This is a genomic window from Fibrobacter sp. UWR2 (assembly GCF_002210285.1).
Lineage (GTDB): Bacteria > Fibrobacterota > Fibrobacteria > Fibrobacterales > Fibrobacteraceae > Fibrobacter.
The window spans coordinates 115,343-173,013 of record NZ_MWQE01000006.1; the positions used below are offsets into that span (position 1 = coordinate 115,343).

The window sequence follows — 57,671 nt, forward strand, 5'->3', positions numbered from 1 at the left end:
CGAGTTTACCGGCCCGACAATGACCCTGCGCTTCCGTTCGGTGCATGTGGCCTTCGATGTGTTCCAGGGCGGCGAGAGGATCTATACCTATGGCCACGACCGCGCCTCCCGCGGCAAGTTCATCGGCAGCGGATTCCACTATGTGCCTCTCTTCCATTCCGCATCGGGCAAGCCTATCGAGTTGCGGGCATTCTACGCTATCGATGACAACCGCAAGGCGTTCTACGATTTTGACTTGCTCCCTTCTGAATATGCGAATAGCGACTACTATGCGCGCCATGTGTTCGCCCTCGTGGTGGGCGCGTTCCTGACCCTGTTCGGAATACTCGCCCTGCTTGTCGGTGTCGCGACCGCCTTCTATGGCATCTCGGCCTCGCGCCCCATGATGATAGGCCTCCTCTCTACGTCGCTTGGCCTGTGGACGCTCTGCTACATGAAGCTTTTCCAGATTATCTCCTTCAACCTGACTCTCAATTCGGCAATAGAGTACATGAGCCTTTACTTTGCTCCGCTTCCGTTCTGCCTTCTGCTTATGAATATGCGCAAGGGAAAGATAACCGCCTGGAGGTGGTGGGGTATCCTTGTCGTCGTCATTATCGGAGCGATACTGCTGATTGTCAATTCTATCCTCCACTTTACGGGTGTTGCTCCATTCCCCAAGACGCTCCCGCTCTTCCACTTTTATGTGGGTGTCGGCATGGTGTACCTGGTCGCCTCGGGTGCGCTGTACAGTTCGAAGATGGAACTCTCGGGCAAGGTGCTCACGCTGGGAGTCGTTTTCTTTGCCGTGGTCACGGCGTTCGACCTGGTCCGCTACAACCTGTGCCTGCGCTACTCGGTGGGGCATTCGCTGCTCGAGATGACATGGCTGCCTTTCGCGGCACTCGTGTTTGTGATGATGCTTATGGCGAGCTACCTGATTTACCTGTTCCATATCCTCGAGGACAAGGCTGAGAAGGATGTGCTTTCGACCATGGCGTACGTGGATTCGCTGACGGGACTTTTCAACCGCGCGAAGTGCCAGCAGATTTTCGGGTTCCTGGACAAGTCCACCGCCGATTTCGCGATTGTGAGCATCGACCTGAACGGGCTGAAGATGGTGAACGACCATTACGGCCATGCCGTGGGCGACAACCTGATAAAGGCCTTCGCCTCCGTGCTCAAGCAGGCCTTCGCAGGCCTGGGAACCGCTATACGCATGGGCGGAGACGAATTCCTGGCCATTGTACGTAACGAGCACGTCGCGGACCTGCCTGCCGCAATCGACAAGATGCTCGACCTGCAGAAGAACTGCAGGCAGGAACTGCCTATCCCGCTGGAAGCGGCCTACGGGATTGCCTACCGCAGCGAGTCGGGCGGGAATGCCGATACCGTCTACCGCGCTGCCGATAAGCGCATGTACGATATGAAATCGACGATGAAGTCCAAGCTTGTTCGCAAATAAATTTTATATATATTCATGATAAACGATTCGGGTGGTTGACAATGAAAAAGACAACGGTTTTGGCAATTGCGGGAGTATCGCTTGCCTTCTGGGCCTGCGCAAAGACGGCTCTTCTCCAGGACGAGGCTGTATTCAAGGGCAAGACAGGCGTTATTGGCGTCTTCCGCCAGCCTGCGTTCTACTGTAGCGAGGCGACCCCGCACTACATGAAACTCGGCGATTCCACGTTCGTGGTGAAGCCCACGTGGAGCACGGAACAGGACAACGTGTTCTTTGCACCGCTCAAGCCGGGTCCGGCGACGCTCTACAGCTACAGTTACGACTGCGGCGAGAACGAGAACAAGTTCGTGCTCGATACGACCGCTGCGAACAAGGGCGCCTCGGGCCTGATTATTCCCGAACAGGGCCTTTGCAAGATTGTCATCTCCTTCGTGCAGGGCGACAAGCTCTTTATGCACGATGATGTGCTGATTGATGAGGAATTCAAGAAGGCGGATGTTGCGGTCAAGGCGTCGGACATCCCATATTGCGAGGTGCTGAAGGGCGACGGTACAAAGCTGAGCTTTGCCAACCGCGATTCCCTGCTGCGCGAGCAGTTCAAGGCGGCGGTCGAAGCGGCGAAGGACGGTGGCTGCGAACAGGTCCGCCCGCTGGTCGTAATAGACTCGACTTCGGACAAGGTAACTTGGAACGGGGAGAAGGACAAGGTGCTGATGGTCGCCGCCCATGCGACTCCCGACCTGTATGAGAATGGCATGCCCGTAACGATCGACGGCGAGATGCGCGTGTATTCTGACCGCGAGATTCTCGACTGGTACAAGATGAACGGCAAGAGCGTGCGCAACTGGCCCCTGAGACTGCGCCAGCTGCTTGGGCTCCCGCGCGACGCGAAGATTACGCACTTCACCACGTTCTGGGTCGACCCCAAGAACATGATCCGTCCGGCGTACACTCCGGATATCACGAGTTCCGAGATGGCCTGCCGCTTTGAAGAAGACGACGATTCCCAGTTGGATTCGCTTGGCATGTGGCTCAGGAACTGGTTCGACAAGGCCTGGAGTACGAACTACAAGAGCGAAGGTGGCTACCCGTGGACCCGCCTTGGGTATACCTATGACTGGGGTGCCGATGGCATCGACAAGTACGGGCTCTCGGAGTTCCTGCTGATGAACGAGTCTAAGGTCGTGGTACAGACGACGAAGGACCTGAAGTCGTTCGTAAGGTGGCTTGGCGACCGCCGGTAGGATAGTTTATTTGTGATGGATGGAAACCCGCCACAGTTGCTGGCGGGCTTCTTTGTATTTGCGCTCGAACGCGGTAATGGGCCGCTCCGGCTCGAACGCTTCGCAGCTGATTGTGCCCGTATTGTCATCCCCGCATAGGCAGGGATCTTTTCCGACCTGCGCCGCTTCCGCGAATTCCCTAGCATATATTTCCCAGTTGGTGCGCATCTCGATGGTATCGCCCAGTTGCAGGAGCGTCGGAAAAATCGGGTGCAGGTGGAACCTGCGCGTGGCCTCGCTCTGCTTGGGCCACGGGTTCGGGTAGTAGAGCGCGTGGTAGGGGATATGCCAGCGGCCAGCCTGTACAGCCTCGAGGGCGAGCCGCCAGAAGTCGAGGAGTTCTGCACGTACGAGGAATGCGTTTTGCGGGAAGGCGCTTGCGCCGCTAACGCCTGCGCCGCCGGCTTTTGTGAGGCGGGCTGCCGACTTGTCTATCCCGATGACGGGAATGTCCGGGTGCTGGCGGGCGATATTCAGCGTGCTTTCGCCCGTCCCGCAACCTGAATCTAGAATTACTTTATATGAAGAGTGGCCGGCGGGGATCTTATTATAAAAGTCTTCGACAAACTTTTCCGCTTCTGCAAACGCCTTGCGCGTATGCTCCGCGATAGGCCGTAAGTAATCGGTCGTCGCATACTTGCGTACGACCTCTTCCAGTTTATCGTATATGTCGGCTTGGTTCGTGGTGACGGCGCGTGCGCCCGCGATATGCGATTCCTGCATTACCGCTTCCAGATGCTCAGGCGCTTGCCACCGATAAGTTCGATGTCGTCCAGCCAGAAGTCGACTGTCCTTTCGTTAGCGCTGACCTCGAAGTCCCACACGAGCTGGTTCACGCAGGTGTAAGAGAATCCGTCTTTCAGTATATCGGCGAGCGGTACGAGTACGCGTTCCCAGTTTTCGGACAAGTTAAACTTGCGTTGGGCGATGTTCTGGTTGCCGGATTTCTGAGTCTCGTCGATAACGCCGAACTTGAATGCTCCCATTCCCCTGACGCGGAATGCTACCGTGTCTACGGACGAGATGTCGTTGCAGAGCGTCTTGTCGCTCTTGCCGAGTTCAATGCCGACTGTTGCCCAGGGCCACAGCTTTTCGCCGGAAGAAGAATCCTTGAGAGTCTCGCCGAAAGTTGCTTCTACATGAGCCACGATGTTGCCGTCTTTCTCGGTGACGAGGGTAAAACGGTGCCACCCGTCGTCGGTGATGAATTTGGGCGTAACGTTCTCTTCGGAGTAGTCGAAGTACCACCAGCCACCTTCGTAGAATTGTGCCGGCATAAAGCGGTTCTGGTAGTTGGAATCCTGGAAGTCGTCGAGCAGGAGCGCGCGGCTTTCTTCGGCGAACGTGCTTACGGTCGAAGTTTCACCGGCGACGACCTTCAGGTAGGTGCTGCTGGTGTCGTTCTTCTTGTTGCTCGGAATGAACACGAGGCTCAAGGGGCCTGCCGGCAGGGAGTCGAGCGTGAACTTGCCGTCGACAACTTCTGCTTCGTGGGCCATGCCGCGCACCATCACCTTGCCGGACTGTTCCTGGACGGAACCGGAAATGGAGACGGTCTTCGTGAGGCTATCCTTGCCAAGGTCGACGTCTTCGCCTTTGACGAGGACTTCCTTCTGCAGGGCCTTGTCGCCCATGACGGCTTCGAAAATGTATTCGCCGTCGGCGATGTTTTCAAATGTGATGACGCCCTTGGAATCCGTGCTCGCGATGTAGGCGGAATCAGGGTTGATACTTTCAGTTTCGGTGAGGCGTACGGTTACCTGCGCCGCGGGCTTACCCGCAGAGACAAGTTGGGCCGTGATGGCATTACCGGCATCGGTACCGCTGGGGCCGCCGCCCGCCATCTTTTCGGAATCGGAACATGCCGAAAGGGCCGCTGCTGTCGAAAGCGCGATCAGTCCCAGGCCGAATGTCGAAATATTCCGCTGCACCTTGGAAAGATACATATTTTTGAAAAGTCCGCGCATCGCCTAGCCCTCCTTTTTCGGGGCCGGATTGCTGGAATCGGTCGTGGCCGGGTCTTCGACCCTGTCGGAAAGCGGGAACATCGCGATATTCATGGCGTACACGCGGTCGGCGCGCTCGCTCTTGCGGGCAAACTGCAGGAGCCCGCGGCGGAATTCCTCGATGCGGTGCTTGATTTCGGGCAGGTCCTCCTCGGCCGCGGTAAACACCACGCTCGAGATGTCGCGTTCTTCGGGCTTGTGCCTGTCGATAGATTCCTGCGCGAGTTCAATAGTATGCCTATGGAAGTTGCGGACGGCCTGGCTCTTGACTTCGCCGCCGGTAGAAAGAATCTGGTCGGTGATGTTCCAGCCGCCGTTGCCGTCGGGAGCGACAAGCCCGAGCTTCTTCAAAATTTCAAGCGCACTGCGCGCCTCGTCTTGCGAAATAGGCGGGTTCAGGTGGCTTGCAAGTTCCGGAATATTGCTCGTGTCTTTCGTGATGCCGATGAGGGCGCGGAGCGCGGAGCAGCTCCAGCTACCGAAGTAGGCAAGTTCAGGCTCGGTAAGCACGCGCGTTTCCATTTCGCGCAGTTCCATGAGCCTGTAGTAAAGTTCGCTGAGGGCCTGCTTGGCCTTCGTCTTGTTAAAGCGGTAAAGCGTCTTGAAGTACTCCGCCCTGCGGTCGTCGAGTTTGCAGAGGCGAATGAATACCGGGAGCGAATCCTCGTTCAGGTGCCCGCCCTTCTGGAATACACGTACGAGCCAGGCCGGATCCACGCCGGTCTTTTGGCTCAGGTAGCGATAGCTGGTGAACGGGTTGTCTTTTTTGCTCTCGGCAAACCAGTCCTTCAAGAAATCGCGGTATTCTAGGTATTCGAGTACGTCAACCATGCTCATAATTTACCTAAATGGCGGCTAGAGCGGTACAGGCCCGCTGCCCCAAGGTAAAGTTTCTGTTGCATTTTGTTCAACGAAGGGGTGTGGCGGGTGTATATTGCTGGCCGTGGCGGGGGTGTCGCTGGCCAAGAATTGCCGATTTTTGCTTAAAAAAGGCGAGTTTAGGACTGCGTCAGTCCGAACTTCTTTGCCTTGTAGTGCATCATGCGGGGGCTTACCGAAAGATCGCGGCCGGCGGCGCTCAAGTTCCCGTTGTTGCGGCGGAGCGCCTCGGTGAGGATTTCCCTCTCGTAGCTTTCGAGGAGCGTCTCGAGCGAGGCGTTCCCTTCGGGGATGATGGATGTCTTGCTGGTGACGTCGGTCTGCAGCGTGGGTGGCAGGTCGTGCGAATGGATGCAGTCGTCGGTGGTGGCGAGCGCCGCGCGTTCGATGCAGTTCTCGAGTTCTTGCACGTTGCCCGGCCAGTGGTAGCTCATGAGCATGTCGATGGCGGGCGTGGAAAGGCGCGTCACGTGCTTGCCGTACTTGAGGTTCACCTGCGCGATGAAGTGTTCTGCCAACAGCAAGATGTCGCTCTTGCGCTGCGCTAGGTCGGGGAGCGTAATCTGCACGATGTTCAGACGGTAGAATAGGTCTTCGCGAAAGAGTTTCTGTTGCATCATCTCTTCGAGGTTCTTGCTTGACGATGCGATGATGCGTACATCGGAATGGAGCTGCATGTTGCCGCCGAGGCGGTTGAAGGTTTGTCCCTGCATAAAGCGCAGCAGTTTCTCTTGGTCGGGGAGGCCGAGCGCCGAGACGTCGTCGAGGAATAGCGTGCCGCCGTTGGCGACTTCCGCCTTGCCGATATGGCGTGTGTTCGCGCCGAGGAATGCGCCGCGTTCGTAACCGAAGAGTTCGCTTTCGAAGGCGCTCGCCGGGTTCCCGAAGCTTTCGCGGAGGTTCGCACACCCGAGTACGGTGAACGGGCCCCCTTTGCGCGGGGAGAGTTCCGCGATGGTGCGGGCGGTGAGCTCCTTGCCGGTGCCGTCGTTGCCGTAAATAAGCGCGGGCGCGTCGTTGCCGGCGCAGGCTTTAATTTGCTTGTAAACGCTGCGCATCTCGCCGCTGTTCCCGACCATCTTGCCGGGCTTCTCGTCGATGATATCGCGCAAGGCCTTGATTTCGGCTTTCAGCCGTTCTATTTCTTCGGTTTCTTTCAAATTGCCATCCCCGACTTGCTCGTCATGCCGGGCTTGACCCGGCATCTCTTTTCATGCGTCGCGTCCTGTAAATTTTACATTTATGTAATAATATACATCTTTTTTACAAAAATGTAATGAAATTTCGGAAAAACACCCCGAAAAACGCGTGCCAACCCCCGTTTTTATTCCTAATTTCTTTTTCATAAAGTGAAAAACGCCCCTTTAGGGGCAAAAAATGAGGTTCAAGATGAGCGTAAGCTACCGCAAAAAGACAATCAACGAAATCGCGAAGGAGCCGACTGCGCCTGTCAAGCCGGCCGCCCCGGTCAATGTCGATTTCTACGGCGAAGACGTTTTCAATATCGAGGCCATGCGCGAATACCTGCCCAAGGACGTCTGCGAAAAGCTGATTGCGACCATCAACGAGGGTGCCGCCCTTGACCCCTCCATCGCTGCCGACGTGGCCCACGCTATGAAGAAGTGGGCGATGGACCGCGGTGCCACGCACTTTACGCACTGGTTCCAGCCGCTCACCGGCTCTACCGCCGAGAAGCACGATTCCTTCCTGGAACCGGACGGTTGCCGCGCCATCATGGCGTTCAGCGGCAAGAACCTCATCGTCGGCGAACCGGACGCATCCAGTTTCCCGAGCGGCGGTCTGCGCTCCACGTTCGAGGCCCGCGGCTATACCGCCTGGGACCCGACGTCTCCTGCCTTCATCAAGCGTCACGGCAATGGTGCCACGCTCTGCATCCCGACGGCGTTCTGCAGCTACACCGGCGAAGCTCTCGACAAGAAAACTCCGCTCCTGCGCAGCCTGCAGGCCCTTTCCAAGTCTACCCGCCGTCTTATGACCTGCTTCAAGGCGGGCCCCAAGAAGACGACCGTCACGCTCGGTGCCGAACAGGAATACTTCCTCATCGACAAGCGCTTCTACCTGCAACGCCCCGACCTGTACCAGGCCGGCCGCACGCTGTTCGGTGCTGCTCCCGCGAAGCACCAACAGATGGATGACCATTACTTTGGTAGCATTCCGGCGCGCATCCTCAACTTCATGAACGAAGTCGAAACCGAACTCTGGAAGCTCGGCATTCCGGCGAAGACCCGCCACAATGAAGTCGCGCCCGCGCAGTTCGAACTCGCCCCGATGTTCGAAGAAGTGAACCTCGCCTGCGACCACAACATGATGATTATGGAAGTGCTCCGCAACGTGGCCGACAAGAACGGCCTCGTGTGCCTGCTGCACGAAAAGCCCTTCGCCGGCGTGAACGGATCCGGCAAGCACAACAACTGGTCCGTGTCTTACGGCAAGGGCAACTTGCTCAACCCAGGCAAGGACCCGCACCAGAACGCCGTGTTCCTCACCACGCTCTGCGCCATTATTTACGCTGTCGATACTCACGCCGACTTGCTCCGCATGACGACCGCTGGCGCCGGCAACGACCACCGCCTCGGTGCAAACGAAGCTCCTCCGGCAATCGTCTCCATGTTCCTCGGCGATCAGCTGATGGACGTGATTGAACAGATTGAACAAGGCGTGCCGAAGTCCAGCAAGCAAGCAGGCGCGCTCCGCATCGGTGCCGACATGTTGCCCGCCCTCCCGCGCGACGCTACTGACCGTAACAGGACTTCTCCGTTCGCCTTCACCGGCAACAAGTTCGAATTCCGCGCTCCGGGCTCTAGCCAGAGCTGCTCCGAACCGAACGTGGTCTTGAATACCATCGTGGCCGAAGCGTTCGACATGATTTCGGAACAGCTCGAAAAACTCGACGAGAAGAACTTCCACACGGGCCTGCAAAAGATTTTGCAGAAGATCGTGAAGGAACACAAGCGCGTCATCTTCAACGGCAACGGCTATACCGACGAATGGATTGCCGAAGCCGAGCGCCGTGGCCTCCCGAATATTCGCACCTCCGTGGAAGCCCTCAAGGCCCTCACCAAGGAAGAGAATATTCAGTTGTTCGAAAAGTATGGCGTGATGAACCGCCGCGAAATGGAATCCCGCTACGAAATCAACGTCGAGGATTTCCACAAGCGCATTCACATCGAAGGCGAAGTCTGCCGCGACATGGCCAAAAACATCATCTTGCCGAAGGTGGTGGAGGCTTACTCCAGCGCCTTGAAGACAAACGAAATGGCTCTGAACCAGGGCTTCCCCGGCGTCGATGCCTACGTGAAGTCGCTCGGCGAAGGGGTCAAGAACCTGAGTGCCGCCATCGCCACGATGGAAAACTCGCTCGAAGGCGAACACGAAGGAATCATCGATGCGATGGCCGCTTTGCGCAAGGTTGTCGATGGCCTCGAGAAGGTTGTGCCCGACGAGATGTGGCCTTTGCCGAAGTACAGAGAAATGTTGTTTATTTACTAATAAACAGCATCGGCCGCACGTCGCAGGTGTGCGGCCAAATGCCAGTTTATCTATTAATGAATAACGCTTTTGATTAGAAATAGAAGTTGTAGTCGTTGGTCCCGGCGTGCCCGGGGCTTTTTTTTTGTGAAAGCACACCCTATTGCTTTTTGCTCTCATTGTTTGTATATTTTGAACAATGGAACCGACTTGACAGGTTGCCGCCTGGCCTCTGGCTAGTTTTCTATATGGTATAACAGAAGAGGAAAAATGGCTCGCGAAATTCGAGAGACCCCGATTTTGTTCGGCGAGGATGCTCGCCGGTTTCTAGCCCGTATGGAAGAGCGGCACCCGGAACCTCCGGAAGTTCGTGCCCGCATCCAGCGGAATTACGAACTCATGAAAAAGGCCTACGAGCGTGGCATGGCAGAACAGCGTGCCCGCGAAGCGGCCAACGGAGGATTAGACCCTTGGTTCAAACACGTGTAGATAGGGAACATTTAAGTTTCATTAGATTGAAACCTTCCTATTCTGTTGAAAATTTTAGTTGCGGCGATGATGATTTGGATGATTTTATCCTTCATCGTGCTTCAACTTTTCAAAAGCACCTGCTTTCGGTTAGCTATGCCTATGTAGATGGCGATTCAGGTAAGGTTTTGGCTTATTGTAGCCTTGCCAATGACAAGGTCGCCATAACGGATTTCAAGGACAAGGCGGAATTCAACCGTTTCCGCAAGAAGCGGGGCTTTCCGAATGAAAAGCGCCTGAAGAGTTATCCTGCGGTCAAATTGTGTCGCCTTGGTGTTGACGAGTCAGTCAAAGGTCAACAAATTGGAACGATTATTATAGACTATATCAAGTGGATGTACATGAATAACAACAGGGCCGGTTGTCGCTTCCTCACTGTTGACGCCTATTTGGATGCGGTTCCGTTCTACGAAAAGAATGGATTCCGCTTCATGAACGCCGAGGACAACGATCCTCATACGCGTCTCATGTATTACGACCTGATGGATATCGTGGCGTAGTTTTGCTTAATTGTGGATAGTCCCAAAATAAGCTTGTTGATGAGAATGTCGCAGATTCCGCAAAAATTTTTACTCTTTTGTAAAAGAATAGGATATATTTCTTTTCATAGCGAAGGAAAGATATGGATAAAGAACCCGAAATCATTGATGTGGAAGTTATTGAGAAGGAAGTTGTCGAGAAAAATGGCGCGTCTGATTTCCAGAAGGGGCTCGCGGTTTTCTTCGTCATTATGTCGCTTCTGTACACCGCGTCGCCCATCGACCTTGCACCTGATGCAATTCCTGTAATTGGCTGGCTTGATGATGCGGGATTCCTTATTACAGCAACAATGAATGCTGTTCAGCAGTTTACAAAAGACCAGAATTCCTCGATGGTAAAAATCCTGAAATACACCAAGTGGCTCTTGATTATAGCGACCGTTATTGCTGCGCTGTTGCTGGGTGGGTTGATTGCTGCGATTGTGGCTCTGATTGTAAAATGAAGAATTCTAAATTTAATCCTGTCATGTTTTTCAGGAAACATCTGGGGCTTGTCTTTGGATTTGGAGTGGCTGCAGTTTCGCTTGCCATGGTCTACCTTTCTACTCGTCCGCTTATCCCGTTGGTTGTTCAGGAACAGATTGAAGACGATCTTGAAAAATGCGGCGGTGAACTGAAAGAGGCCCGCTGTGCGGTAAGTGGCGAAGACGGCTGGATTTTTCTGCAGGAAAGCCTTGTCAATCTGGTGGTGGACTGGAAAGAAAACTTGAATTCTTTTGTCGCCTTCAATGATTCACTGGAAGCGCGTGGTATCAAACTGGTTGTGGTGCCTGTTCCGGACAAATTGCAAATCGAGGCGGAACATTATTCGGAAGAATTGTCGGGAGGGATTGTCGCCCCACAATATGAGGAATGGGTGGACGCTCTGCAAGACGAAGGCGTTGTCGTTGTCGATGCGGTAGAGGAGTTTCTCGAAAAGAACGAGGAAACTCCCATGTTCGAGGCGTACGAAAGCCACTATACCAGCGCAGGCCGGCAACTGCTTGCCCAGATGATTGCCGATACCATCAACGAGATGGATTTGGATGTCCCGAGGGGAGAATGGTTCCTGCGCGATACGGTTGTTCCCGGTACCGGAAATCTTTATCACTTGAAGTACAATTCTTACCCCGATTACGATGTGCGCGTGTTAAAGACCGTGGATGCGGAAGGTAAACGTTATCACGCTTCCAAGGATGCTCCCATTGTGGTAATCGGTGACAGCAATGCCGATTTCGGCTGGAACAGTTCTTCCAATATTGGGGCCTATATTGCACAGGCGACAGGGATAAAGACGTTTACGCGTAGCCGCATTGGTGGCGGGAACCTGGGCCCGACCTTGTTCGAGGGCCGTTCGGAATTCCTGGAAGGCAAAAAGATGGTGGTCTGGGTGTTTGATGGCCGTGAACTTTACGGCGATTTCAGCATGCCGGAATTCTAGTTTCGAAGTTTTTATTCCAGCATGATTGTGAACGGACCGTCGTTCGTAAGGGTTACCTGCATGTCGGCGCCGAATTTCCCTGTCTGTACGACGGGGATTTCTTTTTTGCATTCGGCGATAATGTATTCGTAAAGCTCGTTTGCAAGCGCGGGGTTGCCGGCGCCGTTGAATGTAGGGCGGTTGCCCTTGTTGCAGTTTGCATACAAGGTAAATTGCGAGACGAGCAGGAGTTCGCCACCCACGTCTTTGATTGACAAGTTCGTCTTCCCGTTTTCGTCGGCGAAGATGCGCAGCGCAAGCATCTTGCGGATGAGCCTGTCGGCGATTTCGCGGGTGTCTTCTTCGCCCACGCCGATGAGAATCATGTAGCCCTTGCCGATCTTGCCGACGGTTTCGCCCGCAATATCCACCTGGGCGTTCAATACTCGCTGGATCAAGAATTTCATATTACTCCGCGCTAGCCAATGCCTTCTTGTAGATGTCCTGCATCACGAGGCCCGCAATCATGAATCCAAAAATAGCGGTGGAGTGCGCCATGGTCCCGTTGTAGGCCACCTTGTGAAATTCCGCGGGGGCGCAGTCATCTTCGGGGATTTCGCCCAGATTTTCGAGCAGTTCGTCGCTGTAGACGCACTGCACTTTCTTGGCGAGTTTCAGTTTCTTTTTCTTGAACTTGTCGCGCAGCGCGCGGGCGAGCGGGCAACCGGCGACTTTCCAGAATTCGGCGACCTTGATTCGCGTGGGGTCCATCTTGAGGGCTGCCCCCATTGAAGAAAATACCGTGGCCTTGGTGCGCGTGGCGTGCCACAACAGCTGCATCTTGTTTTCGAGGCTGTCGATGGCATCGATGATGTAGTCGAAGGTGTCCAGTTGGAATTTGTCTGTATTCGCTTCTTCGTAGATGTCCTGCAGCGCAACGATGTTGGCGTGCGGGTTGATTTCGAGCAGGCGGTTCTTGAGAACTTCGACCTTGACTTGGCCTACGGTCTTTGTGGTGGCCATCAGTTGGCGGTTCACGTTGGTGACGCACACGCGGTCAGAATCGACGAGCACGAGTTCCTTGATGCCGGAACGCACCAGGCTTTCAGCGCACCAGCTGCCGACCCCGCCTACGCCAAAGAGGATGACGCGCTTCTGGGAAATGCTTTCCATGACGCTGTCGCCCACGAGGCGCTTGGTGCGGTTGAAGATGTCCTGCTCGATTTCCATAATAAATTTTGCGGCGAGCCTGCGGTGAACTAAGCAAACAGACGGACGACGCGCTTGATGCCTGCGACAAAGCGGTCGATATCGCGCTTGAGCGTGTAGGCGCCAAAGCTCAGGCGGAGCGTGGCATCTACGCCGAAGCGGTCCATCACGGGCTGTGCGCAGTGGTGCCCGCTGCGGACGGCAACATTCTCTTCGTCGAGAATCATGGCGGCGTCGCTGACGGCGATTCCGTCCAAAGTAATACTCACGAGGGCGCCGCGTTCCTTCGGGTTGCCGAAGATTTTTACCTGCGGGATTTGCGCAAGCTGTTCCAATGCGTATTGCGTGATTTCTTCTTCGTGCTTGCGGATGTTTTCGATGCCCTTCTCGTTAATCCACTCGATAGCCTTGCCGAGCCCGATGACTTCTGCAATCATAGGTGTGCCAGCCTCGAAGCGGGCGGGGACGTCGGCGTAAGTCGTCTTTTCGAAGGTGACGTTCTTGATCATCTCGCCGCCGCCGTGCCAGGGGGGCATGCTATCCAGAACGTCGTACTTGCCGTAGAGCACGCCGACCCCGGTAGGGCCGTACATCTTGTGCCCGCTGAAGGCGAGGAAATCGCAGTCGAGTGCCTGCACGTCAATCTTGATGTGGCTGGAACTCTGGGCGCCGTCAATCAGGATCTTTGCCTGCGGGGCGGCGGCGCGAACGGTCTTGATGATTTCTGCAATCGGGTTCACGGTGCCGACGGCATTGCTCACGTGCGTTACCGCCACCATCTTGGTGCGCGCATTCAAAAGTCCAGGTAGTTTGTCCAAATCCAGGTCGCCGTCGTCCTTGACGGGGATGACCTTAATCTTGGCGCCCTTCATCTCGGCAACGAGCTGCCAGCTCACGATATTCGCGTGGTGCTCGAGCCCGCTAATCAAAATCTCGTCGCCAGCCTCGAAGAACTTGCGGCCGTAACTCCACGCCACCAGGTTGATACTTTCGGTGGTGCCGCGGGTGAACACGATTTCGTCTTCGGTCTTGGCGTTAATGAACTTGGCCACGTTCTTGCGGGTGGCTTCGAAAGCTTCGGTGGTGCGGGCGCTCAGGCGGTATACTCCGCGCTTGACGGAGCTGTAGTGTTCGCGGTAAAAGTCGTCCATCGCGTCGATGACGCATGCGGGCTTCTGCGTGGTGGCGGTGCTGTCCAAGAAGGCGAGGGGCTTGGCGCCCTTATCGCCTGCGACGAGCATCGGGAATTCGCCGCGGACGGCTTCGGCATTGAAAATATTGCTGTTGTCCATGCCCCCAAATTTAGAAAACTTGCTGCCATCCGTGAATTTCGGGTATGGCGCTACCTTTGTCGTTATGTTTTAAAAGCGAGATTGCTATATTGAAAATGTATAACACGAGGATAGTATGAAATATTTCAGCAAATTTCTGACCCTTGCGGCCGCGTCTATTTTTGCTACGGCTGCTTTTGCCCAGGATGATCTCCACGACGCTATCGATGCGGGTGACCTCGCTACAGCGAAGACTCTGGTCAAGAAGGGCAAGTTCGAAGATGTCTACTGCGGCAAGCTCACCCCGAGCGAAGCGGTCGAAGTCTACGAGAAGGTTTTCAAGAAGAACCCTGAAGAATCCTTTGCAAACTGCCCGACCCAGTTTGCTTACGGCTACGGCGTGCAGGCCTGCTCCAACCGCAAGGCTGTCGACGCCTGTAACGAGGTTATCTCGCTTTTGCTCCTCGATGCCGAAACCGGCAATACGAAGGCTATCGATGCCCTCGAAAACGTAATCCGCGCAGCGCTCCGCGTCAAGGAATTCGCGAAGCCTGTGAAGATGATGGCCGACACTTCTTTCTGGGTACCGTGCCCCAAGAAGGGTAAGGCTCGCACCGAGTGCATGGAAGAATGCCTTGACCAGGCGCGCAAAATGAACGATGCCGCCCGCGAGGAAACTTGCGAAAAGAAGCCCGAACGCTTTGTCGAAGATACGTCGTTCCTCGTGCCTCGTCCGTCGCCTTTGTACGAGAACCTCCGCAAGGGACTTGTCGATGGTTACTGGAAGTCTCCGAAGAACGTTGCACACAGGTATGCCACCATGCTGCAGAACAGTGCCCGTGCGCTGTCGCTCCCGGATTCCGTTGTCATCAACGACGCATATCTCGAGAACTGGGCCGACAAGCACAAGGCCGATGGCACTCCGCTCCCGGGTAGCCAGCTTTTCCGCTTCTGTGCCAGTTGGCAGCCGAAGATTGACGAAATGCTCGCTACCAAGGGCTTTGAAACGCGCTGCCCCGTGTTCGAGGAATTTACGGACCCGCGCGATGGCCAGAAGTACAAGGTCCGCGAGATTGGCGGCAAAAAATGGTTCGTGCAGAACCTGAATTTCGTGATGAAGGGTGCTTCGAACTGCTACGACCGCGAAGATGAAAACTGTGAGATCTATGGCCGCCTGTACACGCAGGGTGCCGCCATTGAGGCATGCCCCGAGGGCACGCACCTCTCGACAGATGAAGACTGGAAGGCTCTCGAGACTCTCGCTGGCGGCGCAAGTGTGGCTGCTGAAAAGCTCCGCAGCAACGGTGGCGATGACTATGCCTTTACTGCCCTGTTCGGTGGTTACGCCAACAAGAGCATGAACTCCGTGATTCAGGGCGAGGGCGCCTATTTCTGGACAGAGAAGCGCCTGAGCGATGGCCGTGGCCTTGCCCGCTCTATGTTCAACACGGAGAATGCCGTGACGTCGATGCCGGTCGAGAAGGAATTCTGGCTCTCCGTGCGTTGCGTGGTGAACGACAAGTAAGATGTCCGAAGGTTTGGAGTTTACACCGACATGTGACCGCGAGACATGGATCTTGCGGCAATCCCTGATGAACAAGGTGCGCCAGTTCTTTGAACGGCACGGCGTGCTCGAGGTGGAAACTCCTGTGCTTTCGAATGCTGGCGGTACAGACCCGCAGCTCGATTATTTCGAGGTGGACGGTACTCCGAGGCATTATTTGATGACGAGCCCCGAGTTCCACATGAAGCGCCTGCTTTCGGCGGGGTTCGGCGACATTTTCCAGATAACCAAGTCCTTCCGCAAGGATGAATTCGGTAGCCACCACAACAACGAGTTCAGCATGGTGGAGTGGTACCGCGTGGGCATGCCGCAGGAACAACTCATGGACGAAGTAGAACAGCTCGTGAGTGAAATTACCGGCAAGCCGCTGCATGCGCGCCGCACCCGCTGGATAGATGCGTTCAAGAACTACGCCGGCATTAACCCCTTCTGCAAGGATTTGGACAACTTTGTCGAAACTTGCGAATACCACGACGTGCCTGTGCCCGAGGCTATGGAACGCATGAGCCGCGAGGACTGGTGGGACTACCTGATGGTATTTGTCATCGAGCCCGCGCTTGCATCGAATGGTCCGGAGTTCATTATGGATTACCCGCCTTCGCAGGCAGCGCTCGCGCAGACGTATACCGACAAGGACGGTTACCTCTGGGCACGCCGTTTTGAGCTCTTTGTAGACAAAGTAGAATTGTGCAACGGGTACACCGAACTCACCGATGCCGACGAACAGCGCCGCAGGTTCGAAGCAGACCTGGAAATCCGCCGCCATATGGGGAAACCGCTCCCGCCGGTCGACGAATACTTCCTTGCAGCGCTTGAATCAGGGATGCCTGCTTGTTCTGGCGTGGCGCTTGGTCTTGACCGCCTGTTCATGCTTGCCTTGAACAAGCCCGAAATCAAGGACGTCGTGCTGTTCCCGAGCCCGATAGCCTAATTACCTTACCAGCGCCTTGATAGCCCGCGACATCTTTTTTTCGTCGATGATTCCCGCCTCGACGTAGTCGATTTTTCCGTCTTCGTCGATGAGGTAGCTTACGGGGATTACGCGCGGGTTGCCTAGCATGTTCATCAGGTTGTAGTTCCAGTGCACCATGGTCCAGGTCATGTTGTACTTCTTTTTGAAGCGCGAAGCAATCTTCACGTTGTCGTCTTCGCTCACCATTAGGATCTTGAATCCGTTGCCTGCGAATTCGCGTTGCAACTTTTCGAGCGAGGGCAGTTCTGCAATGCATGCGGGGCACCAGCTTGCGCTCAGCACGATGAGTGTCGCCTTGCCCTTGAGTGCATCGAAGTTCGTCTTCCCGCCTTCGACATCGATTGCCTCGAAGTTCCCGATGGTTTCGGGCAGGGTCTGGAACGGCTGCGCCTTCTCGCGGTACACCAGGTACGCGAGGAACAAAAAGGCAATCAAAACGGCGATGCCAATGCTTTTGGACGATATAAAGCGCATATCCGATAAGAATTTATGTTTTTTTCGGGCGGTTTTAAGTTATATTCTTGAATATGGCATACAATATTCAAGACCTTCTTTCTGAAATGGTGAAACGCGGTGCGTCCGACCTGCACATTACTGCAGGTGCGCCCCCTCTGGTGCGACTTTCCGGTAAATTGACCCCCATCGGCGACGACAAGTTGAAACCGGACGAAACCATGCGCATGACGTACAGCCTTATGAACGAACTGCAGAAGAAATCGTTCGAACAGAATAAGGAGTGCGACTTTTCTTTCGGTATTGCAAACCTCGCGCGCTTCCGTGCGAATGCCTACCTGCAGCGTGGTTGCGTGGCGCTTGCGCTCCGTATTATCCCGCTCGAAATCAAGACGTTTAAGGAACTTGGCCTCCCGAAAATCCTGGCCGAGTTCACGACCCGCCCCTCCGGCCTCGTGCTGGTGACGGGTGCTACGGGTTCGGGTAAGTCCACGACGCTTGCCGCCATGATCGACAAGATCAACAAGGAACGTCACGACCACATTTTGACGGTGGAAGACCCGATTGAATTTTTGCACAAGCACCAGGGCTGCATGATCAACCAGCGCGAAGTCGGCAGCGATACCAACAGTTTCTCGCAGGCGCTCAAGATGGCGCTCCGCCAGGACCCGGACGTGGTGCTTATCGGCGAAATGCGTGACCTCGAGACCATCCGTGCGGCCCTAACGATTGCAGAAACGGGCCACTTGGCTTTTGCGACCTTGCACACCAACTCGTGCGTGCAGACCATCAACCGCGTGGTGGACGCTTTCCCGAAGGGCGAACAGCAGACCGTGCGTACGCAGCTTTCGTTCGTGCTCCAGGGCGTGATATGCCAGACGCTTATCCCGAAAATTGGCGGTGGCCGCGTGATGGCCTACGAAATCATGAACGTGACTCCGGGTATCCGCGCGCTTATCCGCGACGACAAGGTACACCAGATTGAATCCATGATTGAAATTGGCCAGAAGTTCGGCATGAACACGATGAACATGTGCCTCTGCGAACTCGTGAAGAACCGCAAGGTTGACCGATTCGAGGCGCTCGCACGTTCGCCGAGCCCGGACCAGTTGGAACAGTTGTTCGTGAAGGAAGGAGTCTAGTAGATGGCCGAATTTTTGTACAAGGCCCAGAATGCACAGGGCAACAACTTTGAAGGTACGCTCGAGGCCAAGGACAAGGCCGAGGCCGAAGCGCTCCTGATGCGCCGCCGCCTCACGATTGTGAAGCTCAAGAAAAAGCCGATGGAAATCAAGCTCAACATCGGCAACGGCATCAAGCACGAGGACTTGACCCGCTTTACGCGTATGTTCTCTTCTATGTGTTCTGCAGGCCTCCCGATGTTGCAGTGCCTGAACATTCTGGAAGAGCAGTGCGAAAACCCTGCGCTGAAGGATGTTGTGCACAAAGTAACGCAGTCCATTAACGGCGGTTCTTCGCTGGCCGATGCACTTGCGCAGCACCCGAAGGTTTTTGACTCCCTGTATTGCAACATGGTGGCCGCCGGTGAAGCGGGCGGTATCTTGGAAGGCATTCTTGCACGTTTGGCCGAAACCATGGAAAACAGTATGCGCCTCAAGCGCAAGGTGAAAAAGGCCCTGACTTACCCGGTGATGGTTATCATCGTGGGTATTGTTGTGGTGATTGCACTTATGACGTTCGTGGTGCCGACATTTGCCGAACAGTTCGCCGCCTTGGATGCGGAACTCCCCGCGCCGACGCAGGTCGTTATGAACATTTCTGACTTCCTACGCGATAACGGTGGCTTCTTGTTCCTGGCTGTGATTGCGTTGGGTATCGCATGGAAACTCGTAATGAAGGTGCCTGCGGCGCAGTTTGCGTTCGACAAGTTTATGCTGAAGGTGCCCAAGATAGGTGACCTTACGATCAAGTCTTCTACGGCAAGTTTCTCGCGTACATTGGGAACGCTCTTGAATGCGGGCGTTAGCGTGATGGATGCGTTGAAGGTCGTGGCCTCTACGGCAGGTAACAAGGTCGTGGAACAGGCAATCGGCAAGATTTCAATTGGTATTGCCGGTGGTAAGAGTATCGCGGACCCCATGACTGAAGTAGGCATTTTCCCGCCGATGGTTATCCAGATGACAGGCGTGGGCGAGAAAACAGGTAACTTGGGCGGCATGCTTTTGAAACTGGCGGACTTCTATGACGAAGAAGTGGACGCCGCAGTGGATGCCGTGGTGGGCATGATTGAACCGTTGATTATCGTGTTCCTCGGTGGCGCGGTCGGCGGCCTCTTGATTGCAATGTATATGCCGATGTTCTCGATGGGCGACGCTATCAAGGGCTAATAAACTGCGTAATACTTCGTTACTCCCCCTCTCGCCGTAGGTTTAACTACGGCTTCGGGGGTCGTTGCCTCGTCTTACTTGTTTCTTACCCCTTGCTGAATACTGCGCCTTGTCCTGCTAGCCTTTTAGCCTTTACTCAAAAAAAGGTCGTGGCCTCGCTTCACTCGTTTTTCTGCGAAATTTTGGTTTGAGTTAAAGATTTTGTTAAAAAAAATGGTGGGCTTTCATCCATCATTTTTTAGTTAAATCGCGACGACAGTCAACGAAAGTTCAATATTCGCTTTGCGTTTTCAACGCGCTCGGGAGTTGGCGACTTGACGTCTTTTAGGGCGTAGTCGATGCCGAGTTGCTGGTACTTGGCGAGTGCCAATGCATGGTAAGGCAATACGTCGACGCGCTCTACGTTGCTCAGCGTGTCGATGAATGCGCGGGTCCGCTTCAATGCGTTGTCGTCGTCGCTTATGCCGGGCACAAGCACATGCCTTATCCAGATGGGTTTGTGAATTTCATCCAGATAGCGGAAGAATTCGAGAATGTTCTCGTTCCCGTGGCCGGTGAGTTCCTTATGGACAACGTTGTCTATGTGCTTGATATCTACAAGCAGCAGGTCGGTCACCTTCATCAGGCGCTCGATTTTTTCGAACGTTTCTCCGGTACGGCGGAACGTGACCCCGCTGGTATCAATGCAGGTGTGCACGCCTGCGGCCTTCGCAAGTTCGAAGAATTCCACCATGAAGTCTAACTGCGCGAGCGGTTCGCCGCCACTCACGGTGATGCCGCCTTCGGCCCCCCAGTAGCTCTTGTAACGGAGGGCTTTTTTCAAAAGGTCGCCGGCAGAAATTTCGAAGGGGTTCTCGTTCGGGAGCGTTGCCCGCACGTTACTGCCCGAGTCGCGGCCTGCGATGTCGAAACTCCATGTCTCTGGATTGTGGCAGAACTTGCACCGCATGGGGCAGCCCTGCAGAAAAACGACAAAACGGACGCCCGGGCCGTCGACGGACCCGAACGTTTCCAGCTTGTTGATTCTACCGAGCGCCATGCTTTGCCATGCCTTTTATGACAGCGAACAACCCGCGGGCTTAGCCCTTCGCGAGCATGTCCATGAGTTCGTTGTCGAGCCTGTCGGGATTGTTGTATTGCGGGAGGCTCTCGTGCAGCGATTCTCCCTTCGATACGAGTCCGAAGTCCAGGTTCTTGTAGTTCCAGTAGCTAAAGCCTACGTCGGCCTGCCGCAAGATGTCGAGGAAGTCGCGCATCCATGCAATCTGGTACTGGCGCGGCACCTGCACGTACACGCCGAACTCGTTGCAGGCAACGGGCAGGTCGTACTTTGCGCGGAAATCGAGCGCGTTCTGGATGCTTGCCTGCAGGCGGGCCTTGTCCCACTTGCCGTATTCCACGTTCAGGCGGGTCTGCGCATCGCCTTCGGGGGCGGCATAGTCACCGGGCCAGGGGCGTTCAATGTGGAAGAACGGGTCAGTAATCCATGCGGCACCCTGGTGCGTGAACGTCACCGGTGTGTAGGTATGGAAGCTGTAGATGGCGTTGTCGTCGTCGAGCGGGGTAAGGAACTCGAATTCCTTCGCGCTGTTCCACTTGTTGCTGCCCACCACGATGGTGTTCTTGGGCGCATGCTTGCGGATAGCCCAGAAAAGTTCGTCTTTTACTTTATCCCAAACGCGCGAGTCGCTGCCGGCGGGCTCGTTCAAAAGTTCCATCATCACGCGGGGCATGTTGCTGTAGCGCTCGCCCATGAATGCCCATATATTGCAGGCACGCTTGCGTGCTGCCGGGTCGGCAAAAAATGCCTGTTCGGTAGAGCAACCCAGGTGAAAATCGTGGCCTGGGCACTTGTGCAAGTCGAGAATAACGTCGAGGTCGGCTTCCGTAATTTCGCGGAGCGCCTTGTCGAGCAGCCCGAACACCTCCTCGTCGGGCGTGTCGTTCTCGCCTTTGAATAAATTAAAATAGTCCACAGGCAGGCGGACGTGGTTGAACCCCGCCTTACGGATGCGCTCAAAGTCGCTTTTGCCGAGGAAGGTTTCGATATGGCGGACAACCCCGGGGAAACCGACGGGGTCTTTTTCCTGGATGCAGTCGACCTGACTGAACCAGCCACCCAAATTCACTCCGCGCAGTCTTTCCTTTTTCATTGTGTTGTCCTTTTGTGAAAGATAAAGTTGAGTAAAAAAGTTAATTTTTTTACATGAGTCTAAGAGTCGGGCGAATTCCGTTTTTAGTGTGTGCACCGTTTTTCCACGATTTTATCGGGCGTGAAGGTGATTGCCGGGAATTCGATTTTGTCGACGGCCCGCCAAGTGCGCACTGCCGCGGGCTCATGGACGGCTCTATAGACCTTTCGCCTGCATCGTCGATTACCTTTGCACTCAAGCCGGGAGCCTTCGTGCTTTCGCCCGCACTTTGTACGTCATGCTCGTTCGAGGTGCGCTCGGTAAAGCTCTTTTCGCACTACCCAATTGAAAAACTCGGTGGCCGCGCGGTACGAATAACTTCACAAAGCCGCACATCGGTTGCTCTCTTGCGCATTTTGCTCGAGATGCGTTACGGTGTTATGCCCGAATACAAGGATGGCCTTGCCGCCGAAGCCAGCGACGACGCGTGCCTGCTGATAGGCGACATGGCGCTCGAAGAGAACGAACGGAACCGCTTTGAATACGGCTACGACTTGGGCTCGCTCTGGCAGGAATGGCAAGGGTTGCCGTTCGTTTTTGGTGCGTGGGTGATTTCGAAAGCTGCCGCACAGAGGGACCGTGCCGCGCTCGAACGCTACATGGAATTGACGGAGAAAAGCATCGCGGACTTCCGTGCCAACGTTAGCGCTGCGCTCGACCGCTGGCTTGCGCGCTACCCGGTAAGCCTCCCGCGCCATGTTGTCGAAGATTACTACAAGGTGATTGACTACCGATTCACCGACGAACGCAAGCAGTCCCTGTCGCTGTTCTTGAGCCTTGCCGCCCGCATGGGCCTGGCACAACAAAACTTGCCTCTCGAATACCTCTAAACGCTTTGAAGGCAAAAATATCGCTACCCCTTTTTGCCAAAAGAATATATTTTAAAGGCAAAATGGAGACTGGGGTATGGTAGAAGAACGAATTCTTATCGTCGATGATAACGCCGAAGTTTTGCAGCAGACAAACGATTTGCTTTCGCAGGTCGGCTACAGTGTAGTCCAATGTTCGTCGGGCGAAGAAGCGCTCGAGTTCCTCGAGAAGGAGCGCGTCGACCTGGTGCTGCTAGATATCAACATGCCGAGCCTCAACGGCTACGAAGTTTGCCTGCGCATTAGGCAGGGGCATGCGCTCGACGATTTGCCCATCATATTCCTCACGAGCCGTGAAGATTCCGACAGCATTGCGAAGGGGTTCCATGCCGGAGCATCTGATTTCGTGAGCAAGACTGCGGTTTCGGAGATTTTGCTGGCGCGCGTGAACGTGCACATTCGCCTGGCCCGCACGCTGCGCTACCTGCGCGATATTTCGTTGACCGACGACTTGACCGGTGCTTACAACCGCAGGCATGCGATGTATTCCCTGCGTGAATGGTTTGCCCGCAGCAAGCGATACGGCACGCATTTCTCCTTGATTTACTTTGACCTGAATGGTTTAAAACAAATTAACGACAGCTACGGCCACCAGGCGGGCGACCTGCTTTTGCGCGCGGTAGTGAACGCATGCAAAAAGTTGTTGCGCGAATCCGACCTACTGTTCCGAATGGGCGGCGACGAATTCATGGTGCTGTGCCCCGATACCGACAAGCGCGGTGCGTTCATCTGCGCCGATCGTATGCTCGAGGCTGTGAAGGGCGTGACCATCGTGGACCAGACGGTTTCTTTTGCGTATGGCGTTGCGCATTCGAGCGACGACTACAAGGACATGGACGACATGCTCCACAGCGCCGACGGCGCGATGTATGAAAACAAGATGCGAGCCCGCCAGGCCCGCAGATAACTTTCTCGTCATTCTCGCGGCTTTCTTGTCATCCCCGCGGAGGCGGGGATCTTTAAAGCGCGCGGCTTTCTCGTCATCCCCGCGGAGGCGGGGATCTTTAAAGAATTAAACAGCCTTCTTCACGCTGTCGAGGAGCGCCATCAGCCGCTTCTCGATTTCTTTCCAGTCGCCGCCTTGCATGAGCGCCGGCGCAAAAATGCTTGCCCCGAAGCTGAGCAGGTTTGCGCCTGCCTTCAGGTAGTCGCCCGCGTTCTGCGGGTTCACTCCGCCGCATGCCATGAGCGGTATGTCGCGGAACGGCCCTCGCAGCGCCTTGATGTATTCGGGCCCGCCCACGCAGTTTACCGGGAAGACTTTCACTGCGGTAGCGCCCAGGTCAAATGCCTTCTGCACTTCGGTCGGGGTGAGCGCTCCGGGGATAATCGGGATGCCCGCCGTGTTGGAATAGCGGATGATTTCGTTGCGCGTGTTCGGCGTGACAATGAATTCCGCGCCCGCGTCAAGCGCTTTTTTCAAGTCGCTCTCGTGGCGGACGGTGCCGGCACCCACCTTGATGTCGAAGGGCTTTGCCGCCTGCTTGAGTGCAGCGATAATCGATTCGGCACCCTCGGTGTTCATGGTGACTTCAATTGCCTTCAGGCCGCATGCGGCCGCAGTCGTTACGCAGGCTCCTTCGCAGCCGCGAGGAATGTCGCGCAGAATCCCGATGACGGGAACTGCCTTTATAAATTCAAGAAAATCCATGCCATTAGTATAGAATTTTTTTCCCAAAAAGGCAAAGGAAAATACACTTGATACAGTTGGTACATTTGTCCGCCCCTTGCTTGTACGCACCCGCTCAAAAAAGAATAACTTTGAGGAAAAAGAGGTTTCTTATGAACATCAAGTATTTGCTCCCCTTCGCTGCCGCTTTTGCCCTTGTTGCCTGCGGTGATGACAATTCTACCGGCCCCGAACCGACTCCTGCATCTTCTGCGGTTGTCCCTGCGTCTTCCGCGACGGTTCCTGTGTCTTCTGAGGCACTCCCCGTTTCTTCGGAGACGGTTCCTGTATCTTCCGAGGCTTTGCCGGCGTCTTCTGCGACAGTCCCGGCGTCGTCTGCTTCTGTTGGCGGCATCGACCCCATCCCGCCTGCAGTTGATGGCCCGTATGACCCGAACAAGAAGTACACGTTCTACGGTGCGGAACTTACTGGCAAGGAACAGTTCCTGTATGGCCGCTTCGAGGCTCGCATGAAGATGGCCGCCGTCTCGGGTTCCGTGAGCTCGATGTTCCTGAACTACGATCTGTCTTGGAAAAAGGGTACGGAACCGTGGAACGAAATCGATATCGAAATCCTCGGCAAGAACCCGGCCAAGTGGCAGTCCAATATCCTTACCCGCGAGGCGGATCCTTCCATTACGGACCTGACCGCCTCCGAAAAGATGCACGACTTTGCCTTCGATGCAACAAACGAATTTCATTTGTACGCAATCATCTGGACCCCGGAATACATCGCGTGGGAAATCGACAGCGTGGAAGTCCGCCGCGATACTCTCGGCATGAGCCGCGGCAAGCATGCCGATGCAGACCAGGTGAAGTTCATGACAGAAAAGCAGTCCCTCCGCTTTAACTTGTGGGTTTCGAATACCCCCTCGTGGACGGGCAAGTTCGCTCCGGAAAACCTGCCGGTTGAACAGCACATCGACTACGTGCGCGTGTACGCTTACAATGCAGATACCAAGGACTTTACGCTCAGCTGGCAAGACGACTTCGACGGAGATTGGTTCGATACCAAGCGCTGGTCGGCGGGCAACTGGCAGATGGAACAGGTGATGTACCGCGATTTGAACATCCGCGTAGAAAACGGCTACGCCAAGCTCCGCCTGGACTACGAACTTTAGTTTTTTCACTGTTCTCCTCCTAAATCAAAGTCTCCGGCCTCCGGCCGGGGATTTTTGTTGTTGTCATCCTCGCGTAGGCGAGGATCTTTTTCTATCTTTACCCCCGAAAATAAAAGGGACACAATATGCCTACTATGACTTCTGCGCAGGTGCGCGAATCTTTCATCAAGTTCTTTGAATCCAAGGGCCACCTCTTTGTGCGTTCTTCGCCGGTGGTTCCGCATGACGACCCGACGCTCATGTTCACGAACGCGGGCATGAACCAGTTCAAGGCAATCTTCCTGGGCGACAATCCGAAGGGCTGGAAGCGCGCATGCAACAGCCAGAAGTGCCTCCGTGTTTCGGGCAAGCACAACGACCTCGACGTGGTGGGCCGCGACAACTACCACCACACCTTCTTCGAGATGCTCGGCAACTGGAGCTTCGGTGACTACTACAAGAAAGAAGCCATCGCCTGGGCTTGGGAACTTTTGACCGAAGTGTGGAAGCTCCCGAAGGAACGCCTGTTTGCGACCGTGTACCAGGACGATGACGAAGCCTGGCAGATTTGGAAGGACGTGTCCGGCCTCCCGGATGACCGCATCATGCGCTTCGACGCTCACTCTAACTTCTGGGAAATGGGTGACACCGGTCCATGCGGCCCCTGCTCCGAAATCCACTACGACCGCGGCGACCTCGCTACGCAGGCCGAAACGTTCAAGGACCCGATCAAGGGCGTGAACGGCGAAAACGACCGCTACATCGAAATCTGGAACAACGTGTTCATGCAGTACGAACGCGTGAGCGACGGTTCCTTGATTCCGCTGAAGGCAAAGAACGTTGATACCGGTATGGGCTTCGAACGTATCTGCGCTATTCTCCAGGGCAAGACTAGCAACTACGACACCGACGTGTTCACCCCGATTATCGCGAAGATCGCTGAACTCTCTGGCGTTCCGTACAACGATGGCGAAGCCGGCACCCCGCACCGCGTGATTGCCGACCACATCCGCGCAATCTCCTTCGCTATTGCCGATGGCGCACTCCCGAGCAACGAAGGTCGAGGCTACGTGCTTCGCCGCATCTTGCGCCGTGCAAGCCGCTTTGCTCGCCTGCTCGGCCAGAAGAAGCCGTTCATTTGCCAGCTCGTTCAGGTTCTCGCCGACACGATGGGCGATGCCTTCCCGGAAATCCGCGAACGCAAGGAATTCGTGGCCTCCGTGATCAAGAGCGAAGAAGAAAGCTTTATCCGCACGCTCGACGCCGGCCTCGAACGCTTCGCCGCCATCTCCGCCGACTTGAAGAAGGGCGACAAGATTCCGGGCGACAAGGTGTTCCTCCTCTATGATACTTATGGATTCCCGCCGGACCTCACCGGCATTCTCGCCGAAGAAAAGGGCCTCCTCATCGATGAAGAAGGCTATGAGAAGTGCATGGAAGAACAAAAGGCCCGCGCCCGCGCTAACATGAAGCAGGGCATCAACACGATGGGTACCGAAGGCTGGACGCAGTACAGCGAAGAAAGTACCAAGTTCGTGGGCTATGAACTCTCTGCTTGCGAAACGAAGGTTGTCCGCTGGCGTGAAGACAAGGGCGTGCTCAGCATCGTGCTCGAAACCTCTCCGTTCTACGCCGAAATGGGTGGCCAGGTCGGCGACAAGGGAACGCTCGTTTCCGCTGACTTGGAAATTGACGTGTTCGACACCGTGAAGGTGAACGACACCGCCCTCTGCCGCGGTAAGGTGAAGAAGGGTACGGCAAACGAAGAGACGATGGGCGCCGTGTTCATGGCGACCGTCGATAACGACCGCCGTAACGATATCCGCAAGAATCACTCTGCAACGCACTTGCTCCAGGCTGCGCTCCGCCAGGTGCTCGGCACTCACGTTCAGCAGCAGGGTAGCTTTGTTTCGAACGAACTCCTCCGCTTCGACTTCAGCCACTTCAACGCGATGACCGCCGAAGAAATCCAGAAGGTGGAAGACATCGTAAACGCGAAGGTCATGGAATGCCTGCCGGTCAACACCCAAGTGATGGGCGTGGACGAAGCCAAGGCAAGCGGTGCCATGGCCCTGTTCGGCGAAAAGTATGGCGACGAAGTCCGCGTCGTGAAGATGGGCTGCGCCAATGAAGAATTCTCCAAGGAACTCTGCGGTGGTTTGCACGTGCAGAACACCGGTAACATCGGCCTCGTGAAGATTGTTTCTGAATCCAGCGTGAGCGCTGGCGTGCGTCGTATCGAAGCCGTCTCTGGCCGTGGCGCTCTCGCCCTTCTCCGCGCTGGTACGCACATCCTGACCGCTCTCCGCGAACAGCTCCGCTGCAAGGACGTCGAAGTTCTCGACCGTATCCAGCAGACGTTCGCCAAGACGCAGAACCTCGAAAAGAGCCTGCAGTCCGTGAAGCTCGAACTTGCGACCCTCATCGCGGCCGAAGTCCTGAACGGCGGCATCAACGTGATGGGCGTGAACCTCTTCGTGCGTGAACTCAACATGCCCGAAGACAAGTACAAGGACTTGCTCGACGGCATTCAGAACAAACTTGCGACTGACTCTGTCGCCGTGATTGCAAACAAGATCAATGGCGCGGGCAGTATCGCCGTGATGGTCGGCAAGGACGTTCAGGCCAAGGGCATCAAGGCCGGCGACCTCGTGAAGGATCTCGCGGCAGCCTGCGGTGGCAAGGGTGGTGGACGCCCGGACCGCGCTCAGGCCGGTACCAAGGAAGTCGACAAGATTGCCGGTGCCATCGCGAACGCCAACAACTGGATCCGCGCGAAACTCGGCTAATTTGTTTTTTAATAAACTAAAGAAAAAAACTTACAACCTACCTTGACGTTGTAAGTTTATTAAAATATATTTGTATACAAATTAGTTGATACCTTAAAAAAGAAGGAGTTCCCTCGATGAATTCAAAAGTCCTCAAAGTACTGGCGGGCCTTTCGCTTGCCTCTATTCTCGCGGCATGCGGCGATTCCGACAGCAGCTCTGCGAGCGGCGAAAACGAACAGCCGCGTGACTCGGTGGTTGTCCGCGATAGCCTCAACTGGATTGATACCGTCCGCGTCATCGATAGCCTGCGCATCAAGGACAGCCTGCGCATCAGGGATAGCGTGCACATTGTCGACAGCATTAGCTACAAGATTGTCGAACGCGTCGAAGTCGTTGACAGCGTGAATATCATCGATAGCATCAACTACATCGACAGTACCCGCGTAATCGATAGCCTGAATATCATTGATAGCCTGAACATCATCTTCAAGGACAGCACCCGCATCGTGGATAGCATTGTTACGCTTTCGGCGGAAAAAATCCTGGGCAAGTGCAGCGCCGAAAATGCTGGCCAGCTGAAGTTCGTCGAAATCAACAATGAAGACCGCTCTTACTATTGCGATATGGGAACGCACCTCTGGAGGATTGCTACCAATGAAGAGGTTATGAGCGCCCTCAACGACAAGTATGTGCGGCAGTCCCGCGTGATGGATTTTGTCCCGCTGGAAGATGTTCTTGCCAAGGTGGCTCCGGACGAACAGGTAATCATTGTAATTCGCCATGCAGAACGCGATGAAGATCTCTCCATAGCGAGTGCGTTGACGGATCTCGGAGTAGCCCAGTCCCAGGAACTGGGGGAAAAACTGATATTCAGCCCGGAAATGTACTATGCCGGCTCGCAGTATCACCGTACCCACATGACGTACAACAATATTGCCAAGGGCCGCGCTGACTACGATACGCTCGGCGATACCATGGCCGTGTTGAACGAAGGCTGGTTCACAAAGAGCTTCGATACCTACTATATGACCCTCTTTAGGGAAAACGATGATGGAAGGGGTGTCATGACCAGGTGGGCGGCCGAGGGCGGCTACACCGACGTTTTCTACGACGTGTCTCCCCGGTTCGCCGCATTGCTGGAAAATCACCTTATGCCGGCATTGAAGCGCTCCAAGAAGCAAGTTGGCATGTTCGTCTCGCACGACGTAATGATTATCCCGATGGTGTCGTACATATCCGAAAGGAGAATTACGATGAAGTACTACCTTGCCAAGCAGGGCGAATGGGACGGCGACAACTGGCTGAACTACCTGGCCGGTATCGCGATTTTATTCAAGCCGGACGGAACCAGGGTTTTCTACGCGGTCAAGGGCCTCGACTCGGGCACGATGAAACTCCCGATAGAATAACCCACCCTAACGTCATCCTCGCCTTTGCTTTCGTCATCCCCGCGTTGTAATATGGCAAGCAGATTCAGCGTGATTTTGACATGTTTCTGCCAGGTTCGAAAAAGTAATTGGAAATTTGCGTCAGCTCGACTGAGAGAATGTCACCCCGTCGGGACGTTAATCTTGAACTTTTCCATTTCGCGGTCGATGACCCTGTTGGAGTAGTTCGCGTAAATGAGCGTCGTCTCGATGTTGGCGTGGCCGAGCACCTTCGATATCACCTCGATGGGTACCCCGAAGGAGACGCACGAGGTCGCGAAGGTATGGCGGGCGATGTGCGCGTGCAGGCGGCTGTGGAAATCCAGCTTCTTGGCGGCGGCGCGTAGGTTCCTGTTGAACGTGGAATTGTCCACTACGTGCAGTGCCGTCTCGCCTGCGCCTTGCAGCAGGGCCACCGCTTGGGCGGGAATCGGGATGTAGACCTGTGCGCCGGTCTTCTGCGTGAAGATGCGTATCTTGCCGTTGTGGATGTCGTGCGGGGTGAGCGCCTTGAGGTCCGAAAACCGCAGGCCCGTGAAGCAAGAGAATAGGAACGCCCGCAGCGCTTCGCGCTCAGAAAAATTGAGCCTGTCCGAATGTTCCATGAAGCCGGAGTACAGCTTTTCGAGCTCGTCCACTTCCAGGAACTCGCGCCGGTTGCGGACCTTCTTGAGCGTGATATTCTGCATGGGGTTGCGGCGGATCTTGCGCCTGCGGAGCAGTTCCTTGACGAACATCCGGAGTATGGAAAGCGAACGGTAGATGCAGCCGGCGCTGTTCTTGCGCGAGTGCATGAAGTCGATGTAGCCGATGACGAACGCCTCGGTTACGTCGCTGCATTCCACCGCGGGCCTGTATAGCTGCAGCTTGTGCAGGTGGGAGAGGTAGGTCTCGTAGGTGTATCTCGACAGCGTGTTCGCCCTGGATTCCAGGATCGCGCGCGATTCGGCGTAAAAGTCGCTCATGGGCAGCTCCGTTTTTGAAAGGTCTATCTACCTATAAAACGATTTCGCGGCAAAAATGAGCCGAAAAACTTTGTTTACATGATGTTTTTTGGTTTTGCGGCGAGGAATTTATTGCGTAAACAAAAATTTTGGTACTGCTTTGGCTTATTTTGGACCCTTTATCCGTTTATATAGTAGATAGGGACATCTCTATCCGCCTTTGCGGGGGCGTTCCCGCCTTAAGCATAAAATGGAAAACAAACGCGTACCTTTTGAACAGCTCCCCATTACGAACAGGTTCATGTTTGCCATGGTGTTCAGCCACAAGGAAATCGCCAAGCCATTCCTTGAAGCGGTGCTTGGCGTCAAAATTCACGAACTTCGAGAACCTGAACCAGAAAAAACTATTGAGATCAACCCCGTGCACAAGGGAGTCCGCTTTGACGTCTTTGTGAAGGAAACTGGTCCTGGTGGTGAAACCCTCCGCAGTTTCGATATAGAAATGCAGGTGGAAGATACCAAGGAAATCCCGAAACGGTCTCGCTATTACCAGGCCATGCGTGACAGCGAAGCCCTGAGCAAGGGCGAAAAGTACCGCAACCTGAAGGAACTTTACATTATCTTTCTTTGTCCTGAGGACATTTTTGAACGGGGATTGGCCGTATACAGGTTCAAGAATTTAGAAGTAGATAATCCGAAAATTGAATTGGGTGATCTCTGCTTCAAGAACTTTTATATATTTAATAAGTACCGCGAGGTCGCCGAGAAATCGATTAGGACGTATCTGGAGTATTTCGCCACCAAGAAGCCGATGTCTCCGGAAACCGAAAATATCGACAGACTGGTGAAGTGGTACCAGACGGACAACGAAACGAGGATTCGCTATATGACTTGGCAGGAAGAAGTTGACGATGCTAATGATCGCGCCGACGAAGCGGAACGCCGTGCAGATGCGGAAAAGGCTCGTGCAGATGCGGAAAAAGCTCGTGCTGATGCGGAAAAAGTTCGTGCTGACAAGTACGAGAAGATGCTCAAGGACCTCGGAAAACTGTAATCAAGGATGCTTTGGCGTGAGCCTTCGTTTTGAGCTGTTCGGAAAAACTGAGTTTTTTTCTGCCTTTTTCTCGATGCTTTTAATCGAGTCGAGGAAAGCTTTTTCTACCGAAGAAAGGGTCTTTTGTTGATACCTGCGTCAGCTCGACTGTAGATGACTTAAAAAATGGTCAATTTCGTCAAATTTCCCGTAAATTCGGAATTTCCGAATTTTTTCATCACCTGTGACTCAATTAGTTCACCTTCCTCAAAGATGTTCTTGATGTGCTTATCGATACTATACAAATGTATACCATTTTTGGCCGGATGTCAATAGGAAATCCAAATTTTTTTCGTTTCCCCGCCATATATCATGTCAGCCCCTTGTAGCATTTGCATAATTTTCTAACTTTTTTACGAATAACTTACAACAGGTTGTTGCAAGCGCCGCATTTCGTTGTCTTCTATAGGTTCGGGCCCCCTCGCGATGATGCAGAACAGTGATATTTTGTTGAATGGACCGCAGGCCGCAGTTCCCCGTAGACTGGGGAAGGGGCGTTTTGATACTGCGTTTGTTGCGAAAAAATAGGGTTAGAGAGGGCTTCTATCGTGCCTGACCATGTAACACTTTCCATTTCTATTGTCGTCTACAAGAAATACGACGATGTCCTTTTGGCGATAGACTCTATTGAACGATTTACAGACAAATCTTTGTCCAAAAAAATCTATATCGTCGATAACAGCGGCTATGCGGATGAAAATCACTACAAAAAAGCATTTCTAGAAAGCCTCTCAAAATATGACGATGTACAATATGTGGATACCAAGAAGAATCTTGGGTTCGGAAAAGGGCACAATTATGTGATTCCGTGCCTAAATTCGGATTTCCATGCCATCGTAAATCCCGATATAGTTCTTTATTCATAGTGCCTTTCTTTTAGATGAATGGTGGAAAGAACTTCAAAACGCAGGGAGTTTGAGGGATCAATTGGCATGGCCATATGTTCTGTGGAAAAATAAGTTGACAATTGATGATGTTGGGTGTTTAGGAGTAGATGTTTATACTAATGCCAAATTCCAAATTAACAAACATAATTAGAGGGGGGGGGCGTTTATGGTTATAAAGAATTTTATCAAACGGCTAATTCCAGATTCATTATATTTAAAATATTGTTATAAAAAATTGATGGGGAACTCCCTCAACTTACGCAATCCAAAAACATTCGATGAAAAGTTACAGTGGCTGAAGCTCTACAATAGAGATCCTCTGTACACGACACTTGTCGATAAGTATGCCGTCAAAAAATGGGTAACGAATAAAATCGGAGAACAATATGTCATTCCGACACTTGGCGTTTGGAACAACTTTGACGACATTGATTTTGATAAACTACCGAATCAATTTGTATTGAAATGTACTCATGACTCGGGGGGACTCATCATAGTTCGGGATAAATCGGAATTTGATATTTTGTCAGCTCGGCAAATAATCACCAATTGCTTGAAACGTAATTTTTATTGGCAAAGTCGCGAATGGCCGTATAAAAACGTATTTCCACGAATTATAGCAGAGCCTTATATGGAAGATTCAACATATAAGGAATTACGAGATTACAAGTTCTATACATTTAACGCGGAACCAAAGTATTTGTTAATTGCAAAGGGCCGACAAAATAATAATAAAACGTTCGATTATTTTGATATGAATTTTAATCATATTAATTTGCAGGATGAACGAGTTCCCAATTCAACGACAATTCCGGAAAAGCCTATTTGTTTGGAAGAAATGAAAAAAATATCGAAAATCCTTTCGGAAGGCATTCCTCACGTCAGAGTTGATTTCTATGAAATAAACGGAAAAGTTTATTTCGGAGAAATGACTTTTTTTGATGATGGAGGCTTTATGAAAGCAAAGCCGATTTCATGGGAAAAGGAATGGGGAGATTTGATAGAATTGCCGGAGCGTAGATGCAAACACTAATCGTCACTTTTTGGAAAGCTCGTAACTACGGAGCATTTTTACAGTGTTTTGCTTTGCATAATACGGTTCCGAATTCAAAAATCCTTGCATACAAGGCTAGATCTGCTGTTTTATTTACTGAACGAAAAAGAAAGTATCGTTATATTTGGCCTGTTTTATATCCTTACTGGTGGCTCAAAAATTTTATAAATCAAATACGAGAACCGACTTTTTCTGAGTGGAAGCGAATTCCGTGTCAGAAATATAAAGTATTCAAAAACTCAAGGGACCTGTCTCTAAAATATGATTGCATTATTGCTGGCTCTGATCAAATTTGGAATGCTCGTTTTGTATCAGACGAAGAATACATTTATTTTGCAGGTTTTGCATCTGATGAAACTCGTAAAATTTCCTATGCAGCATCATTAGGAATGCCATCCTGGCCAAAGGACTTTGAAGCGAAGGCTCTCCGTCTATTGAAAAATTTTAATTCTGTTAGCGTTCGAGAACGTTCTTCTGTTGAATATTTACAATCGCTAGGAATAAAAAATGTTTCTTGTGTTTGCGATCCAACGATTTTGCATAATGGAGAATTTTATCGAAAGAAATTTAAAATCGAAAATAATCGTAGAAAATATTCCTTTATCTATACAATTCGCGAAAAACTTTCAGCATCCATAGAGAAACTTTTATTAGACGATGTTGTCAAGTGCACGTTAGATGGTTTTAGAATTCCTTCGGTCTCGCAATGGCTTAGTTACATTGACAACGCACAATTCGTGGTGACGGACAGTTTCCATTGCTGCGTGTTTTGCTTGTTGTTCCATAAGCCTTTTTTGATTTTACCCACTAGTGGGGAAAAAGGCGGAATGAATGAACGGTTCTCTACATTACTTGAAAAAACTCATTTAGAAAATAGAATCGTATCATCATCGGAATCTTATGAAGAGGCCTTTAAAAAGTTGAATTCTGTTGTAGACTGGTCTTTTGTTGATGCAACCTTGCAAAAATGGCGTGAAGAATCTCTTCTATGGCTTCAAAAAAATTTAACATCTCCGGTTTCTTAAAATGCAGCCAATAGAATACCATGCAAATAATAAACGAATTGTGAAGAATACAATCATTCTTTATATTCGAATGGCTTTTACGATGGCTGTACAGCTATATACGAGCCGTATTGTACTTGCCGCATTGGGTGTTTCTGATTATGGTGTCTATAATGTTGTCGGCGGAATTGTCACTATGTTCGCCTTCTTGAATAGTGCGATGACCACATCTACGCAGCGCTATATTACTTATGAGTTAGGGAAAAAAAATCCCCAAAGATTAAAACAAGTTTTTGCGACGAGTATGCAAATACATTTTCTTATTGCATTAGTTGTAATTGTGTTGGCTGAATCTGTAGGAATATGGTTTCTTAAAGAAAAGATGATTATTGCCCCGGATAGAGCGAATGCGGCGATGTGGGTTTTCCAATTAAGCGTGATTACTGTTGTTGTCGCCATCATGAGTTTCCCTTATAATGCGGCAATAATTGCGCATGAAAAAATGTCTGCATTTGCTTATATATCAGTATTAGAAGTTTCGCTAAAACTCGCTGCAGTGTATTTTGTTCTTTATGCAGGATGCGATAAACTCATTTTGTATGCAATATTGATAGCCTCAATTCAGTTGCTTTTACGTTGCGTTTATTCGGTGTATTGTAAAAGACATTTCGCTGAAACTCGTATGTACCTAAAAAGAGATAAGATTCTGTTTAAAGAAATGCTCTCTTTTGCAGGGTGGAATTTGTGGGGGAATTTTGCAGCAGTTTTGTTTACTCAAGGGCAAAATATGCTGTTAAATGTCTTTTTTGGCCCTGTTGTAAATGCTGCACGTGGTATAGCTGTTCAGGTGCAGGGGGCTGTTCTGCAATTTGCGGGAAACTTCCAGATGGCTGTTACTCCCCAAATTACGAAAACCTATGCCAATAATGAAATAGATGAAATGCATTCACTTATACTGCGTGGATGTAAATTCACATTTTATCTGTTGTTCATTGTGTCTCTGCCAATTCTTCTAGAAACGGGGACAATTCTTGAAATATGGTTGAAAGACGTTCCTGAATATACGGTTGTTTTTTTGAGAATAATATTGGTAACTGCAATGCTTGATGCAACTGCAGGTCCCTTGATGAATGCCGTTGCTGCAACTGGACGAGTTAAGGCTTATCAGACTATTGTCGGGGGAATCTTATTGGTGATTGTTCCTATATCCTATGTGGTATTACGATTTGGTGGTGCTCCATGGTCTGTATTCATTGTCCATTTTGTTGTTTGCTGCGCAGCATATGTTGTTCGACTTGTAATGGTCAAGAAAATGATTGGGCTGTCTATTCGCCGGTTTGTTATGGAGGTTGCGTTAAAAGTATTTTGTGTTACATTCTTATCTCTTGTTCTTGTAATGCTTGTGAAAAATGTACTATATGATTTTACTTACAAATGGATTGCTATGGTGCTTATTTCGATTTTGATATCCTCCTTGAGTTGCTTTGTATTTGGATTGTCTAAAGGTGAGCGATTTTTTGTATTGAAAAGAATTCCTTTTTTTAGAAATAAAGTATGATTGAATTGTTTGATAAAAAGAAATGTTGCGGATGTGGTGCGTGCATGCAAATTTGTCCAAAAAATTGCATAACAATGCGTGCCGACAATGAAGGTTTTTTGTATCCTATGGTTGACACTTCCGTCTGTGTTCAATGTGGAGCTTGTGAAAAAGTTTGTCCGTTCAATTCCGTGTATGAACAGCAAAAGCCGATAAGCACATATGGTGTGATAAATACGAATGAGCAAATTCGTTTAACGAGTTCCAGCGGTGGTGCGTTTACTGCGTTGGCGCGAACGATTTTAAGGCAAAACGGCGTTGTTTTTGGGGCGTGTTTTGACAAGGATTATCAAGTAGTAATCGCTTATGCTGAAGATGAAGATTCTTTAGAGGCTTTTAAAGGATCCAAATATGTTCAGGCTCGAGTTGGAGAAAGCTTTTCCAAGTGCAAATGTTTTCTGAATCAGAACAAGATTGTTCTTTTTTCGGGAACCCCATGCCAGATTTCAGGTTTGAAGCATTTCTTGAAAAGAGATTATGATAATCTTTATACTATTGATGTCGTTTGTCATGGAGCCCCATCACCAATGGTATGGGAAACTTATTTGAATTGGTGTAAAAGGCAAAACCTTGGATTGTCTTCTATTAGAAACATATTTTTCCGTGACAAATGCAGTGGATGGAAAGGGTTCAGTTTTACCATAAAGGGGCAAAACTGTACCCTTTCGACCCCTTATAAATATAATCCATACATGAAGGCGTTCTTATGGGATGTCATATTAAGGCCTTCTTGCTATGAGTGTAAAGCGAAAGCTGGGGCAAGTCATGCTGATTTGACGTTAGGTGATTTTTGGGGTGTTGATAGAATTATGCCATCTGTTGATGATAATAAAGGTGTCTCGCTTGTTTTAGCAAATTCTATCAAGGGCAAAGAACTTTTAAATAAAACTGTAGAATTAAATGTATTTGACACTGATTATGATAAAGCTGTCTACTACAACCCTGCAATTGTCAATCCTGTAAAGCCCCACCCAAAGAGAAATTATTTCTTTAAAAATTTTAATTCAACCGATTCTTTTGAAAACCTTGTAGAAAAATGTTTGAAACCTTCATTAAATGAAAAATGCGTTGATGCGTTAAAACGGATCTACCATAAGCTTTTAAAAAGGAAATAAAAAAATGAGTAATGTAAAAATTTCGGTGGTAATCCCGATTTATAAAGTAGAACGCTATGTTGCTAAAACAATTGAAAGTGTTCAACACCAAGATTTTGATTCATATGAAATTATCTTGGTTGATGATGGTTCCCCGGACAATTCGGGAAAAATTTGTGATCAATATGCTGCCTCTGATAGCAGAATAAAAGTCATTCACAAAGAAAATGGCGGCGTTATGTCGGCTCGATTTGCTGGAGTTGATGCTGCTGAAGGAAAATATATCGCTTTTCTGGATGGTGATGACAGAATGCCTCCTACGGCATTATCGAATTTTTATAAAGCGATGAAAGAAAAAAGAAGTTGACTATGTGAATGGCGTTTGCGTTGATATTGATGAAAATGGAAATAGAATAAACGATGTTATTTATGGGACTAGTTTCAATGGGATTCTTGAAGGAAACGAGAAGTATCGAAGGTTTATATCAGAACATCCCAAAGGCTTAAATATGAAAATGTGGCGAAAGGATGTCCTTTTATCCGAACCCCGTGTTGTTGTGCATCCATCAATAAAAAATAATGAAGATTTTATTTTTAATCTATTGATGTCAAGCAGGATAAATTCCATTAAATCTATCGATGACGTCGTCGCTGAAATCGTATGCCATCCAGGTTCGGCGTCTAACGGTAATTATAGTTTAGACTATTGGATTAATCTTCTTTCTTGGTTAGATGCCAATTATGAAAAATATGATGTTCGTTTTAACGACTTGATTCAGTATAAGTTGTTTACAATACATGAAAAAATTGAAAAGCCCTTGGTTGATTTTGATTCTAGAGCACAATGTTTTGCAAATATAGCATTAAAACACTATAATGTTAGATATGGTTTACGAGGCTTAAAGACTATCCTTTATGTTAAATTTTCCAATGGCTTTATTCGTAGCATCCTTCGAAGTGCCAAATCCATCATAAAAAAAGCAAGGGGATTATTTTAATGAAAAAAAAACTAAAAAAAATACTGCAGTTTCTATGGAATTTAAGAAGACGTCGTATTGCACAAAGATTTTATAGAATCAAATCTCTTAAGTATCTCGAAAAAAACAATATCTCCAACGAATATATAGATGGAGAAAATGCGTACGTTGCATTTTGGAGCCGGTTCCCTGAAAAAATAGAAACGGAATCGTATCGTTTCTTTTCTCGATATATGGGAAAAGTTCCGCATATTGTTCCTGAATATATTGGAGAATTGTATCTAGAGCGTTATTTGAATCCTGTTCGATATAGAGATTTTTATTCGGATAAAAATCTGTACAGTCAATACATGCCTCATATCAACACTCCTAAAACGGCATTAAGAAGAATTGATGGAGGGCAACTATTGAATGAAAATTATGATTCCTTTTTGAACAAAGGCTTTAGTTGTTCGTGCGAAGATTTTGAAAGTTATCTGAAAAAATATCAAGATTTAATATTCAAGCCGAGTGTAGATACTGATTCGGGTGTTGGTGTCGTTAAATTTTTCAGGAAAGAAAATGGATTTTTCAATTCTAATAATGAAAAATTATCATTGCAATATCTAATGTCATCGAATGACTTTATTTTACAAGAAGCCGTCCAACAGCACCCATTCTTTTCGAAACTTTGCGACACCTCTGTAAATACAATGCGCTTATGCTTATATCGTTCTGTAAAAACAGAACAGATTCATTTGACCGGAGGTATAGTAAGAATTGGTCGAAAAGGAACTTTCGTTGATAATGCGCATGCGGGTGGACGTTTTGTAGGAATAAATGTATCCGATGGAACTTTAATGAAAACGACACTGGATCAATATGGGTGTAAAACGGATGTATGGAATGACATTGATTATTCCCATGAAAAATTGAAAATTCCATGCTGGGAAAAAATAAGAAAATTTGCCCTAGATGTGTCTCTGCAAAATCGTCATTGTCGACTTATTGCCTTAGACATTTCGCTAGATGTAAATGAAAATCCTGTTTTGATTGAAGAAAACATTGGCGGTTTTTCTTATTGGCTTCTAGAGATGACCGGTCAGGATCCGTTTGGAGGCTTTGCTAATGAAGTTGTTGAATATTGCTTAAAAAAAATGTCTGAAAAATAAAGAAAGTTTATGGAAAGACAATCAAATTTTGAATTACTTCGCATAATAGCGATGTTCCTCGTTTTGGCTGTCCATGCCAATTATTTTGCGCTAGATGGGGGACCTTCAGCACAAGAGTGTGCAACTCGTGTTATTCCGTCTATGACAAGAATTGTCTTGGAATCGGCCTGTATTGTATGTGTTGATGTCTTTGTTTTAATTTCAGGATGGTTCGGGATTCATTTTAAATGGAAATCTTTGCTGAGTTTTTTATTTCAGGTTTTCTTTTTTGGTTTACTCATATACGCTTTCTGCGTAATTTTTCTTGATGTTCCTTTAAATATTAAAGGAATTGCGGCTTGCTTCCAAATAACGACATGGAATTGGTTTGTTAAATCATATTTGTTGTTGTACTTAATGTCTCCGATTTTGAATGCTTTTTGTGATCAATCAGACAAAAAAGCATTTCTGTTAGTTTTGATAAGTTTTTTCTCTTTCCAAACAATTTATGGATTAACGGGTTCCGCAAAATTTATCGAGCAGGGATATTCTACAATCTCTTTTATAGGTCTGTATTTACTTGCTCAATATATTCGAAAATTCGCTACATTTTTTAGCGAAAAAAGTATTCTATTTCACTGTATAGGATATTTCCTGTGCGTTGCTATGTTAAGTATTTTAGAGTTCATTTCTAGATTTACAAATCATCCAACAGGACAAATCTTTAGTTACATAAATCCTATAGTTATATTAGCTTCGGTTTTTCTGCTTCTACTATTTTCAAAACTACTATTTACAAATCGATTCGTCAACTGGGTTGCATCATCGTGTTTTGCTGTTTTTCTATTACATACGAATGTAAATTTATGTGAACCAGTCTTTGTAAAAAAAATAGTTGCCTTATACAGTCTACATGAGGGTTTTACATGTTTGTTTCTGATTTGTTGCTTTTTGTGTTCTGTGTATTTGTTGGCCATTCTTATTGATCAGTTTAGAAAAGTAATTTACTTATTGTTGACTAAATATTTTAATTGACGGATTACTGTATGTGCGGAATAGTTGGTTATATCGGTTCTAAAAATGTCCTTCCCATTTTGTTAGATGGTCTGAAGAAACTAGAATATCGAGGCTACGATAGCGCGGGCGTTTCATTTGTCTCTAACAATTCTTTGCAGACAGTCAAGGCTGCTGGGAAAATTGTTGCACTTGAAAAGAAATTAAAAGACTTTGCTGATGAACAAAGTTCTCTTGGTATTGGGCATACGCGATGGGCTACTCATGGAGCACCAACCGAGAACAACGCTCACCCGCATGTCAGCGCAGATGGGAAAATTGCGGTTGTCCATAACGGTATTATTGAGAACTATGCTTCTTTGAAGGCGAAGCTGCAACAGAATGGAGTTGAATTCAAGTCAGATACCGATACGGAAGTTGTCGCACATCTAATTTCGCATTTCTACCAAGGGGACTTAAAATCGGCTGTAATCCAGGCGATTGGCAAACTTGAGGGAGCGTTTGGTTTTGGGATCATCTGTAAAGATGAACCGGATGTGTTGATTGGCGCTCGTCGCGGATCTCCGCTTGTGTTCGGAATAGGGGACAATGGCGAGTATTACCTGGCTAGCGATGTTGCTGCTATCGTGAACCATACGCACAAGATTGTCTATCTAGATGATAACGACATTGTCGTTGCGCACCATGGTGGTTATGAGATATTGAATCTTCAAAGCCAAACTGTTCAGCGCGATGTGCAGAAGATTGACTTTGATGAAGATGCTGTCGCAAAGTGCGGTTTCGACCACTACATGCTTAAGGAAATTTTCGAACAGCCCGAAGCATTGCGAAATACGATGCGAGGTCGTTTGAATATTGCTGATGGTAATGCTAAATTAGCGGGACTTGAAGCTAATATTCGCGAATTGCGTGATATCAATCGTATTATTATCACAGCCTGCGGAACTAGTTACTATGCAGGTATGGTCGGTGAATATGTGATTGAGGACTTGGCAGGTGTTCCAGTTGAAGTGGAATACGCTTCTGAATTCCGCTACCGCAATCCCATCATAAAGCCGGGGACACTTGTCCTTGCAATTTCTCAATCAGGCGAGACTGCAGATACACTTGCTGCAATGAAGGAAGCTCACCAGAAGGGAGCAACAGTTCTTGGTATTTGTAATGGGATTGGATCGTCTATCGCACGTAATTCTGATGGGGGTGTGTATCTGCATGCAGGCCCTGAAATAGGTGTGGCGAGTACGAAGGCGTTCTCTGGACAAGTCCTTGTTTTGACAATGATTGCCTTGTTGCTTGGCCGCCAGCGTCGTGTATCTTTTGAGCATGGTATGGAAATCGCAAATGCAATTACTGAGATTCCAGAACTAGTTGAAGAAACACTGAAACTGAACAGCGCAATTCGCACTATTGCTGAAAAATATAAGGATGCGAAGAATTTCCTTTATCTCGGTCGCCACTATAACTATCCAGTTGCGATGGAAGGTGCTCTGAAACTTAAGGAAATCAGTTATATTCATGCAGAAGGCTATCCGGCGGCTGAAATGAAGCATGGCCCGATTGCGCTTATTGATGAGAATATGCCTGTGGTAGTGATTGCCCCGAAGGATGCTTTGTTTGATAAGATTATCTCGAATATTCGTGAAATCAAGGCGCGTGGCGGTAAGGTGATTGCTGTAACAACACAGGATTGCTCGCCGCTTGATGAATTCGCAGACGATTTAATCCGTGTGCCAACAACATTACCGATGCTTATGCCGATTTTGACATGTGTTCCGTTGCAATTATTGGCTTACCATGTGGCTACATTGCGTGGCAATAATGTAGATCAACCGAGAAACTTGGCTAAGAGTGTGACTGTGGAATAAGGAGAAAATATGATTTTTTTTGTAACGGGTGTTGGGGGCCAATTAGGTCATGATGTGGTGAACGAACTCGTATCTCGTGGGCATGTTGCCGTGGGGAGCGATATCGCTTCAGAATACGCGGGCGTTGCTGATGGTTCTGCTGTTACAAAGGCGGAGTATCGTCAACTGGATATCACAGATGCGAAAGCGGTAGAACGGGTCTTGATGGATGTCAAACCCGATGCGGTTGTTCATTGTGCGGCGTGGACTGCTGTTGATTTGGCGGAAGATGCTGACAAACAGGAAAAAGTTCGTGCAATCAATGCGTATGGCACCGAAAATATTGCACATATTTGCAAGGCTCTTGATTGCAAGATGACCTACATCAGCACGGACTACGTTTTTGACGGCCAGGGGACGGAACCCTGGAAGCCCGATTGCAAGGATTACAAGCCCCTGAACGTTTACGGTCAAACCAAACTTGAAGGCGAACTCGCCGTGAGCGGGACCTTGGAGAAGTTCTTTATTGTGCGTATCGCGTGGGTGTTCGGTCTCAACGGCAAGAATTTCATTAAGACGATGCTTAATGTGGGTAAGACTCATGACACCGTGCGCGTGGTGAACGACCAGATCGGCACGCCGACCTATACTTTGGATTTAGCTCGGTTGCTCGTGGATATGAACGAGACTGAAAAATATGGTTACTACCATGCTACTAACGAAGGTGGATACATCAGCTGGTATGATTTTACTTGCGAAATCTATCGACAGGCTGGCTTGAAGACCAAGGTTATTCCTGTAACGACTGCCGAATACGGCCTCAGCAAGGCTGCGCGCCCGTTCAACAGCCGCTTGGACAAGTGCAAACTCGTAGAAGCCGGTTTCAAACCGCTTCCCACATGGCAGGACGCTCTTGCACGATATTTAAAAGAAATAGGAGAATAACGTTATGGGAAAGTTCAATTTCATCAAGACGTCTATTGAGGGTGTAACCATCATTGAGCCGACCGTTTATGGTGATGCTCGTGGCTACTTCATGGAAACTTACAACAAGGCGGAATTTGATGCCGCGGGCCTGAACATGGTATTCGTGCAGGATAACGAATCTAAGAGCAAGAAGGGGGTGCTTCGCGGGCTTCATTTCCAGAAGAAGAACCCACAGGGAAAACTTGTCCGCGTAATTGATGGTGAAGTCTTTGACGTGGCGGTGGACCTCCGTAAGGGTAGCCCCACATTCGGCAAGTGGGAAGGCGTTGTGCTTTCTTCCGAGAACAAGAAGCAGTTCTACATTCCCGAAGGCTTTGCCCATGGTTTCGTTGTGCTCAGCGAGACGGCGACATTCGTGTACAAGTGTACCCGCCTTTACGATCCGAAGGATGAAGGTGGCCTGATGTGGAATGATCCCGAAATCGGCATTAAGTGGCCGGTCGGAAACGGTTTCGAACCTCTGCTTTCCGAAAAGGACACAAAAAACCCGGCGCTCAAGGATTTGGGCTTCGCTTTCGAACTATAAGGAGTTTTTATGAAGAATATTGTCATTACCGGCGGCGCAGGCTTCATTGGTAGCCACGTGGTGCGCCTGTTCGTGAACAAGTACCCGGAATACAAGATTATCAACCTCGATAAGCTTACCTATGCGGGCAACCTCGCGAACTTGAAGGATATCGAAGGCAAGCCGAACTACAAGTTCGTGAAGATGGATATTTGCGATTTTGACGCGTTCTACAAGCTGATGCAGGATGAGCATGTCGACGGCATCATTCACCTGGCGGCAGAAAGCCACGTGGACCGCTCCATCAAGGACCCGTTCACCTTCGCGAAGACGAACGTGATGGGCACTTTGAGCCTGCTCCAAGCCGCGAAACTCTACTGGGAAAGCCTCCCCGAGAAGTACGAGGGTAAGCGCTTCTACCACATCTCCACCGACGAAGTCTACGGTGCACTCAAGATGAACCACCCCGAAGGCATCACGCCCCCGTTTACGACGACCGCGAGCTCCAGCGAGCACCACCTGGCTTACGGTGACGACTTCTTCTACGAGACGACCAAGTACACGCCGCACTCCCCGTATTCTGCATCCAAGGCGGGCTCCGACCACTTTGTGCGCGCGTTCCACGATACCTACGGCATGCCGACGATTGTCACGAACTGCTCTAACAACTACGGTCCGTACCAGTTCCCCGAGAAGCTGATTCCGCTCTTCATCAATAACATTCGCCACAAGAAGCCGCTTCCGGTCTACGGCAAGGGCGAAAACGTTCGCGACTGGCTTTTTGTGGAAGACCATGCCCGCGCTATCGACGTGATTTTCCATAACGGCAAGATTGCCGAGACGTATAACATCGGCGGATTCAACGAATGGAAGAATATCGACATCATCAAGGTCGTGATTAAGACTGTCGATAGGCTGCTCGGCCGCGCCGAAGGCGAGGACATGAACCTCATCACCTACGTGACGGACCGCCTGGGCCACGATGCCCGCTACGCCATCGATTCTACCAAGCTCCAGAAGGAACTCGGCTGGGAACCAAGCCTCCAGTTTGAAGAAGGCATCGAGAAGACGGTGCGCTGGTACCTCGACAACCAGGAATGGCTCGACAACATCACGAGTGGCGACTACGAAAAGTATTACGAAAAAATGTACGGGAACAGGTAAGTCCCGCATCTGCGTTAGGGATGGAAGCCCGAAGGGCGAGCACATCAAGGTGTTCAACAACGGCGACATGATTCGTGACTTCACCTACATCGACAACATCGCCGAGTTCATGAAGTGCTGCAAGAGCGACAAGAACCCGCTGAGGTAGGGTAAATACCCGCCAAGAAAAGTTTTGCGGAGGCGCTACGCGCCCCCCGCAATAATTTTTTTTGGCGGAGTTTTACAGAAAATGTAAAATAGGGCGCTGATTTCGGTATGCTGACCACATTCGGGGGAGGTTGCTGTCTGGTTAAAGGTTTTGCCGTTTGGGCAATGAAAAGAGTTGACAAAAGAGAGTTGGCAGGGATAATATGGTATAAGAGCTGTGAGACCCCTTTAATTAGGGATCCCTTCAAAAATTTTTTATTATTATTTGGATTGAAGGAATTTGTAATATGCAGATTAAACTTGATAATGTCGGAATTGTAAAAAACTCGTCGATCGATATTAACGGGTTGACTGTGATTACTGGAGCGAACAACAGTGGAAAGTCCACTGTGGGGAGGGCCGCTTATGCGCTAGTTCGCAGTGTGGAAAACTATGAGTTTAAAGCACTTATTGATAGATTTGACTATGCGGTTGCTCATTTAAAGGAAATTCCTAACTTTTTCCCTATAACTGTAAAAGCTGCATTGAAATCGCTTTCAAAGTCAGACAGGACTCTTAAACCAGTCTTTGTGGACTCTATGTTGTTTAGAGAGTTTGAAGTTTCTGAAATCGATAGTTTCCTTCTTACATTCAAACAGTCTTTGAAATCGCTTGATTTTGATAAAATAAAAGAAGGTAATAGTTTATTTTGGAATTTGCTGGATGATAAAAGTTATACGTCAGAAAAATTTGAAAGTGATAAGGAAAAGTCTTTAGCTTTTATTGATGAGATTATTCGGAAAATCAATGATGATCCCGAATTAGAGAACTATATAAAGGAAGCCGTACGAACACAACTAGACATAGAATTCTCTGGTCAAGTAGCCCCAGTCAAAGATCCTACTTCAAAAGTTTCTATTGAAATAACATCGAATGACCAAAGATGTATGCATGTTGTTTTGCAGGAGGGAAGGTATCCGGAAGGCTTTCGAAAGGTCCTTGATCGGAAGCCTTATTCTAATGTATTTTACATTGACGATCCTTTTGTTGTTGAAGATGATTATCAGTTCTCGAAGTTCGCTCTCTCGGCTCAACAGACTCGATCATTTATTAATTCAAATGTGATACTTCGTCATAGAGATGAACTGCGGTATCACTTGAATAATTTGCAGGAAGTAAATGTTTGGGGGAAAGTGCAGGCAATAGCGAAATTTAGGCAAATTTCGGATCGAATGAATGCTGTGTTGCCGGGAACATTTATTTCAGAAAACAAAGCTAAGTTCTATAAAGGCGATGACGGGGCAAAGCTGGATATCTCTAATTTGGCGACTGGTGCAAAAATGTTTTCGATACTGAAAATGCTCATTATGTCAGGGGATATTACTGAACGGACCCTTTTGATTCTTGATGAACCTGAATGTCATTTGCACCCGGACTGGCAGAATAAGTTTGCCGAGATAGTCGTTCTACTTGTAAAGGAAATCGGATGCCATGTGCTGCTGACAACGCATAGTCAGAACTTCTTATTGGCTTTGGATGCAATGTCTCGTATGTACAAAATCAAGGACCGTGCAAATTTTTATCAAGCGATAAAAAACGATAATTCTTTTGTTAGTTATGTTGATGTTTCGCAGAATTTAAAACCGATTTATGCTGATTTTGTAAAGGGATTTTCTGAAATGAAGAATCTTTACGATAAAATTGTGAACTTGTAACAAATTCGGGAGAGAGGGGGTTTTATGCCTGTTGTATTGTCTAGTTCTGCAGAAGATTATTTAAATTCTTTGTGGGGGAAATATAGAAGCACTGTTGCTGTCATCTCGAAATCAGATGATGGTTCATTTTGTATTGATTCTGATATTGAAGGTTGGAACTTTGATAAGATAAGCGATACCTTTTTTTCAAAGCAACAAGCATACTCTGCTGATGGGATTTTTTTACGCCCTAAAAGAATCTGCTTTGTGGAATTTAAATCTGGTTTTGAGAAACTGGTAAATGAATCTAACTTTAATCCTGCATTGACAATATGCCCCCAAATTAGTGGCCAACCGTGCGAAGATTATGGCAAATTGCTAAAGGAAAGGGATTGGTATAAAAATAAGGAATTGCAGGAAAATATCCAACTTAAAGCGATGGAAAGTTTCCATACGTTTGAAAAATTAATGTGTCCTAATATTGAAGAACAAATAGAGACTACGGCAGAATATTTGTTGGTCTTTTATGCGGTAATTGATGGCGAAAATTCAGAAAATGAAATCTATGAGAAAATAGGTGCGGATATGGGGGGAGTGGATGTCTCCGAAACAAATTATTTCGCAAAATTAAAGTCATGCTTGATTCGTTTTAGAAAGCCCGAATTGTGGTATGATGAAGTTGATGTTTTGAGTGTTGGTCAGTTTTTGAACAAGTTTAGTGCGTAAAAGATATTGAAAAGAGAAATCTCTTCAACAATTCATTAGAAAAACAAATAATATTTATTCAGAAATATTTGAATTTATTTTGGCAGGTATTTTATGGCAAAAAATCAGGTGCTGATACAGTTTGTTCTTTCTGCGAAGAATAATCCAAATAATATGCTTGTGTTTTGGTCGAGCGTACTGGAAACAAATGCTGAAGAAATTGATACAATTTTTTTGAAATCAAATTTTGATGATGTTCCAGTGAATAAAGAGATTAATCTGAGAACAGAATTTAAAATTTTTAATGAAAAATTTGTTTCAGGATATCAAAGAAGAAATCCCGTTTTTCTTTCAATAGATTGTGGCCGTACAAAGGGGTCTCCCTATCATTTTGCTTGCTCTTTTTTAGAAAATTTTTACGATGTCGATTTTCTAAAAAAATATGCCCAATTTCTTCAAAAAATTGAGGAAATTTCGAATTTTTGTTTTTCAGAGTATGATAAATTGCAAATACAGCAAAAAGTGATGTCTGAAATAAAAAAAATAATCGGGTTAGATATTTTAGATCATGGATCGATTCCGGGAAGTATTGCTGTTTATAAAAGGCTGCCTAACTTTTTTCTTAGACATAATTTTAATGCGGATAATGGTAATCGCTATATAAGGTATTTATTTGACAAAGAAGAAGGGTGCTCGTATCTAGTGAATGTTGAAATTCCTGATGATGCCGGCAAGATTCTTTACAAAGAAATTCATAATCTAGAACCGAACCAAAATATTAATCTCCCTGGTTTGGAAGAACTTGAAAATTTTGGTAGGACACATTTTTCTATATATAAAAAAGATTCAGCAGGAAGAACAAGTATTGTTTTTGAGGAGCGAAGTTCTTTAATCAGGTCTATTTCAATAGGAATGAATGTTGGGGGCGGAAATCATAAAATAATTCAAAATAGATTTCTTAGTAAGAAAAGAGACGAGATTGCTTTAAATGATTATTCAAATTTTGTAATTGCTGGAAAGAAGGATGTTTTTGATATTGAACGGGATTATAAGAATGAATTTTGGGGAAAGCAAAAACAGTATCTTGGATCTTTTTTCTTCTCTGATGACGAATCTGGTAGAAGGAATTTCTTGGATTGGGCTAGAAGTGTATTGCAAACAGCAAAAGAAGTATGTATAATTGATCCTTTTTTTGATCTTGATGGGTTGAATGATTTTAATTCATGTGTGACTACATATTTTAACTTGACTATTTTAACAACCGATCCATCTGAGCGTCCAAGCGACTCTGCTTCTAAATCTAAAACGGATCCAAAAGATTTGTTGAATAGCGTTTATCGTTCATTTTCAAATGCTCAAGTGTATTTTCTTAAAAGGGAAAAATTACACGATAGATATCTGATTATTGATAGTGGAAATGAATCTGTTTACTATAGTTTGAGCAATTCATGGAATGGGACTGTTAATAATTACAGCCTTTTTATCCAAGAACTTGAACTTTCGATTGCTTTACAAGTAAAAGACGTTTACGCAAAATACCTCGTAAAAGATTTTTTGCAAAAAAAAGAAACTCCCAAACAAAAGATTGAATATATTGTTCCTTCTTTTTCAAAAGAAGAAATTCAAAAAGATTTTTTTTGGCTAAAAGAATTAAATGAAAAAATTGATAATGAAATTTTTGAAAAAAAATTTATAAGTTGACTCAAGCGGAATATAAAGGATGTGATTTATTTAAGGATGAACCGATATTTCCTTTGTTAACCTCAAAAATAAAATATGTTGATGAATGGAATAGGTTTGTTGAGTCGCTTGTTGTGAAGATTCTTGAGTCACAAAAGGCTATTTTCTCTTCAGAAAAAAGGATGCTACAAGGACTATCGCTAAAAAATATAAGCGACATTGATGAATGTATAAGGCTTGTTTCTGAAAAATATTTTTATGGAGATGTTTCTGTTTGCGACTTGAAAATTGATTACAGTTTTTACATAATTTTGAAAGCTGTTTTTGCAGTGGACCCTGTGGTGGTAATCAATACTCTTGTTGAAAAAGAAAAGGAAATATGCTCCATAGAAGATCATGGTTATTATGTTTCTCAGCATCTTGTTTCCTGTATGATTTCTGGACTTCTATATAATTTTCCAGAGAGAACGCTGCGAGAGTGGATTGAGTTTGCGAATAAAACTCAAGATTGTTATTGTAAAGTGCTTGTTGCACAATGGATTTTACATAAAAAAGATAATCTATCGTTAAAGGAAAGATTGAATCTTTTGTGTGATTTAGAGATTGAACCTGAAAATTTTGTAGTGATTCTTGCGAACTTTTATACGGAACAAAGAATCGTTTGTGAAGATTTGTCGCTGAACCATAAAGACTGTATTGAAAAATTCGTAAATACTCATTTTGCTGGTGATAATAATTGTCTAGTTATTTTTGCAAAGAATGCGTATTTGAGCTCGTACGAAATAGATTTTTATCGGTATGAAAACTTTGTGAAAAAAAATAGTGAAGAGAAACCAACAATATTATTTGAATGTTAATGGAAAATTTAAACCTTTTAAACAAAAAAACTTTCTTGATTCTCGAGACGGTTTCCCGTTTGATAAGTGTTTTTTTGCCTATTCAAGGAAATCAATGAATAGAATTAGAACCGCGATTAATGAGGCTATGGATAGAGCGGAAGAATATTGTAATTCAAAAAAAATAGAAGTTTATCCTAGGTATTTTTTGAATGTGGAATTAGAAAAAATTGGTAATCCGCCGCATGTTTTTACATTTAAAGAACTTGAAAATGTTTTAAAAAAGGGGGACGATAAGAAGAGAAATACGCTGGTTGTTGATGAAAATGGAAATTTTGCTCTTGTCCAAAATGATGCAATGTCATATCCGGTAAGATTTGAAATGTTTTGTTCTGGAAACGGATATGTTGGTGAATCTATTCCACAAGAAGAAATAGAAGAATATTATGGAATGGCGTTGAGTGGTTGGCTGTATTATCTAAAAGAGCGTGAGCCTGTTTTTGTTGATTACCGCATGGATTCTTTAACAAATGAAGAAAAAATCAAGCGAATAAAAAAAATAATAAAAAGTATTTGAAAACTTTTTACTGCAAGACAACAGCATTCTTCAATTTTTTCATGGATTCGGTAAATACAAGATTATCCCTGAATATCAGAATTTCTTTTCCAATCCGGTTAGACGCACTTTGTTGCAGGGAATAAAGAATACTATTCCGGTCTGAATATAAATTCTGAATGAACGCATGGTTATCGTAGGATACCATCCAATTCTTTTTCATTGTCTGAACGAATTTTGCGAGATTTGCGTGATCATCGGCCCGGTAAAAGTTCATGTACAAATTTGGGGCTTTTTGGTAGTAAGGTGGGTCGAGGTATAAAAAGATGTCGCTTTGCATTCGTTCGCGCTTTCTTATGAATGTTAGCGCATCCTCGTTTGAAAGAACAATATTGTCCTTATAATCGTTTAGCCGCTGAATTTTTTTAATTAGCGACTTTCGATTAAATCTGGCATCTATTTTATATGCCCCGGTCTGGTCCAAACCTCCGATTACTCCGCCCTTTATGACTCCAGAAACATTTGTCCTATTTAAAAAGAAAGTTGCTTTAGCAAGATCTTCTGCAGATAGTTTCTCGGAGCTCAAATAGGCGTTGTGAAATTTTTTCCATGACGAAACCGTTAATGGGACCTTTGCGATCCATTTGCACATTTCGTCAGAATGTTCTAATGCGTATTTCCAGAATGAAAAGATTGCCTTGTCAAGATCGTTGATGTAAATCTTCTTTACAAGCCCTTTATACAAAAGTGCAAGTGCTAACCCTGCGCCACCAGCAAAGGGCTCGGCATATGCCGCCCCAATCATTCCATTCTCTTCTAGGAATGATTCCAAAAAAGGGTAAATGAGAGATTTCCCCCCGGGATATCGGAGTGGCGAAACGGCTCTTTCCATTATGCGTCTCCTAATCCGTGTGAAATTTTCAGCATTTTTGCAACCAATATGGAAAGAATCATTGTTTGCTCCATGTTGCATGCCGCTTGATAGTTGTGTGCTCCTGTTTGCAACAACTGGACCATCTTTCGTGATTCTCCAACGAGATTAGATAAAGTTGTTTTTTGATCTTGGGTTAAACATTTTTTTGCGGAATCGTAGTAATCTTCCACATATTGATCGATTTTCCATTCTGGGTTCAAATTTTTTGCTGCCGTTTCTGTTAGCAGCCTTAATGACATACGAATTAGTGCTGGAAAGGAGTTCGACAGGTGAGATTGGCTGCTTTGTCTATTTTTCCAAAACCAAAACAATTCGACAATATCTCGATATAGGTCATTTACTGGGCCTGCTTTTAGAGATAGTTTCTCTCCAAAAATGGTTTCATCATTTTTGGGGACGGTCCTTTTAGTGAAGCGTGGTGCCGGTTTGCTAGGCAAAACCTGCTTGGACTTCTCGGCGTGCTCAATCAGATGGGGCTTTATATTTTTATCGGCTTCGATTAACTGTTTGATGCTTGAGTCGAGAACATCAAATACCTGCCCGCGGCTGTTTCTGGTGGATAGGTCTCTGTTCCTGATTTTTTCTACAATGTTGTTGATGATCTTTAAATTGTCTTCGTTGGAGTGTTTGGAGTGTAACATTCCATCTTCAACTGAAAAACCAAGGGCTTTCAGATTTGTTTCCGTGAAGATTTCTTTTTTGACAAAATTTTGGTTGAGTTCTTCATTAGCGGATATTACGCCAAGCGCATCTTCTACAAGCAGGAATGGTGACTTGGGCGTCTGAGGGAAATACTTGCGTTCGAATTTTTCTCGCTCTAGTTCATCCCAAGAGCCTGCTAAACTGTGCTTTCTTAATATCCTCTGTATTGCTGTTTCTTCGGAGCAGACTGCGCAAGGCATGGTTTCCGGAAAATCAGGGATATCCAAATCCATTGTTTGGAGGTGGTTCACATATCCGAGTTTTATCTTGGCTAAAGCAATACGTCTGTTGCCGTCATATACAACAGGTTTTCCGTTCTTGTAAACAACGGTTGGCAATTCGCTGTAATCGTAGAAATCTCCCATAGTCGATACGAACTTATGCAGATTCCATTTCCCACGGGGGTCTGCATATGCTCGTTCCACAACTTCTTGGTCAGTTGCAGATTCGTCAATAGGATCACGAGGGTTCTCGGTCCAGAGGACCAAGTCCTTTACCGGAATATCAACGATTGTTTGGGTATGGAATTCGTCCACTTGCTACTTTTCCCATTTTTTTATTAACTCTTCAAATTTAACAATAAAATCTTCTTTGGCTCCTGGATTTGCTTCACACCATGCAGTAATGGCCCTTGTTGCGTTTCTCCCCCAATGATGCAACTGTGAATTAAACCATTCTTTTGCTTTTTCACGATTCTCCATTATTTCATCGTATTGGTAATCTCTAAATGCAACCTGCTTGGTATAGTTGTTCCCGCATTTTTCCCAAAATGGATTGTCGTCAGGTAAATCCTTCAAATATTTTGCAAGAAGCCGTTCTGGCGAAATGTCGCCAGGCAATACCAAATAGTTTTTTAAGGTTTTTGATAGTTTCTCAACATCGTGTCTAGCATCTCCATCCAAAATTATGATAGAGTTTGGGAAGACGAAAGGAGGTATTTTTTGTTTTGTAAGTTGAATTAGGGAGGCGCAACCTATGTTGCAGTCTACGATTTTTAATGTCTTTGTTCTTGTTTGTCCCAATAGAACTTTTAACCAGCACCTTCCTTCGCCATCTTCAGAAAAGGTCATTATACGGGATTCCGTTTTCTTCGTTGACATAGCAAATAATTTGTCCATAATATTCTCGTAAGAAATATTTTCTATACATTTTATGGTTTGGTTTATTTTTTCAAGGTAAACAAGCTTAATGTCTTTTGCTACTTTATTTTCTTCAATTGTAGAGCATATATGCTTCAGCATTGAAAGAGAATGTGTGGTGAAAAAAAATTGAATGTCATATTTGCTGGCGTATGTACGCAACACTTCGATTAACTTTTCCTGTGAAGCGGGATACAAAGTTGCGTCTAATTCGTCAACAGCAAGTATTCCTCCGGTATATGCTGTTCCATATTTTTCTTTTAATCTTTTAAATGAAATAAGGGCCAAAATTATTTTTCCAATGTCGTCTTGACCTGCAGAATTCATCTTCCAGTCGTAGAATTCTGTATTTGCACTTAGAGTATTTTTATTTTGACTTTCTAGATGTGATATCTTTGTTATGGGCACATCTGGAATTATGAGAATTTTGTTATGCAATTTTTGATATAGTTTCTCTTCGCTTTCGGTTAGCTTTACTGAATTGGACGAATCGGAAATTGCTTCGTCTTCACCTATTGGTAACAAGCGGGAGAGACTTAAATATATAACTGGCTTCGGAATGTATCCAGATCCTTTTTTTCGTGAACTTTTCTCTTTTTTCCAAAAACGGATGTGGTTTTTTCTGTCATCATTCGATTTTATGCTCTCTACGGTGAATGTCTTCCCACCGTCATATGTTAAAGTCCATTCATGTTCTTTGGGCTTGTCAAATTTCTCAGAAAGTTTGAATTTTTCCGAAAAAGAGGATTTGTAATTCCCCCCACATAAGGGTTTTTCGTTAGATAAAGGATTTTTCTTGTCTGTTATGGCGAATGGTTGGGTGAGCATACCCAAAAGAGTCGTTTTTTGAGTTCCATTTTGGCCTGCGATGACTGTCAAATTTTCACCCAGTTCAAAACCGACTTGATGAAATCCACGAAATTTTGCTATATCAATCCTCTCAATGGACATGCTGTACTCCTATTTTTATTCTGAAATTAACTAGATTGACTTTGTTATGCAATAGCAACAAATGTCCGAAGATAAATTAATAATTCTTGAATGTCAAATGGTGACATTTTTGAAAAAAAATTGATTTTGCAAACAATAGTTACCTGCTTTAGTCATTCAACCATTTACGAACATACAGCTTGCTTCCTGCGTCCTGCGTTAGGCCAATAGCCACTTGCGGCAATGTTTCTTGTTGCCCGCATCTGCGTTAGGGATGGAAGCCCGAAGGGCCGGGAGGGCCGCCCGTACCTTGCGCTCGGCCCTCTAGGCGGGGGAACCGTGGGGTTACGCCACGGTTCCGTGCCGCGAGAGCCCGCCCCTGCGCAGCAGGGAACGCCATTGCGAAAGTGAAAATAATTTACTCTATTTGTGCGTATGATGTATGTGGTCGTTCTTCTTCGCAGTATATATGATTTTGTTGGTGTGGGGGGAGTTCCCGGACTTCCTGCCGGGTCTCAGGGAGTCCATCCTCCGCAGCCAGCGCGAAGGCTCCCTGAGGTTCGTTGAGAACCTGAAGGGCGTCGACCGGGATAGGGTCCTGTGTATCCTGCGGGGGAAGCCCAATCCCTCCGCCGAGGAACGCGAGATCGCGGAGAAAGTTTTCCAAAGAGCATATATTTAAGAAGAAGGATATGGGGAGATGGCGGATGCTCTGCCGTTAGGGAAGGATGCCCGGCCTTGCCGGGGAACGCCCTAAATTCAACAATGTCAGCCGCGCCGCGAGTAGCAAGTTGAGATTTTTGGTGGTTTTTAAGGAAAAAAGAAAAAAAATATTCTAAAATGGAATAATTGCATTGAAATTTGACCAAAATTTTTATATATTATTCTGAAATGGAATAAATGCGTTTTGGTTAAAGGACTGAAAATGAAATAATAGGAGTCGTTATGCCGCAAGCAATGCAGCCGTGGGAATACAATATTGCCCCGTGCTATTCAAAATCCACCGCTGAAAAAATTTCAAATAAACACACGCAGGAATTCCAAAACGTATTCAAGAATCTGGATACTTACAAAAAAACGCTAGATGCTGGAGTTCCTTTAGAACAGGCAAAAAGAACGCTCCCGTTTGTTCATAACGAACAAAAAGGATTGCTTGCCATAGATCAACGGCCGCCTAAAGGAGGTGTTCAACTTCGGTTGTACATTTATCCGCAAGAGCAAACTCGAATGATTCATCTAACGTCAATTGGCGATAAACAATCGCAATAAAAAGACATAAAGATCGGACATCAGTTCATCCAAACGCTATGAAACAACTTGCAACCCACCCTCAGGAGATCAACATGGACCAGAGATTATCGACCATATCAGATTTAATGAACGAAATGGGAGTTGAAAAAGAGACTGCAAAACAAGTAACGGAAAACATCAAAAATTACAGTATTAGCCAAAATCTGACAATTCTCCGAGCCAGGGCGAATTTTTCGCAATCCGAAATGGCGAAGAAGATGAAGACCTCGCAATCTTTCATTTCTAAACTTGAAAGCGCTAGCAACGATCAAATCAAAGTTGACGATATGTGCGCATTCCTTGCCGCACTCGGTTACGAGACAACCATAACCATTTCCAAACCACAAAATATTGCTCAGAAAATTAAGGCGAGTTATTGCCAGTTAGTCGATTTGGTGAAAGAACTGCAAAAGTATGCCGTCAACGACGAAGCGATTCTTGAAGGTATAGCGGGATTTGAAACCGAGGCTGCCAGAAATGTTTTGGACTTGGCGTCAATGCTTATTGAAAGTTCTTCTGCAAAACTCGATAAAATCCATCCGCGTCAGGAACCTCGGATTATTCTTCAAAATGAGAATGTGAATAGGCCCTAGCAATAAGCAATATCCCGATTCTGACGGGAGTGGCGGCATCTTAATGCGCGTGAATGCCGGACTCACACAGGCTCATTTTGCCCCCCCCCCCTTTCTCCGTTTTATAGATAGGGGGTCTTTTTTTGTAAATAAAAATGAATGTTACTTTATACGAAATTAATTTATATTAAATAGTGTTGGGATGAAAAATGGAGGATACTTATGAGATTTAGGGCTATGTTCGGCTCCGAGGAGCCTGTATACACTCTGGAGGCCTTCTATATCGAAGGCGGCGTGATTCGCATGCAGCTGTGCAATGTGAGCAGGTACGTCGCGCTCTACCCGCTTGAATACCGATCGCTCCTCCGGAGGTTCAACGTGAGGGCGGTGGGCGAGTACGCCATGAACCGGGTGCTGGAGTTTTCTGTTAGCGAGGACGCCCTCGACGGCCTGTGGGAGGTGCGGGAGATCCCGTACACGGAGCGGGCGCACCGTGCCCTGATGCGGTACTCGTTCCTCTTTTTCGGGTCGCCCGCGGGAATCATGAACGGGTACGACCATCCGGACGCCCGGCTCTACACGCGCGAACTCACGCTGATAAGGCGGACGGCCCTGATGCGGGCCGGGGCCCCGAGGCAGAGCCTGAGCTTTATGCCGCAATATAGCGCGCATGTGGATGTCGGCCAGGGCAACTGCAGCTTCGTGTTCGATAGCAGCAACGCGATCGGAATCGACTGCTCGAACAGGGAAGTGGCCTACCTGCGGAACCCGACGGATTACCAGCCCAAGATCGACAACACCATTAACCGTATGCGGCTGCTCCAGGGGCGAACGGATGTCCCCTTCGTGCTGAACGCCTTCGTGTTGACCCACGCGCACTACGACCACTATTCGGGTGTCTTCGAGCAGATAAGGCGCGGCTACATAAATACCCAGACGGATTTCTACGTGAATCTCGGTTACCAGAGCCAGAGCGCGTACTACAACAACTTGCTCCGGTTCCTGATCAACAACGGGTTCAACGTCATCGACGCGAACGCCCAGGTCGCAACGCCTGCGCTGACGTTCCTGGCTCCCCGGGCGCCGGCCGTGACCAGGGGCAACGCCAACGAGTACTCGGTAGTCTCGAGGGTGGCTACACCCGTGGGCGACTTTGTTTTCCCGGGGGATATGGTCGCGGCGGGGTGGCAGCGGCTGGCGCCGTGGGCGTCGGTTGTGCAGAATGCGAGGTATTACGCGGCGTCGCATCACGGGAGCGTGACGGGGATTCTGCCGGGGTTCTTCCCGCGCGCGCCGCTCGGCGTCGTGCTGATGGTCCGCGATGGGGCGTACCACAACGTGCCCGATCCGGGCACGTTTACCCCGGCTTTCTGCGCGGCCAACAATGTCGTGGACACGACTGCCCTGGGAATGCAGAACCTTAATTGCTACATGATAAACCTGTCCACGGGCGCCGTGACAAGGTGGTAGGTTTTGGCGGGTTGCTTGTCGCAGGTGGGTTGCCGCCGGCTGCCGCGGGGTGAGTCATTCGCCGGGGAGGACCTGCTGGTCGATCCAGGCGCTGCGCCTCTGGATCCATGCCTTTAGTTCGTCGATGGCGTCGGCGTACGTGGTGGTGAGCACGTCCCACCTTCGGTAGTTGTTGCCGGCGGCCATGGCGAGCGCGCTGCTGTACACGTCGATGGTGTCGAGCACTGCCGCGAACTGATGGCGGTTTTGTGCCCAGAAGTTGTTCAGCCGCGACACGAAGGAGGAATCCTTGAACAGGAAGTGGTTCCAGAGGAGGTCGCGCGCGAGCCA

The 57,671-nt window shown here is 48.3% G+C and carries 55 protein-coding genes (2 of these 55 running past the window's edge); 39 read left to right on the plus strand and 16 right to left on the minus strand.

All coding sequences use genetic code 11. From position 1 onward, the window contains the following. Together B7994_RS09570 and B7994_RS09575 are read left to right on the plus strand one after the other, a co-directional pair. A protein-coding gene (locus B7994_RS09570; RefSeq protein WP_088638236.1) for a GGDEF domain-containing protein crosses the window boundary here: on the plus strand, positions 1–1,444 show its 3' portion. It extends 239 nt beyond the left edge of the window; 1,444 of the gene's 1,683 nt are visible here — the last part of the coding sequence; its start codon lies beyond the left edge, outside the window; its stop codon occupies positions 1,442–1,444. A 41-nt stretch (positions 1,445–1,485) separates the two neighbouring features. Further along, entirely contained in the window at positions 1,486–2,688 is a 1,203-nt protein-coding gene (locus B7994_RS09575) for a hypothetical protein (RefSeq protein WP_144063832.1), read from the plus strand. Between the two features lie 6 nt (positions 2,689–2,694). On the opposite strand, the gene B7994_RS09580 is transcribed toward B7994_RS09575, so the two are convergent. The 4 genes from B7994_RS09580 to B7994_RS09595 all read right to left on the minus strand — a co-directional run bounded on the left by B7994_RS09580 (position 2,695) and on the right by B7994_RS09595 (position 6,772). Further along, entirely contained in the window at positions 2,695–3,450 is a 756-nt protein-coding gene (locus B7994_RS09580; RefSeq protein ID WP_088638238.1) for a tRNA (guanosine(46)-N(7))-methyltransferase TrmB, read from the minus strand. Next, positions 3,450–4,673 (minus strand): hypothetical protein, encoded by a 1,224-nt coding sequence (locus B7994_RS09585; RefSeq protein WP_158213128.1) that lies wholly within the window; start codon positions 4,671–4,673, stop codon positions 3,450–3,452. Before B7994_RS09585 ends, B7994_RS09580 begins: the two co-directional genes overlap by 1 nt. A gap of 24 nt (positions 4,674–4,697) precedes the next feature. After that, entirely contained in the window at positions 4,698–5,564 is an 867-nt protein-coding gene (locus B7994_RS09590) for a TIGR02147 family protein (protein ID WP_088638296.1), read from the minus strand. Between the two features lie 167 nt (positions 5,565–5,731). Next, positions 5,732–6,772, minus strand: a complete 1,041-nt coding sequence (locus tag B7994_RS09595; RefSeq protein WP_233143150.1) for a sigma-54-dependent Fis family transcriptional regulator — start codon at positions 6,770–6,772, stop codon at positions 5,732–5,734. A 217-nt stretch (positions 6,773–6,989) separates the two neighbouring features. Here B7994_RS09595 and B7994_RS09600 point away from each other — a divergent pair, with 217 nt between their 5' ends. The 5 genes from B7994_RS09600 (at position 6,990) to B7994_RS09620 (ending at position 11,588) form a co-directional block, all read left to right on the plus strand. Next, entirely contained in the window at positions 6,990–9,122 is a 2,133-nt protein-coding gene (locus B7994_RS09600) for a glutamine synthetase III (protein ID WP_233143152.1), read from the plus strand. Between the two features lie 249 nt (positions 9,123–9,371). After that, complete coding sequence (locus tag B7994_RS09605; RefSeq protein ID WP_088638241.1) at positions 9,372–9,590, plus strand: hypothetical protein; 219 nt, start codon at positions 9,372–9,374, stop codon at positions 9,588–9,590. Then, complete coding sequence (locus B7994_RS09610) at positions 9,572–10,129, plus strand: GNAT family N-acetyltransferase (protein WP_088638242.1); 558 nt, start codon at positions 9,572–9,574, stop codon at positions 10,127–10,129. Before B7994_RS09605 ends, B7994_RS09610 begins: the two co-directional genes overlap by 19 nt. Positions 10,130–10,251: 122 nt before the next feature. Next, complete coding sequence (locus tag B7994_RS09615; protein WP_088638243.1) at positions 10,252–10,611, plus strand: DUF1232 domain-containing protein; 360 nt, start codon at positions 10,252–10,254, stop codon at positions 10,609–10,611. 23 nt (positions 10,612–10,634) lie between these two features. Next, positions 10,635–11,588 (plus strand): hypothetical protein, encoded by a 954-nt coding sequence (locus B7994_RS09620; RefSeq protein WP_158213129.1) that lies wholly within the window; start codon positions 10,635–10,637, stop codon positions 11,586–11,588. 11 nt (positions 11,589–11,599) lie between these two features. On the opposite strand, the gene dtd is transcribed toward B7994_RS09620, so the two are convergent. From dtd to B7994_RS09635, 3 genes are read right to left on the minus strand one after another with little or no spacing between them, the layout of a single operon-like run. Continuing rightward, a complete protein-coding gene (gene dtd / locus B7994_RS09625; RefSeq protein WP_088638245.1) occupies positions 11,600–12,034 on the minus strand; it encodes a D-aminoacyl-tRNA deacylase in 435 nt (144 codons plus the stop codon). A 1-nt stretch (position 12,035) separates the two neighbouring features. Next, on the minus strand, positions 12,036–12,797 hold the full coding sequence (locus B7994_RS09630; protein WP_088638246.1) for a ThiF family adenylyltransferase: 762 nt from the start codon (positions 12,795–12,797) through the stop codon (positions 12,036–12,038). Positions 12,798–12,826: 29 nt separating this feature from the next. After that, positions 12,827–14,068: an aminotransferase class V-fold PLP-dependent enzyme gene (locus B7994_RS09635; RefSeq protein ID WP_088638247.1), complete on the minus strand. Its 1,242-nt coding sequence runs from the start codon at positions 14,066–14,068 to the stop codon at positions 12,827–12,829. A 115-nt stretch (positions 14,069–14,183) separates the two neighbouring features. Here B7994_RS09635 and B7994_RS09640 point away from each other — a divergent pair, with 115 nt between their 5' ends. Both B7994_RS09640 and epmA read left to right on the plus strand, forming a co-directional pair. Further along, positions 14,184–15,572: an FISUMP domain-containing protein gene (locus B7994_RS09640; protein ID WP_088638248.1), complete on the plus strand. Its 1,389-nt coding sequence runs from the start codon at positions 14,184–14,186 to the stop codon at positions 15,570–15,572. A 1-nt stretch (position 15,573) separates the two neighbouring features. Continuing rightward, positions 15,574–16,542 (plus strand): EF-P lysine aminoacylase EpmA, encoded by a 969-nt coding sequence (epmA, locus tag B7994_RS09645; protein ID WP_088638249.1) that lies wholly within the window; start codon positions 15,574–15,576, stop codon positions 16,540–16,542. On the opposite strand, the gene B7994_RS09650 is transcribed toward epmA, so the two are convergent. Then, positions 16,543–17,058 carry a TlpA disulfide reductase family protein gene (locus B7994_RS09650; RefSeq protein WP_088638250.1) on the minus strand — a complete coding sequence of 172 codons (516 nt, stop codon included), beginning with the start codon at positions 17,056–17,058 and terminating at the stop codon, positions 16,543–16,545. Between the two features lie 53 nt (positions 17,059–17,111). Between B7994_RS09650 and B7994_RS09655 the strand changes: the two genes are divergently transcribed. Continuing rightward, positions 17,112–18,179 (plus strand): type IV pilus twitching motility protein PilT, encoded by a 1,068-nt coding sequence (locus B7994_RS09655; protein ID WP_088638251.1) that lies wholly within the window; start codon positions 17,112–17,114, stop codon positions 18,177–18,179. A gap of 3 nt (positions 18,180–18,182) precedes the next feature. Beyond that, a complete protein-coding gene (locus B7994_RS09660) occupies positions 18,183–19,385 on the plus strand; it encodes a type II secretion system F family protein (protein ID WP_088638252.1) in 1,203 nt (400 codons plus the stop codon). Positions 19,386–19,644: 259 nt separating this feature from the next. On the opposite strand, the gene pflA is transcribed toward B7994_RS09660, so the two are convergent. Both pflA and B7994_RS09670 read right to left on the minus strand, forming a co-directional pair. Continuing rightward, on the minus strand, positions 19,645–20,424 hold the full coding sequence (pflA, locus tag B7994_RS09665) for a pyruvate formate-lyase-activating protein (protein WP_088638253.1): 780 nt from the start codon (positions 20,422–20,424) through the stop codon (positions 19,645–19,647). A gap of 40 nt (positions 20,425–20,464) precedes the next feature. Then, entirely contained in the window at positions 20,465–21,538 is a 1,074-nt protein-coding gene (locus tag B7994_RS09670; protein WP_088638254.1) for a glycoside hydrolase family 5 protein, read from the minus strand. Positions 21,539–21,591: 53 nt separating this feature from the next. Between B7994_RS09670 and B7994_RS09675 the strand changes: the two genes are divergently transcribed. Together B7994_RS09675 and B7994_RS09680 are read left to right on the plus strand one after the other, a co-directional pair. Continuing rightward, the gene (locus tag B7994_RS09675) at positions 21,592–22,407 is read left to right on the plus strand and encodes a menaquinone biosynthetic enzyme MqnA/MqnD family protein (RefSeq protein ID WP_088638255.1); all 816 of its coding nucleotides are present in this window, start codon (positions 21,592–21,594) and stop codon (positions 22,405–22,407) included. Between the two features lie 76 nt (positions 22,408–22,483). Beyond that, positions 22,484–23,353, plus strand: a complete 870-nt coding sequence (locus B7994_RS09680) for a diguanylate cyclase domain-containing protein (RefSeq protein ID WP_088638256.1) — start codon at positions 22,484–22,486, stop codon at positions 23,351–23,353. A gap of 105 nt (positions 23,354–23,458) precedes the next feature. On the opposite strand, the gene B7994_RS09685 is transcribed toward B7994_RS09680, so the two are convergent. Beyond that, positions 23,459–24,097 (minus strand): bifunctional 4-hydroxy-2-oxoglutarate aldolase/2-dehydro-3-deoxy-phosphogluconate aldolase, encoded by a 639-nt coding sequence (locus B7994_RS09685; RefSeq protein WP_088638257.1) that lies wholly within the window; start codon positions 24,095–24,097, stop codon positions 23,459–23,461. 131 nt (positions 24,098–24,228) lie between these two features. Here B7994_RS09685 and B7994_RS09690 point away from each other — a divergent pair, with 131 nt between their 5' ends. The 3 genes from B7994_RS09690 (at position 24,229) to B7994_RS09700 (ending at position 29,395) form a co-directional block, all read left to right on the plus strand. Then, positions 24,229–25,236, plus strand: coding sequence for a family 16 glycosylhydrolase (locus B7994_RS09690; protein ID WP_088638258.1), 1,008 nt, complete (start codon positions 24,229–24,231; stop codon positions 25,234–25,236). A 125-nt stretch (positions 25,237–25,361) separates the two neighbouring features. Continuing rightward, the gene (gene alaS, locus B7994_RS09695) at positions 25,362–28,004 is read left to right on the plus strand and encodes an alanine--tRNA ligase (protein ID WP_088638259.1); all 2,643 of its coding nucleotides are present in this window, start codon (positions 25,362–25,364) and stop codon (positions 28,002–28,004) included. Between the two features lie 116 nt (positions 28,005–28,120). After that, positions 28,121–29,395, plus strand: a complete 1,275-nt coding sequence (locus tag B7994_RS09700) for a histidine phosphatase family protein (RefSeq protein ID WP_088638260.1) — start codon at positions 28,121–28,123, stop codon at positions 29,393–29,395. A gap of 140 nt (positions 29,396–29,535) precedes the next feature. Here B7994_RS09700 and B7994_RS09705 read toward each other — a convergent pair whose 3' ends face one another. Continuing rightward, complete coding sequence (locus tag B7994_RS09705; protein ID WP_088638261.1) at positions 29,536–30,378, minus strand: site-specific integrase; 843 nt, start codon at positions 30,376–30,378, stop codon at positions 29,536–29,538. A gap of 229 nt (positions 30,379–30,607) precedes the next feature. Between B7994_RS09705 and B7994_RS09710 the strand changes: the two genes are divergently transcribed. The 19 genes from B7994_RS09710 (at position 30,608) to B7994_RS09800 (ending at position 50,325) form a co-directional block, all read left to right on the plus strand. Beyond that, positions 30,608–31,411: an Rpn family recombination-promoting nuclease/putative transposase gene (locus tag B7994_RS09710; protein WP_088638262.1), complete on the plus strand. Its 804-nt coding sequence runs from the start codon at positions 30,608–30,610 to the stop codon at positions 31,409–31,411. 1,092 nt (positions 31,412–32,503) lie between these two features. Then, a complete protein-coding gene (locus B7994_RS09720) occupies positions 32,504–33,370 on the plus strand; it encodes an ATP-grasp fold amidoligase family protein (protein WP_088638264.1) in 867 nt (288 codons plus the stop codon). Continuing rightward, positions 33,358–34,416, plus strand: a complete 1,059-nt coding sequence (locus tag B7994_RS09725; protein WP_088638265.1) for a polysaccharide pyruvyl transferase family protein — start codon at positions 33,358–33,360, stop codon at positions 34,414–34,416. Before B7994_RS09720 ends, B7994_RS09725 begins: the two co-directional genes overlap by 13 nt. Before the next feature lie 82 nt (positions 34,417–34,498). Further along, positions 34,499–35,953, plus strand: coding sequence for a hypothetical protein (locus B7994_RS09730; protein ID WP_198957845.1), 1,455 nt, complete (start codon positions 34,499–34,501; stop codon positions 35,951–35,953). Continuing rightward, positions 35,950–37,107 (plus strand): Coenzyme F420 hydrogenase/dehydrogenase, beta subunit C-terminal domain, encoded by a 1,158-nt coding sequence (locus B7994_RS09735; RefSeq protein WP_088638267.1) that lies wholly within the window; start codon positions 35,950–35,952, stop codon positions 37,105–37,107. Before B7994_RS09730 ends, B7994_RS09735 begins: the two co-directional genes overlap by 4 nt. Positions 37,108–37,111: 4 nt before the next feature. Then, the gene (locus B7994_RS09740) at positions 37,112–37,453 is read left to right on the plus strand and encodes a glycosyltransferase family 2 protein (RefSeq protein ID WP_088638268.1); all 342 of its coding nucleotides are present in this window, start codon (positions 37,112–37,114) and stop codon (positions 37,451–37,453) included. A 4-nt stretch (positions 37,454–37,457) separates the two neighbouring features. Further along, complete coding sequence (locus B7994_RS09745; protein WP_088638269.1) at positions 37,458–38,084, plus strand: hypothetical protein; 627 nt, start codon at positions 37,458–37,460, stop codon at positions 38,082–38,084. Further along, positions 38,084–39,214: a sugar-transfer associated ATP-grasp domain-containing protein gene (locus B7994_RS09750; protein ID WP_088638270.1), complete on the plus strand. Its 1,131-nt coding sequence runs from the start codon at positions 38,084–38,086 to the stop codon at positions 39,212–39,214. The genes B7994_RS09745 and B7994_RS09750 overlap by 1 nt, the downstream gene beginning before the upstream one ends. A 9-nt stretch (positions 39,215–39,223) precedes the next feature. Then, on the plus strand, positions 39,224–40,228 hold the full coding sequence (locus B7994_RS09755) for an acyltransferase family protein (protein WP_088638271.1): 1,005 nt from the start codon (positions 39,224–39,226) through the stop codon (positions 40,226–40,228). Positions 40,229–40,239: 11 nt separating this feature from the next. Next, positions 40,240–42,072 carry a glutamine--fructose-6-phosphate transaminase (isomerizing) gene (glmS, locus tag B7994_RS09760; RefSeq protein ID WP_088638298.1) on the plus strand — a complete coding sequence of 611 codons (1,833 nt, stop codon included), beginning with the start codon at positions 40,240–40,242 and terminating at the stop codon, positions 42,070–42,072. A gap of 9 nt (positions 42,073–42,081) precedes the next feature. After that, positions 42,082–42,996, plus strand: coding sequence for a dTDP-4-dehydrorhamnose reductase (rfbD, locus tag B7994_RS09765; protein WP_088638272.1), 915 nt, complete (start codon positions 42,082–42,084; stop codon positions 42,994–42,996). A gap of 4 nt (positions 42,997–43,000) precedes the next feature. Further along, the gene (rfbC, locus tag B7994_RS09770; protein ID WP_088638273.1) at positions 43,001–43,564 is read left to right on the plus strand and encodes a dTDP-4-dehydrorhamnose 3,5-epimerase; all 564 of its coding nucleotides are present in this window, start codon (positions 43,001–43,003) and stop codon (positions 43,562–43,564) included. A 9-nt stretch (positions 43,565–43,573) separates the two neighbouring features. Further along, positions 43,574–44,707 carry a dTDP-glucose 4,6-dehydratase gene (locus B7994_RS09775; RefSeq protein WP_088638274.1) on the plus strand — a complete coding sequence of 378 codons (1,134 nt, stop codon included), beginning with the start codon at positions 43,574–43,576 and terminating at the stop codon, positions 44,705–44,707. Further along, positions 44,661–44,855, plus strand: coding sequence for a hypothetical protein (locus B7994_RS13940; RefSeq protein ID WP_144063833.1), 195 nt, complete (start codon positions 44,661–44,663; stop codon positions 44,853–44,855). Before B7994_RS09775 ends, B7994_RS13940 begins: the two co-directional genes overlap by 47 nt. 286 nt (positions 44,856–45,141) lie before the next feature. Beyond that, a complete protein-coding gene (locus B7994_RS09780) occupies positions 45,142–46,548 on the plus strand; it encodes an AAA family ATPase (protein ID WP_088638275.1) in 1,407 nt (468 codons plus the stop codon). A 24-nt stretch (positions 46,549–46,572) separates the two neighbouring features. Then, positions 46,573–47,253: a hypothetical protein gene (locus B7994_RS09785; RefSeq protein ID WP_144063834.1), complete on the plus strand. Its 681-nt coding sequence runs from the start codon at positions 46,573–46,575 to the stop codon at positions 47,251–47,253. Positions 47,254–47,346: 93 nt separating this feature from the next. Next, a complete protein-coding gene (locus tag B7994_RS09790) occupies positions 47,347–48,933 on the plus strand; it encodes a VPA1262 family N-terminal domain-containing protein (RefSeq protein WP_088638277.1) in 1,587 nt (528 codons plus the stop codon). Further along, positions 48,930–49,769 (plus strand): hypothetical protein, encoded by an 840-nt coding sequence (locus B7994_RS09795; RefSeq protein ID WP_088638278.1) that lies wholly within the window; start codon positions 48,930–48,932, stop codon positions 49,767–49,769. Before B7994_RS09790 ends, B7994_RS09795 begins: the two co-directional genes overlap by 4 nt. A 94-nt stretch (positions 49,770–49,863) precedes the next feature. Next, positions 49,864–50,325, plus strand: coding sequence for a hypothetical protein (locus B7994_RS09800; protein WP_144063835.1), 462 nt, complete (start codon positions 49,864–49,866; stop codon positions 50,323–50,325). 7 nt (positions 50,326–50,332) lie between these two features. Here the strand turns inward: B7994_RS09800 and B7994_RS09805 are convergent, their stop codons facing one another. Genes B7994_RS09805 through B7994_RS09815 form a run of 3 tightly spaced genes read right to left on the minus strand, consistent with a single transcriptional unit; the run spans position 50,333 to position 54,030 of the window. Continuing rightward, positions 50,333–51,196 carry a DNA adenine methylase gene (locus tag B7994_RS09805; RefSeq protein ID WP_088638280.1) on the minus strand — a complete coding sequence of 288 codons (864 nt, stop codon included), beginning with the start codon at positions 51,194–51,196 and terminating at the stop codon, positions 50,333–50,335. Beyond that, positions 51,196–52,476, minus strand: a complete 1,281-nt coding sequence (locus B7994_RS09810; RefSeq protein WP_088638281.1) for a hypothetical protein — start codon at positions 52,474–52,476, stop codon at positions 51,196–51,198. The genes B7994_RS09805 and B7994_RS09810 overlap by 1 nt, the downstream gene beginning before the upstream one ends. A 3-nt stretch (positions 52,477–52,479) precedes the next feature. Beyond that, on the minus strand, positions 52,480–54,030 hold the full coding sequence (locus tag B7994_RS09815; RefSeq protein WP_088638282.1) for an AAA family ATPase: 1,551 nt from the start codon (positions 54,028–54,030) through the stop codon (positions 52,480–52,482). Positions 54,031–54,451: 421 nt separating this feature from the next. On the opposite strand from B7994_RS09815, the gene B7994_RS09820 reads away from it, so the two are divergent. The 4 genes from B7994_RS09820 (at position 54,452) to B7994_RS09835 (ending at position 57,341) form a co-directional block, all read left to right on the plus strand. Continuing rightward, a complete protein-coding gene (locus B7994_RS09820; protein ID WP_088638283.1) occupies positions 54,452–54,691 on the plus strand; it encodes a hypothetical protein in 240 nt (79 codons plus the stop codon). Between the two features lie 263 nt (positions 54,692–54,954). Next, on the plus strand, positions 54,955–55,278 hold the full coding sequence (locus B7994_RS09825) for a hypothetical protein (RefSeq protein WP_088638284.1): 324 nt from the start codon (positions 54,955–54,957) through the stop codon (positions 55,276–55,278). A gap of 74 nt (positions 55,279–55,352) precedes the next feature. Further along, positions 55,353–55,892, plus strand: a complete 540-nt coding sequence (locus B7994_RS09830; RefSeq protein WP_158213130.1) for a helix-turn-helix transcriptional regulator — start codon at positions 55,353–55,355, stop codon at positions 55,890–55,892. A 201-nt stretch (positions 55,893–56,093) separates the two neighbouring features. Continuing rightward, complete coding sequence (locus tag B7994_RS09835) at positions 56,094–57,341, plus strand: hypothetical protein (RefSeq protein WP_144063836.1); 1,248 nt, start codon at positions 56,094–56,096, stop codon at positions 57,339–57,341. A gap of 54 nt (positions 57,342–57,395) precedes the next feature. On the opposite strand, the gene B7994_RS14110 is transcribed toward B7994_RS09835, so the two are convergent. Continuing rightward, a protein-coding gene (locus B7994_RS14110) for a CotH kinase family protein (RefSeq protein ID WP_158213131.1) crosses the window boundary here: on the minus strand, positions 57,396–57,671 show its 3' portion. It continues 1,299 nt past the right edge of the window; only the last 276 of its 1,575 coding nucleotides appear in the window; its start codon lies beyond the right edge, outside the window; its stop codon occupies positions 57,396–57,398.

Bases quoted from the DNA above. Each gene is read 5' to 3' on its own strand.
- B7994_RS09650 (WP_088638250.1), bottom strand. From the start codon at position 17,058: ATGCGCTTTATATCGTCCAAAAGCATTGGCATCGCCGTTTTGATTGCC.
- B7994_RS09635 (WP_088638247.1), bottom strand. From the start codon at position 14,068: ATGGACAACAGCAATATTTTCAATGCCGAAGCCGTCCGCGGCGAATTC.
- B7994_RS09600 (WP_233143152.1), top strand. From the start codon at position 6,990: ATGAGGTTCAAGATGAGCGTAAGCTACCGCAAAAAGACAATCAACGAA.
- B7994_RS09590 (WP_088638296.1), bottom strand. From the start codon at position 5,564: ATGGTTGACGTACTCGAATACCTAGAATACCGCGATTTCTTGAAGGAC.
- B7994_RS09780 (WP_088638275.1), top strand. From the start codon at position 45,142: ATGCAGATTAAACTTGATAATGTCGGAATTGTAAAAAACTCGTCGATC.
- B7994_RS09775 (WP_088638274.1), top strand. From the start codon at position 43,574: ATGAAGAATATTGTCATTACCGGCGGCGCAGGCTTCATTGGTAGCCAC.
- alaS (WP_088638259.1), top strand. From the start codon at position 25,362: ATGCCTACTATGACTTCTGCGCAGGTGCGCGAATCTTTCATCAAGTTC.
- B7994_RS09585 (WP_158213128.1), bottom strand. From the start codon at position 4,673: ATGTATCTTTCCAAGGTGCAGCGGAATATTTCGACATTCGGCCTGGGA.
- B7994_RS09700 (WP_088638260.1), top strand. From the start codon at position 28,121: ATGAATTCAAAAGTCCTCAAAGTACTGGCGGGCCTTTCGCTTGCCTCT.
- B7994_RS09605 (WP_088638241.1), top strand. From the start codon at position 9,372: ATGGCTCGCGAAATTCGAGAGACCCCGATTTTGTTCGGCGAGGATGCT.
- B7994_RS09630 (WP_088638246.1), bottom strand. From the start codon at position 12,797: ATGGAAATCGAGCAGGACATCTTCAACCGCACCAAGCGCCTCGTGGGC.
- rfbD (WP_088638272.1), top strand. From the start codon at position 42,082: ATGATTTTTTTTGTAACGGGTGTTGGGGGCCAATTAGGTCATGATGTG.
- B7994_RS09670 (WP_088638254.1), bottom strand. From the start codon at position 21,538: ATGAAAAAGGAAAGACTGCGCGGAGTGAATTTGGGTGGCTGGTTCAGT.
- epmA (WP_088638249.1), top strand. From the start codon at position 15,574: ATGTCCGAAGGTTTGGAGTTTACACCGACATGTGACCGCGAGACATGG.
- B7994_RS09825 (WP_088638284.1), top strand. From the start codon at position 54,955: ATGCCGCAAGCAATGCAGCCGTGGGAATACAATATTGCCCCGTGCTAT.
- B7994_RS09720 (WP_088638264.1), top strand. From the start codon at position 32,504: ATGGTTATAAAGAATTTTATCAAACGGCTAATTCCAGATTCATTATAT.
- glmS (WP_088638298.1), top strand. From the start codon at position 40,240: ATGTGCGGAATAGTTGGTTATATCGGTTCTAAAAATGTCCTTCCCATT.
- B7994_RS09640 (WP_088638248.1), top strand. From the start codon at position 14,184: ATGAAATATTTCAGCAAATTTCTGACCCTTGCGGCCGCGTCTATTTTT.
- B7994_RS09575 (WP_144063832.1), top strand. From the start codon at position 1,486: ATGAAAAAGACAACGGTTTTGGCAATTGCGGGAGTATCGCTTGCCTTC.
- B7994_RS09815 (WP_088638282.1), bottom strand. From the start codon at position 54,030: ATGTCCATTGAGAGGATTGATATAGCAAAATTTCGTGGATTTCATCAA.
- B7994_RS09615 (WP_088638243.1), top strand. From the start codon at position 10,252: ATGGATAAAGAACCCGAAATCATTGATGTGGAAGTTATTGAGAAGGAA.
- B7994_RS09655 (WP_088638251.1), top strand. From the start codon at position 17,112: ATGGCATACAATATTCAAGACCTTCTTTCTGAAATGGTGAAACGCGGT.
- B7994_RS09835 (WP_144063836.1), top strand. From the start codon at position 56,094: ATGAGATTTAGGGCTATGTTCGGCTCCGAGGAGCCTGTATACACTCTG.
- B7994_RS09785 (WP_144063834.1), top strand. From the start codon at position 46,573: ATGCCTGTTGTATTGTCTAGTTCTGCAGAAGATTATTTAAATTCTTTG.
- B7994_RS09705 (WP_088638261.1), bottom strand. From the start codon at position 30,378: ATGAGCGACTTTTACGCCGAATCGCGCGCGATCCTGGAATCCAGGGCG.
- B7994_RS09660 (WP_088638252.1), top strand. From the start codon at position 18,183: ATGGCCGAATTTTTGTACAAGGCCCAGAATGCACAGGGCAACAACTTT.
- pflA (WP_088638253.1), bottom strand. From the start codon at position 20,424: ATGGCGCTCGGTAGAATCAACAAGCTGGAAACGTTCGGGTCCGTCGAC.
- B7994_RS09725 (WP_088638265.1), top strand. From the start codon at position 33,358: ATGCAAACACTAATCGTCACTTTTTGGAAAGCTCGTAACTACGGAGCA.
- B7994_RS09690 (WP_088638258.1), top strand. From the start codon at position 24,229: ATGAACATCAAGTATTTGCTCCCCTTCGCTGCCGCTTTTGCCCTTGTT.
- B7994_RS09750 (WP_088638270.1), top strand. From the start codon at position 38,084: ATGAAAAAAAAACTAAAAAAAATACTGCAGTTTCTATGGAATTTAAGA.
- dtd (WP_088638245.1), bottom strand. From the start codon at position 12,034: ATGAAATTCTTGATCCAGCGAGTATTGAACGCCCAGGTGGATATTGCG.
- B7994_RS09675 (WP_088638255.1), top strand. From the start codon at position 21,592: ATGAGTCTAAGAGTCGGGCGAATTCCGTTTTTAGTGTGTGCACCGTTT.
- B7994_RS09830 (WP_158213130.1), top strand. From the start codon at position 55,353: ATGGACCAGAGATTATCGACCATATCAGATTTAATGAACGAAATGGGA.
- B7994_RS09805 (WP_088638280.1), bottom strand. From the start codon at position 51,196: ATGGAAAGAGCCGTTTCGCCACTCCGATATCCCGGGGGGAAATCTCTC.
- B7994_RS09820 (WP_088638283.1), top strand. From the start codon at position 54,452: ATGTGGTCGTTCTTCTTCGCAGTATATATGATTTTGTTGGTGTGGGGG.
- B7994_RS09755 (WP_088638271.1), top strand. From the start codon at position 39,224: ATGGAAAGACAATCAAATTTTGAATTACTTCGCATAATAGCGATGTTC.
- B7994_RS09580 (WP_088638238.1), bottom strand. From the start codon at position 3,450: ATGCAGGAATCGCATATCGCGGGCGCACGCGCCGTCACCACGAACCAA.
- rfbC (WP_088638273.1), top strand. From the start codon at position 43,001: ATGGGAAAGTTCAATTTCATCAAGACGTCTATTGAGGGTGTAACCATC.
- B7994_RS09680 (WP_088638256.1), top strand. From the start codon at position 22,484: ATGGTAGAAGAACGAATTCTTATCGTCGATGATAACGCCGAAGTTTTG.
- B7994_RS09620 (WP_158213129.1), top strand. From the start codon at position 10,635: ATGTTTTTCAGGAAACATCTGGGGCTTGTCTTTGGATTTGGAGTGGCT.
- B7994_RS09800 (WP_144063835.1), top strand. From the start codon at position 49,864: ATGAATAGAATTAGAACCGCGATTAATGAGGCTATGGATAGAGCGGAA.
- B7994_RS09710 (WP_088638262.1), top strand. From the start codon at position 30,608: ATGGAAAACAAACGCGTACCTTTTGAACAGCTCCCCATTACGAACAGG.
- B7994_RS09740 (WP_088638268.1), top strand. From the start codon at position 37,112: ATGAGTAATGTAAAAATTTCGGTGGTAATCCCGATTTATAAAGTAGAA.
- B7994_RS09790 (WP_088638277.1), top strand. From the start codon at position 47,347: ATGGCAAAAAATCAGGTGCTGATACAGTTTGTTCTTTCTGCGAAGAAT.
- B7994_RS09730 (WP_198957845.1), top strand. From the start codon at position 34,499: ATGGCTGTACAGCTATATACGAGCCGTATTGTACTTGCCGCATTGGGT.
- B7994_RS09685 (WP_088638257.1), bottom strand. From the start codon at position 24,097: ATGGATTTTCTTGAATTTATAAAGGCAGTTCCCGTCATCGGGATTCTG.
- B7994_RS09735 (WP_088638267.1), top strand. From the start codon at position 35,950: ATGATTGAATTGTTTGATAAAAAGAAATGTTGCGGATGTGGTGCGTGC.